53 protein-coding genes and 1 pseudogene (2 of these 54 running past the window's edge) are annotated in these 56,465 nt (G+C 67.4%); 29 read left to right on the forward strand and 25 right to left on the reverse strand.

Features of this window, described 5'->3' with window-relative positions; translation table 11 throughout:
• The 5 genes from ACIHA7_RS15065 to ligD form a co-directional block, all read right to left on the reverse strand.
• On the reverse strand, positions 1-470 hold the beginning of the coding sequence (locus ACIHA7_RS15065) for an alpha/beta hydrolase (RefSeq protein WP_397289616.1). 517 nt of this gene lie to the left of the window's left edge; 470 of the gene's 987 nt are visible here — the first part of the coding sequence; the start codon lies at positions 468-470; its stop codon lies beyond the left edge, outside the window.
• A 153-nt stretch (positions 471-623) separates the two neighbouring features.
• Complete coding sequence (locus tag ACIHA7_RS15070; protein WP_397289618.1) at positions 624-1,043, reverse strand: hypothetical protein; 420 nt, start codon at positions 1,041-1,043, stop codon at positions 624-626.
• 48 nt (positions 1,044-1,091) lie between these two features.
• Positions 1,092-1,448 carry a nuclear transport factor 2 family protein gene (locus ACIHA7_RS15075; RefSeq protein WP_397289620.1) on the reverse strand — a complete coding sequence of 119 codons (357 nt, stop codon included), beginning with the start codon at positions 1,446-1,448 and terminating at the stop codon, positions 1,092-1,094.
• 143 nt (positions 1,449-1,591) lie between these two features.
• Positions 1,592-2,542 (reverse strand): D-isomer specific 2-hydroxyacid dehydrogenase family protein, encoded by a 951-nt coding sequence (locus ACIHA7_RS15080; protein ID WP_397289622.1) that lies wholly within the window; start codon positions 2,540-2,542, stop codon positions 1,592-1,594.
• A gap of 201 nt (positions 2,543-2,743) precedes the next feature.
• Entirely contained in the window at positions 2,744-3,718 is a 975-nt protein-coding gene (gene ligD / locus ACIHA7_RS15085; RefSeq protein WP_397289624.1) for a non-homologous end-joining DNA ligase, read from the reverse strand.
• Between the two features lie 143 nt (positions 3,719-3,861).
• Between ligD and ACIHA7_RS15090 the strand changes: the two genes are divergently transcribed.
• Together ACIHA7_RS15090 and ACIHA7_RS15095 are read left to right on the forward strand one after the other, a co-directional pair.
• On the forward strand, positions 3,862-4,110 hold the full coding sequence (locus ACIHA7_RS15090) for a DUF6364 family protein (protein ID WP_397289626.1): 249 nt from the start codon (positions 3,862-3,864) through the stop codon (positions 4,108-4,110).
• A complete protein-coding gene (locus ACIHA7_RS15095) occupies positions 4,107-4,415 on the forward strand; it encodes a hypothetical protein (RefSeq protein ID WP_234390769.1) in 309 nt (102 codons plus the stop codon). Before ACIHA7_RS15090 ends, ACIHA7_RS15095 begins: the two co-directional genes overlap by 4 nt.
• Positions 4,416-4,692: 277 nt before the next feature.
• Here the strand turns inward: ACIHA7_RS15095 and ACIHA7_RS15100 are convergent, their stop codons facing one another.
• Positions 4,693-6,816: a RecQ family ATP-dependent DNA helicase gene (locus ACIHA7_RS15100; protein WP_397289629.1), complete on the reverse strand. Its 2,124-nt coding sequence runs from the start codon at positions 6,814-6,816 to the stop codon at positions 4,693-4,695.
• A gap of 301 nt (positions 6,817-7,117) precedes the next feature.
• Between ACIHA7_RS15100 and ACIHA7_RS15105 the strand changes: the two genes are divergently transcribed.
• Complete coding sequence (locus ACIHA7_RS15105; protein WP_397289631.1) at positions 7,118-8,236, forward strand: GGDEF domain-containing protein; 1,119 nt, start codon at positions 7,118-7,120, stop codon at positions 8,234-8,236.
• Positions 8,237-8,257: 21 nt separating this feature from the next.
• On the opposite strand, the gene ACIHA7_RS15110 is transcribed toward ACIHA7_RS15105, so the two are convergent.
• Entirely contained in the window at positions 8,258-9,199 is a 942-nt protein-coding gene (locus ACIHA7_RS15110) for an alpha/beta fold hydrolase (protein WP_397289633.1), read from the reverse strand.
• Between the two features lie 39 nt (positions 9,200-9,238).
• Here ACIHA7_RS15110 and ACIHA7_RS15115 point away from each other — a divergent pair, with 39 nt between their 5' ends.
• Positions 9,239-9,721 carry a hypothetical protein gene (locus tag ACIHA7_RS15115; RefSeq protein WP_397289635.1) on the forward strand — a complete coding sequence of 161 codons (483 nt, stop codon included), beginning with the start codon at positions 9,239-9,241 and terminating at the stop codon, positions 9,719-9,721.
• A gap of 40 nt (positions 9,722-9,761) precedes the next feature.
• Here ACIHA7_RS15115 and ACIHA7_RS15120 read toward each other — a convergent pair whose 3' ends face one another.
• The 4 genes from ACIHA7_RS15120 to ACIHA7_RS15135 form a co-directional block, all read right to left on the reverse strand.
• Positions 9,762-10,985 carry an RtcB family protein gene (locus tag ACIHA7_RS15120; protein WP_397289637.1) on the reverse strand — a complete coding sequence of 408 codons (1,224 nt, stop codon included), beginning with the start codon at positions 10,983-10,985 and terminating at the stop codon, positions 9,762-9,764.
• Positions 10,986-11,086: 101 nt separating this feature from the next.
• Complete coding sequence (locus tag ACIHA7_RS15125; RefSeq protein ID WP_397289639.1) at positions 11,087-12,157, reverse strand: amidohydrolase family protein; 1,071 nt, start codon at positions 12,155-12,157, stop codon at positions 11,087-11,089.
• Position 12,158: 1 nt separating this feature from the next.
• Positions 12,159-13,529, reverse strand: a complete 1,371-nt coding sequence (locus tag ACIHA7_RS15130) for a glutamine synthetase (protein ID WP_397289640.1) — start codon at positions 13,527-13,529, stop codon at positions 12,159-12,161.
• 54 nt (positions 13,530-13,583) lie between these two features.
• Positions 13,584-14,462, reverse strand: coding sequence for a ribokinase (locus ACIHA7_RS15135; RefSeq protein ID WP_397289642.1), 879 nt, complete (start codon positions 14,460-14,462; stop codon positions 13,584-13,586).
• A 142-nt stretch (positions 14,463-14,604) separates the two neighbouring features.
• On the opposite strand from ACIHA7_RS15135, the gene ACIHA7_RS15140 reads away from it, so the two are divergent.
• The 17 genes and pseudogenes from ACIHA7_RS15140 to ACIHA7_RS15220 all read left to right on the forward strand — a co-directional run.
• On the forward strand, positions 14,605-15,870 hold the full coding sequence (locus tag ACIHA7_RS15140) for a glutamate-5-semialdehyde dehydrogenase (protein ID WP_397289644.1): 1,266 nt from the start codon (positions 14,605-14,607) through the stop codon (positions 15,868-15,870).
• Positions 15,871-15,907: 37 nt separating this feature from the next.
• Positions 15,908-16,792: an AAA family ATPase gene (locus ACIHA7_RS15145; protein WP_397289646.1), complete on the forward strand. Its 885-nt coding sequence runs from the start codon at positions 15,908-15,910 to the stop codon at positions 16,790-16,792.
• A 4-nt stretch (positions 16,793-16,796) separates the two neighbouring features.
• Positions 16,797-18,224: a VWA domain-containing protein gene (locus ACIHA7_RS15150; protein WP_397289648.1), complete on the forward strand. Its 1,428-nt coding sequence runs from the start codon at positions 16,797-16,799 to the stop codon at positions 18,222-18,224.
• A gap of 8 nt (positions 18,225-18,232) precedes the next feature.
• Positions 18,233-18,574 (forward strand): MmcQ/YjbR family DNA-binding protein, encoded by a 342-nt coding sequence (locus ACIHA7_RS15155; protein ID WP_397289650.1) that lies wholly within the window; start codon positions 18,233-18,235, stop codon positions 18,572-18,574.
• 78 nt (positions 18,575-18,652) lie between these two features.
• Positions 18,653-20,503, forward strand: a complete 1,851-nt coding sequence (locus ACIHA7_RS15160) for an HSP90 family protein (protein ID WP_397289652.1) — start codon at positions 18,653-18,655, stop codon at positions 20,501-20,503.
• A 3-nt stretch (positions 20,504-20,506) separates the two neighbouring features.
• Positions 20,507-22,645, forward strand: coding sequence for a hypothetical protein (locus ACIHA7_RS15165; protein ID WP_397289654.1), 2,139 nt, complete (start codon positions 20,507-20,509; stop codon positions 22,643-22,645).
• 47 nt (positions 22,646-22,692) lie between these two features.
• Entirely contained in the window at positions 22,693-23,334 is a 642-nt protein-coding gene (gene nadD, locus ACIHA7_RS15170; protein WP_107654840.1) for a nicotinate-nucleotide adenylyltransferase, read from the forward strand.
• 26 nt (positions 23,335-23,360) lie between these two features.
• Entirely contained in the window at positions 23,361-23,777 is a 417-nt protein-coding gene (gene rsfS, locus ACIHA7_RS15175) for a ribosome silencing factor (RefSeq protein ID WP_397289657.1), read from the forward strand.
• A gap of 49 nt (positions 23,778-23,826) precedes the next feature.
• On the forward strand, positions 23,827-24,486 hold the full coding sequence (locus ACIHA7_RS15180; RefSeq protein WP_107654842.1) for a histidine phosphatase family protein: 660 nt from the start codon (positions 23,827-23,829) through the stop codon (positions 24,484-24,486).
• A 439-nt stretch (positions 24,487-24,925) separates the two neighbouring features.
• Entirely contained in the window at positions 24,926-25,621 is a 696-nt protein-coding gene (gene octT, locus ACIHA7_RS15185) for a diglucosylglycerate octanoyltransferase (protein ID WP_397290769.1), read from the forward strand.
• Positions 25,622-25,624: 3 nt separating this feature from the next.
• Entirely contained in the window at positions 25,625-26,467 is an 843-nt protein-coding gene (locus ACIHA7_RS15190; protein ID WP_397289660.1) for a DegV family protein, read from the forward strand.
• A gap of 381 nt (positions 26,468-26,848) precedes the next feature.
• Positions 26,849-27,757, forward strand: a complete 909-nt coding sequence (locus ACIHA7_RS15195; protein WP_397290771.1) for a helix-hairpin-helix domain-containing protein — start codon at positions 26,849-26,851, stop codon at positions 27,755-27,757.
• 143 nt (positions 27,758-27,900) lie between these two features.
• Entirely contained in the window at positions 27,901-30,279 is a 2,379-nt protein-coding gene (locus ACIHA7_RS15200) for a ComEC/Rec2 family competence protein (RefSeq protein WP_397289662.1), read from the forward strand.
• A gap of 64 nt (positions 30,280-30,343) precedes the next feature.
• Positions 30,344-30,607, forward strand: coding sequence for a hypothetical protein (locus tag ACIHA7_RS15205; protein ID WP_397289664.1), 264 nt, complete (start codon positions 30,344-30,346; stop codon positions 30,605-30,607).
• Positions 30,604-30,918: a type II toxin-antitoxin system PemK/MazF family toxin gene (locus ACIHA7_RS15210; RefSeq protein WP_397289666.1), complete on the forward strand. Its 315-nt coding sequence runs from the start codon at positions 30,604-30,606 to the stop codon at positions 30,916-30,918. The genes ACIHA7_RS15205 and ACIHA7_RS15210 overlap by 4 nt, the downstream gene beginning before the upstream one ends.
• Positions 30,919-31,061: 143 nt before the next feature.
• The gene (gene holA / locus ACIHA7_RS15215; protein ID WP_397289668.1) at positions 31,062-32,030 is read left to right on the forward strand and encodes a DNA polymerase III subunit delta; all 969 of its coding nucleotides are present in this window, start codon (positions 31,062-31,064) and stop codon (positions 32,028-32,030) included.
• Positions 32,031-32,343: 313 nt separating this feature from the next.
• A pseudogene (locus tag ACIHA7_RS15220) lies at positions 32,344-33,609 on the forward strand (LCP family protein); the annotation flags it as partial.
• 134 nt (positions 33,610-33,743) lie between these two features.
• On the opposite strand, the gene ACIHA7_RS15225 reads toward ACIHA7_RS15220, so the two are convergent.
• From ACIHA7_RS15225 to ACIHA7_RS15235, 3 genes are all read right to left on the reverse strand, one after another.
• Positions 33,744-34,376 carry a maleylpyruvate isomerase family mycothiol-dependent enzyme gene (locus ACIHA7_RS15225; protein WP_397289670.1) on the reverse strand — a complete coding sequence of 211 codons (633 nt, stop codon included), beginning with the start codon at positions 34,374-34,376 and terminating at the stop codon, positions 33,744-33,746.
• An 81-nt stretch (positions 34,377-34,457) separates the two neighbouring features.
• Positions 34,458-34,709, reverse strand: coding sequence for a DUF2798 domain-containing protein (locus tag ACIHA7_RS15230; RefSeq protein WP_107654851.1), 252 nt, complete (start codon positions 34,707-34,709; stop codon positions 34,458-34,460).
• Between the two features lie 165 nt (positions 34,710-34,874).
• Entirely contained in the window at positions 34,875-35,945 is a 1,071-nt protein-coding gene (locus tag ACIHA7_RS15235) for an aldo/keto reductase (RefSeq protein WP_397289672.1), read from the reverse strand.
• Between the two features lie 124 nt (positions 35,946-36,069).
• Here ACIHA7_RS15235 and ACIHA7_RS15240 point away from each other — a divergent pair, with 124 nt between their 5' ends.
• The gene (locus tag ACIHA7_RS15240) at positions 36,070-37,008 is read left to right on the forward strand and encodes a helix-turn-helix domain-containing protein (protein WP_397289674.1); all 939 of its coding nucleotides are present in this window, start codon (positions 36,070-36,072) and stop codon (positions 37,006-37,008) included.
• On the opposite strand, the gene ACIHA7_RS15245 is transcribed toward ACIHA7_RS15240, so the two are convergent.
• Both ACIHA7_RS15245 and rpsT read right to left on the reverse strand, forming a co-directional pair.
• The gene (locus ACIHA7_RS15245; RefSeq protein ID WP_397289676.1) at positions 36,992-37,243 is read right to left on the reverse strand and encodes a hypothetical protein; all 252 of its coding nucleotides are present in this window, start codon (positions 37,241-37,243) and stop codon (positions 36,992-36,994) included. The genes ACIHA7_RS15240 and ACIHA7_RS15245 overlap by 17 nt on opposite strands.
• A gap of 165 nt (positions 37,244-37,408) precedes the next feature.
• The gene (rpsT, locus tag ACIHA7_RS15250; RefSeq protein WP_397289678.1) at positions 37,409-37,669 is read right to left on the reverse strand and encodes a 30S ribosomal protein S20; all 261 of its coding nucleotides are present in this window, start codon (positions 37,667-37,669) and stop codon (positions 37,409-37,411) included.
• 396 nt (positions 37,670-38,065) lie between these two features.
• On the opposite strand from rpsT, the gene ACIHA7_RS15255 reads away from it, so the two are divergent.
• Entirely contained in the window at positions 38,066-38,854 is a 789-nt protein-coding gene (locus ACIHA7_RS15255; RefSeq protein ID WP_397289680.1) for an aquaporin, read from the forward strand.
• 101 nt (positions 38,855-38,955) lie between these two features.
• Here the strand turns inward: ACIHA7_RS15255 and ACIHA7_RS15260 are convergent, their stop codons facing one another.
• The gene (locus ACIHA7_RS15260; RefSeq protein WP_107654855.1) at positions 38,956-39,507 is read right to left on the reverse strand and encodes a type II toxin-antitoxin system PemK/MazF family toxin; all 552 of its coding nucleotides are present in this window, start codon (positions 39,505-39,507) and stop codon (positions 38,956-38,958) included.
• Positions 39,508-39,804: 297 nt separating this feature from the next.
• On the opposite strand from ACIHA7_RS15260, the gene lepA reads away from it, so the two are divergent.
• Positions 39,805-41,664: a translation elongation factor 4 gene (gene lepA / locus ACIHA7_RS15265; protein ID WP_397289683.1), complete on the forward strand. Its 1,860-nt coding sequence runs from the start codon at positions 39,805-39,807 to the stop codon at positions 41,662-41,664.
• A gap of 46 nt (positions 41,665-41,710) precedes the next feature.
• On the opposite strand, the gene ACIHA7_RS15270 is transcribed toward lepA, so the two are convergent.
• The 3 genes from ACIHA7_RS15270 to ACIHA7_RS15280 are packed head-to-tail and all read right to left on the reverse strand — an operon-like array spanning position 41,711 to position 44,170.
• A complete protein-coding gene (locus ACIHA7_RS15270; protein ID WP_397289685.1) occupies positions 41,711-43,069 on the reverse strand; it encodes a sensor histidine kinase in 1,359 nt (452 codons plus the stop codon).
• A complete protein-coding gene (locus tag ACIHA7_RS15275) occupies positions 43,066-43,758 on the reverse strand; it encodes a response regulator transcription factor (RefSeq protein ID WP_397289687.1) in 693 nt (230 codons plus the stop codon). The genes ACIHA7_RS15270 and ACIHA7_RS15275 overlap by 4 nt, the downstream gene beginning before the upstream one ends.
• A 19-nt stretch (positions 43,759-43,777) precedes the next feature.
• Positions 43,778-44,170 (reverse strand): hypothetical protein, encoded by a 393-nt coding sequence (locus ACIHA7_RS15280; protein ID WP_397289689.1) that lies wholly within the window; start codon positions 44,168-44,170, stop codon positions 43,778-43,780.
• Positions 44,171-44,553: 383 nt separating this feature from the next.
• Here ACIHA7_RS15280 and ACIHA7_RS15285 point away from each other — a divergent pair, with 383 nt between their 5' ends.
• Positions 44,554-46,671: a hypothetical protein gene (locus tag ACIHA7_RS15285; protein ID WP_397289691.1), complete on the forward strand. Its 2,118-nt coding sequence runs from the start codon at positions 44,554-44,556 to the stop codon at positions 46,669-46,671.
• 74 nt (positions 46,672-46,745) lie between these two features.
• A complete protein-coding gene (locus tag ACIHA7_RS15290; RefSeq protein WP_397289694.1) occupies positions 46,746-48,545 on the forward strand; it encodes a dynamin family protein in 1,800 nt (599 codons plus the stop codon).
• A 30-nt stretch (positions 48,546-48,575) separates the two neighbouring features.
• Here the strand turns inward: ACIHA7_RS15290 and ACIHA7_RS15295 are convergent, their stop codons facing one another.
• From ACIHA7_RS15295 to ACIHA7_RS15310, 4 genes are all read right to left on the reverse strand, one after another.
• The gene (locus tag ACIHA7_RS15295; protein WP_397289696.1) at positions 48,576-49,265 is read right to left on the reverse strand and encodes an ATP-binding cassette domain-containing protein; all 690 of its coding nucleotides are present in this window, start codon (positions 49,263-49,265) and stop codon (positions 48,576-48,578) included.
• Entirely contained in the window at positions 49,262-51,292 is a 2,031-nt protein-coding gene (locus ACIHA7_RS15300; RefSeq protein WP_397289698.1) for a DUF1430 domain-containing protein, read from the reverse strand. The genes ACIHA7_RS15295 and ACIHA7_RS15300 overlap by 4 nt, the downstream gene beginning before the upstream one ends.
• A 188-nt stretch (positions 51,293-51,480) precedes the next feature.
• Positions 51,481-51,813: a lactococcin 972 family bacteriocin gene (locus tag ACIHA7_RS15305; RefSeq protein ID WP_397289700.1), complete on the reverse strand. Its 333-nt coding sequence runs from the start codon at positions 51,811-51,813 to the stop codon at positions 51,481-51,483.
• Between the two features lie 522 nt (positions 51,814-52,335).
• Entirely contained in the window at positions 52,336-54,324 is a 1,989-nt protein-coding gene (locus ACIHA7_RS15310; protein ID WP_397289702.1) for a glycoside hydrolase family 15 protein, read from the reverse strand.
• Between the two features lie 124 nt (positions 54,325-54,448).
• Between ACIHA7_RS15310 and ACIHA7_RS15315 the strand changes: the two genes are divergently transcribed.
• Positions 54,449-54,712 carry a hypothetical protein gene (locus ACIHA7_RS15315; RefSeq protein WP_397289704.1) on the forward strand — a complete coding sequence of 88 codons (264 nt, stop codon included), beginning with the start codon at positions 54,449-54,451 and terminating at the stop codon, positions 54,710-54,712.
• A gap of 203 nt (positions 54,713-54,915) precedes the next feature.
• On the opposite strand, the gene ACIHA7_RS15320 is transcribed toward ACIHA7_RS15315, so the two are convergent.
• Positions 54,916-55,977 carry a M48 family metallopeptidase gene (locus tag ACIHA7_RS15320; protein WP_397289706.1) on the reverse strand — a complete coding sequence of 354 codons (1,062 nt, stop codon included), beginning with the start codon at positions 55,975-55,977 and terminating at the stop codon, positions 54,916-54,918.
• 71 nt (positions 55,978-56,048) lie between these two features.
• On the opposite strand from ACIHA7_RS15320, the gene ACIHA7_RS15325 reads away from it, so the two are divergent.
• Together ACIHA7_RS15325 and ACIHA7_RS15330 are read left to right on the forward strand one after the other, a co-directional pair.
• A complete protein-coding gene (locus tag ACIHA7_RS15325; RefSeq protein ID WP_370465230.1) occupies positions 56,049-56,138 on the forward strand; it encodes an Ms4533A family Cys-rich leader peptide in 90 nt (29 codons plus the stop codon).
• Between the two features lie 203 nt (positions 56,139-56,341).
• Positions 56,342-56,465: the 5' portion of a sulfate ABC transporter substrate-binding protein gene (locus tag ACIHA7_RS15330; RefSeq protein ID WP_397289708.1), read on the forward strand. The gene runs 923 nt beyond the window's last position; the window shows 124 of its 1,047 coding nt (coding positions 1-124); the start codon lies at positions 56,342-56,344; the stop codon falls past the right edge of the window.

A 56,465-nucleotide genomic window follows, 5' to 3' on the forward strand; every position in this document is an offset into this window, starting at 1 on the left:
GCGTAGCCGCGGTCGAGCAGCCAGCGGTAGCCCGCCTCGACATCGTCGGCCGCCGCCGGGAAGCGGTGTTCCGGGGCGAGCCGGTAGTCGGTCAGGAAGACCGGAAGCCCGGTCTTGCGCGACAGCTGCGCGGCCAGCCCCCGGTGCGTGCGGGCGGAGCAGATGACGTAGCCGCTGCCGTGAATGTAGTAGACGGCGCGTTTGCCGAAGGAGACGCCGGGCGCGCGGACCCATTCTCCGCGCACCGGCCCGGACCGAACCGGGGTGACGGCGGTGCCACGGGGCACCGGGCCGCCGACGGCCATGAAGGTGGCGACGAGCTTGCGGGCGAACCAGACTCCCGGGGCATTCATCGGCACCGCGTTGTTCAGCGGGCGCAACCCGAACTGGGTGGCCGCCGCGGCCAGGGTGGCCCGCGTGGAGGGTGCGGTGGGTACGCCGGGGATCGAGGTCCTCGTTGACCTTGTCATGCGTCCAGAATCATCGATGAATGCGCCAGTTGTCAATGGCACATTTGTTGCAGGCCGATCGCGATGCGGGCTGACCTGCGACGACGACCGCGGCATCAGCTGGTGGGCTGGTGCCGCGGTCGTCGCGGGTGGGGCTGTTCAGTTGTCGGATAGTCACTGCGCTTTGCGCAGGCCCAGGTACTGCAGGGCGGCGAAACCGCCGACGGTGGCGGCCTGCATGACCGTCCAGATCGAGCCGACCAGATTCAGGTCGAGGACGCCTGCGATGAGGGCGGCCAGGCTGACCACGGTCCAGGCGGCGTTGCCTGCGATCACGACGCCGGTCGCCGCGGGGCTGATCGTCTGCCGGGTGCCGATGATCGCCACCGCCACGCCGTACAGAGTCAGGAAGATCCCGATCGGAATGCCGAGCTCGGTGTTCAGGCCGAGCAGCGACTCCAGCGGCCCGGCGAGGGCGAGGTAGGCCAGGCCGTTGACGCCGGTGACCACGGCATCCAGGCGGAGCGAGAGGCGAAGCAACTGCGGGCCGGGGGCCATGACGGTGGACAGGTAGGACGGGGCGGTGGCGTTCATGACTTTGCTTTCCTTCGGTGAATCAGTATGTGGCGAAGCAGGTTTCGATCAGGCTGCGGCGGGGACCTTGTCGAGGAAGCCGTACACGTTGGCGATGCGGCCATCCGCGACCACGGCGACGTCGAAGCCGACAACCACCGCGGGGGCGTCGGCGGGGCCGAGCTCCCAGGTGAAGCGGACCTGGTCGTGGTGGGCGTCCACCGGGCCGGCCAGCCGGAAGGTCCAACCGGGGAATTGCGCTTGCGCCGCGGCGATTCCGGCGTCGATGGCGTCGTGCCCGGTCACCGCCATCAGCGGGTCGGTGTAGCCCGCGGTCTCGGTGAACACCCGGGCGACGGCGGCCTTGCGGGCGGCGGCGTCGGTGGTGTTCCAGGCTTCCAGGTACTGGGCGACGATGGTGTCCATGATGAGCTCCTTCGGGGCTGTGATCTGCGGTTTCGCTGTCGTTCTTGCTGACAGGAACTACGTTATGGCCGCAGGGGGGTGCCCCGAATCAGTCATCTATAAGTACTTTTCGCCGCCGTATACGTAGGGGCGGCGCGCTGGGATCAGTAGCCGCGGTCCGGATCGATCGGTGCCAGTAGATCTTTGCCCGCGACGAACCGCCGCACGTTCGCGCCGACATGGTCGGCGAAGGCGGCCAGCCGCAACTGCGGCGGGTTCGAATCATGCGGCGTCACAATGGCGTTCGGTAGCACCCAGAGCGGGTGGCCGTCCGGCAACGGCTCCGGCTCGGTGACGTCGAGACCGGCTCCGGCGATCGCGCCGGAGGCGAGCGCGGTGACCAAGGCATCGGTGTCGATGAGGCTGCCGCGGGCGATGTTGATGACCCACGAGGACGGCTTCAGCCTGGCGAGCACGTCCGCGTCGATGAGATGGTGCGTCGCGGGGGTCGCGGGCGCCGCGACGACCACGTGGTCGGTGCGCGGCCACACGCGGGAGAGCTGGTCGGTGGAGATCGTCTCGATCGTGTCGGGGATATCGGGGCCGGTGACCGGGCGGCCGGACCGGTTCACCGCGATCACCTGCGCACCCAGCGGGGTGAGCATGGGGATCAGCGCGCGGCCGATGCCGCCCGCGCCGACGATGGTGACCGTCTTTCCGCGCAGCGAACCGATGTGTGGGATGAAATCCTGCTGCCGCCAGCTGGCCGCGCGCAGATGCTCGGGCAGATAACGCACACCGGCCAGCAGCAGCATCAGTGCATGCTCGGCCACGCTCATCGCGAAAGCGCCTGCGGCGGAGGTGAATTGCACCTTCGGGTGGGCGGCGATGATGCCCGCGTCGAACCATTCTTCGACGCCGGCCGCGGGGAGTTGTACCCACTCGACCGTGCTCGGTAATTCATCCGGGAACTGCCCGGGCGTGCCCGCCCAGATCAACCCCTGCGCCTTGTCGAGGTCGGCTACCGTCGCGCCGCCGTCCACCACCGCTTTGGCCAGCAATGCGGGCGGCGGGTCGGCCGGTCCGATCGCTATCGCTACTGCCGGTCGGTTCATGGAGGGACCTCCTTCGGAGCAGTACAGCGGGTTCGCACGGCAGCTATGGCAGCGCCTCCGCGACGTTATCACCGTCGCCGAGCCCGCTCGCCGAGTCGCAGCGCAGGGACACTGCGAGGGTTCTCCGCCCCCTTCTGCCGACGAATTCGCTGTTATCCGGTGGCAGCGGGACCATGCGCGTGGATGGTCGGATCAGCTGTGCTAGTCCGCGTCGAGGTCGGTTTCCGCGTCCAGGTCGGCGTCCACCTTGTCGCGATCGGCCCACTCCAGCAGCTGGTCGATCTCGAAGACGGCGTCGTCGATGCCCGCGTGCAGATCGCCGAGTTCGGCGAAGCGGGCGGGAACGGTCTTCATAGTGAAGTCGCGCGGGTCGATGTCGGGGATCTCGTCCCAGCGGATCGGGGTGGAGACGGTGCCCGTCGGTACGCCGCGGACGGAGTAGGCGGCGGCGATCGTATGGTCGCGGGCGTTCTGGTTGTAGTCGACGAACAGCAGCGCGGGGTCGCGGTCCTTGCGCCACCAGGTGGTGGTCACGTCATCGGGTGCGCGGCGTTCCACCTCGCGCGCGAAGGCGAGTGCCGCGCGCCGCACCTCCTTGAAACCCCAGTTCGGCGCGATCCGGACATAGATGTGTAAACCATTGCCGCCGGAGGTCTTCGGCCAGCCGACCGCGCCCAGTTCGTCGAGCACCTCCTGCGCGACACCGGCCACCCGCTGCACCCGCGACCACGGACAGTCCGGCATCGGGTCCAGGTCGATGCGCCACTCGTCGGGGCACTCGGTGTCGGCGGCGCGCGAGTTCCACGGATGGAACTCGACCGTCGACATCTGCACGGCCCAGATGACGTCGGCCAGCTCGCGCACGCACAGCTCGTCGGCGTGTCGGCCGTAGCGGGGGAAGAAGACACGCACCGTGGGAATCCAGTCCGGCGCGCCCGCGGGCAGCCGCTTCTGGTGCACCTTGTCGCCGGCCAGTCCCTTCGGGAATCGGTGCAGCATGCACGGCCGGTCGCGCAGCGCGCGGACGATGCCGTCGCCGACGCTCAGGTAGTACTGCACCAGGTCGAGCTTGGTCGCGCCGGTCTCCGGGAAGTACACCCGGTCCGGGTTCGAAATGCGGATCGTGCGGTCGCCGACGTCCAGTTCGATGGCCGGCGACGCGGACTTGCTGGCCACGGGTCCGACGATAGCCGAACCGGCACCGGCCGCGCGGGCGGAAAACGAGCCGCACACCCTGCAGCATCGTGGTATGCATGAGGGTATGAGCGAGCGCAGATCATGCTGCGCACGCCGGCGGCGAGCGCTGACGAGGTGGCGGCATGAGTAAAGCGACGCGGGTAACCGTGACCCTGGATCCGCAGGTGGCCGAGTGGGCGAAGCAGGCGGCCGACCAGCAGAATCGCAGTCTCTCCTCGGTGATCAACGCCTCGCTGCGCACCGCGCTGGTGCACGACAGCCTGGCCAAGCTGGCCGTCGACGAGGCCGCCGAACAAGCCGCCGCCTACGACGATCTGACCATCACCGAGGCGGCCGAAACCGACGCCCGCCGCAACCGCGGCGCGGCATGAGGCGCGGCGAAGTCTGGCGTTACTCCCCGGCACTGCGCGACGGCACCCCGCTGCCCCGACGCATGTCGGTGGTGCTGGTCTCCGACTCGGCCGTGATCACCTCCCCGTACCGCTGGCTACACGTCGTCCCGCTGCGCGACGCCGACCCCGGCCACGTCCTGGCCACGCACACCGAACACGGCTGGGCCGACACCCTCGAACTGCACCGCGCCTACCGCCCGTGGCTCACCGAACAACTCGGCGAACTCACCGTCGCCGAATCCGAATCCCTCGACGCCCGCCTGCGCGCCACCCTCAGCCTCTGATCTGCGGCTTCGCTGCGCGTGAACAACGACGGTGACCGCCGATTCGGCGAGCACACTGGACCGTATGATGCGAAAACTACTCCGGGCCGTTCGAAGACTGTTGGGCGGCAAGGTAGCCGGCGGTGGTCCGCCCGGCGACGGTAGCGGCGGTGGCACGGCGGGCGTCCGCGAGCCCCGCCGACCGGTGCCGCCGGACAATCAGTTGGGCGGTACCCGACCGATAGAGCCCGACCCGAAGACGATCACCCTGCCCGACGCTCGGCAGTGATCCGGCCGACTAGGTGACCGAGGCGAGCGCGAAGGGGAGGACGGCGTCCGCACCAGCCCTACGCAGTGCGTGCGCGGCGAGGGTGAGTGTCCAGCCGGTGTCGGAGAGCGCGTCCACCAACAGGATCGGACCCTCGACGTCGGTGAGGTCGGGGACCTCCCAGGAGTCGAACAGGCCGGCGACGCGATGGGCGGAGTTGGCGGCGGACACCGGCGGGCGGCCCGGGCGGGTCGGCAGCGTGCCGAGGTCGTGCATGCGGCCCACCTCGGCGAGGCCCGCGGCGAGGGTGGCGGTCAGCACGGGGTAGCGCGGGGACTCGAGTGCCATCACCGCGGTCGGGCGAACGGCCCAATCCCAGTCGCGCAGTACCGCGATGCACGCCTCGAAGACCTGCTCGGGGATGGGATCGTCGGGTCCGTCGAGCAGGGCGCGCAGGCGCTGACCCCAGCCGAGATCGGTGAGCCTGCCGAGCACCCGCCCCGTCTCGGCCCCGCCGGTGATCTTGCCGGACAACGGAACACCGAGCTTCGCCATGCCGGTGGGCCACTGCTTGCGCGGGCTCAGATCCAGACCCGGCCGGTCGAGCCTGGCCCGGGTGGCGGCGACCGCGTCGGCGTCCACCGTGACGTCGGGCCGGGTGCCGGTGCAGTTGTCGCAACGCCCGCAGCCGGGCGAATCCGAGTGGCCCGCGGGCAATCCGGGGTCGTCCAGCTGACGACGCAGGAACTCCATCCGGCAGGCCGTTGTCGACTGGTAATCGATCATGGCCTGCTGCTCGACCTCGCGCGCCTCGGACAGTCGCTCGTAGCGTTCGGTGTCGTAGGTCCACGGCTGACCGGTGGATATCCAGCCGCCGCGCACCCGGCGCACCGCACCGTCCACGTCGAGCACCTTGAGCACCATCTCCAGCCGGGAGCGGTTCAGCTCGACCAGCGGTTCCAGCGCGGCCGTGGACAACGCCCGGTCGGTGTCGAGTGCGTCGAGCACCGAGCGCACGATGTGCTCGCGCGGAAACGCAACGGAGGCAAAGTAACTCCAGATCCGCGCGTCCTCGGGTCCGGGCAGCAGCACCACCTCGGCCCGCTCGGTGGCGCGGCCCGCGCGACCGACCTGCTGGTAGTAGGCGATGGGGGAGGACGGCGCGCCGACGTGCACGACGAAGCCGAGATCGGGCTTGTCGAAACCCATGCCGAGTGCCGAGGTGGCGATGAGCGCCTTCACCTCGTTGTTCAGCAGCGCCGCTTCCAGCGCCTCGCGTTCGGCGGGGTCGGTCTGGCCGGTGTAGGCGGCGACGGTGTGGCCGTGGGAGTTCAGCACGTCCGCCAGATCGTGCGCGGCGGCGACGGTGAGCGTGTAGACGATGCCGGAGCCGGTGAGGGTGCGCAGGTGCCCGCTGAGCCAGGCGGTGCGTTCCACCGCGTCGGCGAAGCGCACCACCGACAGGTGCAGCGACTCGCGGTCCAGCGTGCCGCGCAGCACCAGGGTGTCGGTGCCGATCTGGGTGGCGACGTCGGTGACCACCCGATCGTTCGCGGTCGCGGTGGTGGCCAGCACCGGTACGTCCGAACCGAGATCGGCGATGAGTGTACGAATCCGCCGATAGTCGGGCCGGAAGTCGTGGCCCCAGTCGGAGACGCAGTGCGCCTCGTCGATCACCACGAGGCCGGCGTCGGCGGCGAGTTTCGGCAGCACCTGGTCGCGGAAGTCCGGATTGTTCAGTCGCTCCGGGCTGACCAGCAGCACGTCCACCGCGCCGGAGGCGACCTGGGCGTGGATCTCGTCCCATTCGGTGACGTTGCCCGAATTGATGGTCGCGGCAACCACACCCGCCCGTTGCGCGGCGGCGACCTGGTTGCGCATCAGCGCGAGCAAGGGCGACACGATGACGGTCGGTCCGCGGCCCGCCCCGCGCAGCAGCTTGGCGGCGATGAAGTACACCGCCGACTTACCCCAGCCGGTGCGCTGCACCACCAGCGCGCGGCGGCGCTGCACCACCAGCGCCTCGATCGCCGTCCACTGGTCCTCCCGTAGCCGAGCGGCAGGTCCGGCCAGTTCGCGCAGCAAATGTTCCGCGCGCTCGCGAAGGTCGGGTGCGGTGAGGTCGATCGCCGGGACATCGGTCGCCGTGGTCATGGGCTCCATCGTGCCCGACGGTACCGACACGAACCGCGCTCGTCGCGCCCGCCCGCCCCGACCGCGCATGTCGCGGTCGATACCGATCGGACTCTCGGTATCCGCCGTGATGTGCCTTACACTGCCTGGATCGCTGCTATGTCGGCCGAAATCCCCGGCCACGGCGGCGTTCACCACAAGTGAGTGCGGTTCGAACGATACGAGGCTTGCTGTCGACGCCGAGGACGAGTCGAATGAGCGAGACAACCGTGGCATGGCGCGTACGGCCCTTGGCGGAGCCGAGCGCGAGCGAGGCGCGGCCATGAGCAGCTATCTGCGGCTACTGCGCGACTGGTGGCGCGACGGCGTCGATTACCGCTGGGTGGTGAACGCGCTCGCCGACCGAGGGGCGCTCGGCGTGGTGAAATTCGCGATCGGACTGTGCGGGTTGGCGACGCCGCTCATCAGTGTGCTGACGGTGACCTCGTCGGCGGGTCCGCAGAGCATGTTCGGCCGGACGGTGCTGTGGTGCATCGTGGCGCTGGCGGCGGTATGGGTGGTGCGCTGGTGGTGGTTGCCGTGGCCGAACCGCGTGGAGTCGCTGATGCTGTGCGCGATCGGCGATGTGTGCATCACGGTGGTCTGCGTGCTGAGCCCCGGCTACGTCGTCCGGTCGGTCGGCATGATGCTGCTGTTGATCGTCGGCATCTATGTCAGCGCGTTCCACAGTCCGCAGGTGCTGGCCGCGCACACGGCGTGGTCGCTGGCTTCCGCTGTGGTGCTGTCGATTCCGCTGTTCGGGGTCGGCGACGCGGCTTCGGCGGTGATCATGATCCTCGGCATGGTCGCGGCCACGGTGGTGCCGCCGGGATTGCAGTTCTGCTATTGGATGCTGCGCACCGACATGCTCTCCGACCCCCTGACGACCTTGCTGAGCAGGCGCGGGTTCGAGTATCACTCCGCGATGGTGGTCGGTGGCGCAGGCCCGGTTCCGGTCTGCGTGATGATGGTCGACCTGGACCGGTTCAAAGCCGTCAACGACACCTTCGGGCACGCCGCGGGCGACGAGGTGCTGGTGTGTACCGCCGACCGGTTGCAGCGCGCGGCCCCGGCGCGCAGCATCGTTTCCCGGCTCGGCGGTGAGGAATTCGCGGTCGTCGCGCGCCTGCCGGCTTCGATCGCAGTCGACGCCGCCGAGCGGTTGCGCGCCGCGGTCGCCGAACCCGTCGGGTCGATCTCGGTCACCGCGAGCATCGGCATCGCCGTCGCCGACGCGGGTGCCGACGGCTACGGCCGCAGCCGTCAGCTGGTGCAGGATCTGATCCGCTGCGCCGACAGCGCGATGTACCAGGCGAAACAGCGTGGCGGCAATACCGTCGTGGTCGAGCACATCACTGCGTTGCAGGGCCTCGACAACCACGACTCGACACATCAAGTGTGAGCCGAAGCGCTGCCACGATTTTCACGCCTGCGAGCCGGGCCGGGAGGTGTCCGCGGCGAGGGTGATCAGGCGGGCGCGCACCAGATCGGGCCGCTCCTCGGTGATGAAATGCCCACAGTTCGTTACCCGTTCCAGGGTGTAATCATCGGCCTGCGCGGTCTCCGCGGCGGCCAGCGAATGGTGGACGGCACCGTCGTCGACACCGAACAATGCTCGAATCGGCACGGTGGCGCAGCGGGTCTCGTTAGCGCGGCCCGCGCGAGGCAGTTCACGGAGCAGGAACGTGCGGTAGGTATCGGTCGCGGTGCGGGCCACAATCGGATCGCGGAACCGATCGGCATAGGCGCGCACCACTTCCGGGCCGAACTCCGCGTGGTTCTCCACGCCTTTGGCGAACATCAGGTCGAGGAAACGGGTGCGCTGATGGAGAAATTGGCCGAACGCGGCGACCGGCGGTTGATAGAGCATGAACCGCCACAGATGCGGCAGCACGGTGCGCGGTGTCTGCCAAGGATGTGCCATGTTCAACACCAGGTACCCGTCGAAGCGCTCGGGTTCTCGCAACACCATGAGGTAACCGATGTAACCGCCCCAATCGTGGCCGACGAGCAAGAGCCGGTCGAGCCCGAGTTCGTCCAGCAGCGCAAGGAGATCGGTAGCCACCTCGTCCTTGACCCACCGATGCGGTGCCGGACCGGACCAGCCGTAACCGGGAAGATCAACGGCGATGATTCGCAACCCTTCCGGCGGATCGGCCAGCAGGTGACGATAGGCGTAGTGGTGCTGCGGCCAGCCGTGCAGCGCGAGCACCGGCCGACCGTCCGCTGGCCCGGCCTCGGTCACGTGAAAGCGGATGCCATGCGCGGTGACGAAGGAGCGGCGGACGCCGGGAATCGCGGGCGGGTCAACCTTTCCGGTCGCTGCCGGAGTTGCTGAGCCGGAATTCCGCTGCCGCTGGCGCATACTCGATGGTAACCAGCTGATCCGCGCAGGAGGCCAACCATGTCGAGCCAATATCAGCCGCCGGCGGGCTGGTCGCCGCCGGGCGCCCAGTTCCAGAGTCGCAGCGGCTTCGGCCGCACGGTGATCGGCACGCTGATCGCGCTCGCGATCACGCCGATCGGGGTCGGGCTATCCGCGCACGGCGCGCTGGATACCCGGCAGTGGGTGATCCTCGGCAGCTCGGCGGACCGCTGGGGTTCGAACTTCCAGATCATCGGCGGCGCGGTGCTGCTGTTCCTGGTCGCGGCGCTGGCCGCGTTCTCCCCGGTGGGCACGGCCATCGCGGGCCTGGTGTGCGGCCTGATCCCCGGGATCCTGCACATCCTCTTCCCGGAAGACACCTACCGGCAGATCGAGAACCTGCCCGAGCTGTCCGACGATTTCCATCTCGCACTACACAATTGGGTGCTGAACGGCTTCGCGCTACTCACCGGCATGTTCCTGGTCGGCGCGGCTTTCGCGGCCGTCTTACGACGCAAGTGAATCGGTGCCGCGCCCACCAGCCGGTGGGCGCGGTCCGCGTTCAGCCCTTGACGCAGAGCACCTGCCGCAGCGTCGCGACGACGTCGACCAGGTCGCGCTGTGCGGCGATGACCTCGTCGATGTCCTTGTAGGCAGCCGGGATCTCGTCGACAACGCCCGCGTCCTTGCGCGACTCGACGCCCTCGGTCTGGGCGACCAGATCGGCGACGGTGAACTGCTTCTTCGCCGCGTTGCGGCTCATCCGCCGCCCCGCGCCGTGCGAGGCCGACTGGAACGAGGCCGGATTTCCCTTGCCCCGCACCACGTATGAGCGAGTACCCATCGAGCCAGGGATCAGCGCGAGCTCGCCCGCGCCCGCCCGGACCGCACCCTTGCGGGTGACCAGCATCGGAATGCCATCGACGAGCTCCTCGGCCACGTAGTTGTGGTGGCAGGAGATCGGCTGCTCGAAACGCACCGGACGGCCGGCGAATTCGTCGCGCACCGCGCGGCACACTAGGGCGAGCATCACCGCGCGGTTGCGTGCGGCATACTCCTGCGCCCAGGTGAGGTCGCGCCGGTAGGCCGCCATCTCCTTTGTCCCGGAGAGGAATACGGCCAGATCGCGGTCGGGCAGGTCGACGTTGTGCGGCAGCGTCCGCGCCACCGCCATGTGCCGCTCGGCGAGTTCCTTGCCGATATTGCGGCTACCCGAATGCAGCAGGATCCACACCGCGTCGTCCTGGTCGAGGCACACCTCGATGAAGTGGTTGCCACCACCCAGGGTGCCCATCTGCTTGTGCGCCTTGGCTTCTCGCGTCTGCACGCCGTCATCGAGGGTGGCGAACGCGCCCCAGAAGTTGTCCCAGCCCGCCCGCAGCGTCGCGGTGCTCGCGCCGAGCGCGGACACCTCGCCGCCGAGCTTGGCCACGTTGACCGCGCTGTCGTGCGCGGTGAAGCCGACCGGGACCGCGGCCTCGATCCGGGACCGCAGCGAGCGCAGATCGTCCGGGAGGTCCGCGGCGGTGAGGTCGGTCTTGACGCTCTCCATGCCGCAGCCGATGTCCACGCCGACCGCGGCCGGGGCCACCGCGTCCTTCATCGCGATCACCGAGCCGACCGTCGCCCCCTTGCCGAGGTGCACGTCCGGCATCACGCGGACGCCGTGGACCCATTTCAGCGCGGCGATATTCCGCAGCTGCTGCAGCGCGGCCTGCTCGACCGCGTGCTCTTCGGCCCACATGAGCGTCTGCGCGCGGGTGCCGCGCAGCTCGACGGGAAACATTGTTCGATCCTTTCGTTGGTTCCGTGATCAACGGTAAAGATCGACGCGGCAGGACGCACTCGAATAAATACGCGCCGAGGGGAGAGTAATTCCACTCGGTGTCAACGAGCGGGGGTGCTCGGATAAGCCTCCTCGGCGTTGATATGGGCGATGCCCGCGGCAAGACGTTCGGCGTCGGCGGTGGTGATCAGGTCCTCGGCGATCCATTCGTCGAGCAGCCTGCCCAGGCCGCGGCGCCACCAGAACGCGCCGAGAAAGTGCAGTTCGGGCAGGCCGTAACCGTCCGAGGAGTAGCACAGCGAGCGAAAAGGGGCGAGTTCGAGCGCTTCGGCCAGCACGGCCTGGGCGCGGTGCCCCACATAGGGGATGGTGAGTCCGATATCCATCCGAACATGCCCGAAGGCGTGCGCCAGGTAGGCGGCATTGCGATGAAATGGCCAGCAGTGCAACATCATCACGGTGAGGCCGGTGTTCGCGGTTTTGCGAAGAAAGTCGGTGAGCAGCAACGGGTCCGCACGAGGTAACCGCAGGTCGGTGTCGCCGAAACCGGTGTGGAATTGCAGGGGCAGGCCGAATTCGGCGCCGATGCGGGCGCCGAGCCCGACCAGCCAGCCGAGCAGGTCCGGATCGGTGAGGCGATGCTCGGGGAACACGGTTTTCGGTGGTCGATCGCGCAGCGGGAAATCCAGCCCACATCGGTAGGCGACGATGGATTTGAGTCCGACGGCGCGGCGGGCACGCGCACGCAGCCGGGCCTCGATCTCGTCGAACACCGCCCGGCCCGCGCCCACCTCGGCGATGACCTGCTCGGCGACCTGCTCCAGTCGTACGACCTCGCGCACCTCGCCCTCGGTGAGCTGGCTGAATTCCGCGGTGCCGCCGCCGAATCCGGTGTCGATGAACCAGCTGGTGGTGCCGGTGGCGGCGAGCAGCCGGACGGCGACCTCGCGCCAGCCGAGTTCGGCTCGGTGGGCCAGGTAGGCGTCGGCGCCGACGTGTGGCGGTAGGTCAAGTGCCGGTGCGCACCATCGGCGCACCGCCAATCCGATGGCGGAATCGAAGCTGCCGGTGGCGCCTTCGCCGAGCAGCCGCTCGAAACCAGCGCGGTCCACATCGTGCGCAACCACGCCGTGGCAGTGGTGGTCGGTCAGGGTGAGGCCGTCGGTCAGCACGTCAGAACCGCCAACGGGTCAGCGCGACAAGCTCTTCCGGGCTGCTGTCGCGGTAACGCTCGGCCTCGGCGCGGCGCACGGTGAGCAGTGCGTCGTGCAGTTCGGGGCCCATCGCCTCGGCCAGTACCGTGGAGTCCGCCAGCCGGTCCGCGGCCTCGGCGGGGCGGGTCGGCAGCCTGCGGACACCGGAGATCATCAGCTGTTCGGCGTCGAAGGTGATCGGGTCACCGGTGATTTCGGCGGGCAGCCGTAGTTCCTCGGCGATGCCTGCCAGCCCGGCGGCGATGACCGAACCGACGATCAGATACGGATTCCCGGTCGCGTCGAAGCATTTGACCTCGGCGTTGGCCGCCCACTCCTCGGTGTCGCGCACGCCGGTGATGAAACGCAGTGCCGCCTCGCGGGTTTCCCGGCCCCAGCACTGCCAGGTGCCCGCCCATCGCGACGGCACCAGTCGCAGAAAGCTCGCCGGATTGCCCGCGCCCACCGCGACCAGCGCGGGCAGTTCGCGCAGTACGCCGGCGAGGAACGCCTCGCCGGCCCGGCGCATCCCGTAGGGCCCGTCGCCGGTGGCGAACAGTGGCCCTTCCTCATCCTGTGCGGAAAAGTGCAGGTGCGCACCGGATCCCGTGCCGTCCGGATCGAGGCAGGGCGCCAGCAGCGCGCGCCAGCCGTGTTGCAGGCTCACCTGCCGGATGGTGTGCCGCACCAGCACCGCGTCGTCGGCCGCGCCGACCGGATCGGACGGTTGCACGGACAGCTCCAGCTGGCCCGGTGCGTATTCCGGATGAAACTGGTCGACGAGGATCCCTTGCCGCTCCAAGACCGCGACCAGTTCTCGTGCGTAGTCGGCCACTTGTCCGAGCCGCAGCATGCTGTAGGCGGGGCCGTGCACGGCGGGGACGAAGGTCGCTGGGTCATCCGCGCCGACAGACCATTCGGTCTCGAACGTCATGGACAGCTGGATCCCGGCCCGGCGTGCGGCCTCGTCCTGACGAGCCGCGAACCCGCGCTGGCAGGCGGCGAAAGGCGTCCCGTCCTGGGTGTACTTGTTGGCGGGAGCCCACGCCCAGCCCGGCTGGCAGGCGAGCTCGGTCAACGCCGACAGGTCCGGGATCAGCCGCAGATCGCCGTCGGGCCCGCCCAGATATTTGCCGACCGCCATCAGATCATCGAAGGCGAACGTCTCGAAGCACGGTGACACTCCGACCCCGTACCGCGCCGCCTGCCCCAACCGCCGCGTCGGCACCGTCTTCACCCGGGTGATCCCCGCATTGTCGACAAAGGTCAACGCGACGATGTCGGCGTCCAGCCCGCCGATCACCGCCGCGTCGTCGCCGTCGAACGGTATGCGCTCCGGCATGGTGGACATGAACATCAACGATAGTCGGCAGACTGCCCGTCGGCGTTGCCTTTTCCGGTGGTGCTACCGCGTGCTGAGGGCGGCTGAGATCTCTTCTTCGGTGGGGATCGAGGTGCTCGCGCCGAGCTTGGTGGTGGCCAGCGCGCCTGCGGCCCCTGCCCAGGTCAGCGCCCATTCGGGGCCGTGGTGCCAGGCGGCGGCCAGAGCCCCCGTGAACGTGTCGCCCGCGCCGGTGGTGTCGACGACCTCGACGCGGGGACTCGGCTGGGACAGTTGATTGCCGTCCGGGTCGCGATAGACCGCACCGTCGGCGCCGCGGGTCACGACCACATGGGCGACCGGATCGAGGTCGGCGCCCAGCTGTTCGGCTTCGCCCGAATTCACCACCGCCACATCGACATTTGCCCACAGTTCGGCCGGAAGATGTTGCACCGGAGACGGGTTGAGCAGCACCGTGGTGCCGTTCGCGCGGGCGTGCCGCGCCGCCGCGGCCACCGTATCGAGCGGAATCTCCAACTGGCACAGCAGAATATCGGCCGCGGCGATCACCGCGAGATCGGCCTCGGTCAGCTCGGTCACTCGGGTGTTCGCCCCGCCGACCACGATGATGCTGTTCTCGCCGCCGCCGTCCACCACGATCGCGGCCACACCGCTCGGCCCGTCCACGGTCCGCAGCCGCTCGACCCCCACGCCCGAATCCGTCAGCGCACGACGCAGTTCGGCGGCGAACACGTCGTCACCGACCGCCCCGAGGAACTGCACGGCACCGCCGGCCCGCTGCGCGGCGATCGCCTGATTCGAGCCCTTCCCGCCGGGCACCATCGCGAAGCCGGTCCCGAGCACCGTCTCGCCGGGCACCGGCCGTCGATCGGTGGTCGCCACCAGGTCCATATTGATACTGCCGAGCACCGCGATGGAGGGGACGTCCGTCTTTTCGGCCATGCCGTCAGAGGATAGGCCCTGTGTCCAGGTCCGATCCGGCGCCTCCGGAGGCTGGATGCATCCGGCCGGACCTCGACACAGGGCCTAGTAGCGGCCCTACAGCGGTGGTTCCGGCCCGGTGGCGGGAAAGTACGCTGTACCCATGACGGTAGGAACGACGACCGAGCCGGATGTCCGCGAGGTGGTGCACGAGGCCGCACGCAAGGCTCGTGTCGCGTCGCGTGTGCTGGCCCAGCTGACCACCGCACAGAAGAACGACGCATTGCACGCGGCGGCCGACGCGCTGCTCGCCGCCGCCGACCAGGTGCTCGACGCGAACGCCGAGGACGTGCAAGCGGCGCAGTCGGCGAATGTCGAGGAATCGCTGATCGACCGGCTGCGGCTCACCAAGGCCAGGATCGACGGCATCGCCTCCGGCCTGCGCCAAGTGGCCGGGCTGCCCGACCCGATCGGCTCGATCGTGCGCGGCTCGGTGCTGCCGAACGGGCTCGAGGTCCGTCAGGTCCGGGTGCCGCTCGGCGTGATCGGCATGGTCTACGAGGCCAGGCCGAATGTCACCGTCGACGCGTTCGGGCTCACGCTGAAATCCGGCAATGCCGCACTGCTGCGCGGTTCGTCCTCGGCCGCGCACTCCAATGCCGCGCTGGTCGCGGTGCTGCGGGAATCTCTTGTCGCACACGGGCTTCCGGCCGACGCGGTGCAGCTGCTGCCCAGCGCGGATCGGTCCAGCGTCACGCACCTGATCCAGGCCCGCGGCCTGGTCGACGTGGTCATCCCGCGCGGTGGCGCCGGTCTGATCAGTGCCGTGGTCCGGGATGCCACCGTGCCGACCATCGAGACCGGCACCGGCAACTGCCACGTCTACGTGCACGCCGCCGCCGACCTGGAGATGGCCGAGCAGATCCTGCTCAACGCGAAGACCCGCCGCCCCAGCGTCTGCAATGCCGCCGAGACGGTACTCATCGACGACGCGATCGCGACCACCGCGGTGCCCAAGCTGATCGAGGCGCTGGAACGGCACGGCGTCACCGTGCACGGCGATCTGCCCGGTCTGGTGCCCGCGAACAGCACGGACTGGGGCGAGGAGTACCTCACCCTCGATATCGCGCTCAAGGTGGTCGACGGCCTGGACGCGGCCATCGAGCACATCAACACCTGGGGTACCGGGCACACCGAGGCCATCGTCACCGGCGAGCTGGCCGCGGCCCGCGAATTCACCAGCCGAGTCGACGCCGCCGCCGTGATGGTGAATGCTTCGACCGCGTTCACCGATGGCGAGCAGTTCGGCTTCGGTGCCGAGATCGGCATCTCCACCCAGAAGCTGCACGCCCGCGGCCCCATGGCGCTACCGGAGCTGACCTCCACGAAGTGGATCGTGTGGGGCGACGGCCAGATCCGGCCTGTTTAGGTAACAGGGGGCGACCACCCCCGAGGAAGGACTGCACGTGGCCCGCATTTCCGAGACGACCCAGGAGCCGATCTTCAGCTCGGTCGACGATGTGATCGACCAGCTGGCGACCACGGGCTACCTCGCCGACAAGGCCACGGCCACCTCGGTGTTCCTGGCCGACCGGCTCGGCAAGCCGCTGCTCATCGAGGGTCCGGCCGGTGTCGGCAAGACCGAGCTGGCGCGGGCGGTCGCGCAGACCTCCGGCGCCGAGCTGGTGCGTCTGCAGTGCTACGAAGGGGTCGACGAGGCCCGCGCGCTCTACGAGTGGAACCACGCCAAGCAGATCCTGCGGATCCAGGCGTCCAGCGAAAACGACTGGGAAGAAACGAAAGCCGACGTCTTCACCGAGGAGTTCCTGCTGTCGCGGCCGCTGCTCACCGCGATCCGGCGCAGCGACCCGACGGTGCTGCTGATCGACGAGACCGACAAGGCCGACGTCGAGATCGAGGGTCTGCTGCTCGAGGTGCTCAGCGATTTCGCGGTGACCGTGCCGGAGCTCGGCACCATCGTCGCGAGCCGCAAGCCGTTCGTGGTGCTGACCTCCAACGCGACCCGTGAGCTGTCCGAGGCGCTCAAGCGTCGCTGCCTGTACCTGCACCTGGACTTCCCGGACGAGGATCTGGAGCGCCGCATCCTGGCCAGCCGGGTGCCGGAACTATCCGCCGCCGTCGCCGCTCAGCTGGTGCGGATCGTGCACGTGTTGCGCGGCATGCAGCTCAAGAAGCTGCCCTCGGTCGCCGAGTCGATCGACTGGGGCCGCACGCTGCTCGCGCTCGGCATGCACGATCTGGACGACTCGGCGGTGCGGGCGACGCTCGGAGTCGTGCTGAAGCATCAGAGCGATCACCAGCGCGCGCTGGCCGAGCTGAAGCTGGCCTGAGGCCATGCCCGCGCGCTCGCAGCCCGCGCCCGATGTGGAACTGACCGCACCGCACGGGCTGCCCGGTCACCTCGTCGGGTTCGTCGAAGCGCTGCGCGAACGCGGCATTCCGGTGGGCCCCTCGGAAACCGTGGACGCGGGCCGGGTGGTGACCGTGCTTGACCTGTTCGACCGCGACGTGCTGCGCGAGGGGCTCGCGTGCTCGTTGCTGCGCCGGACCACCCACCGCGCCACCTTCGATCGACTGTTCGACCTGTGGTTTCCGATCGCGATCGGGGAGCGCAGCGGCGCCCGCGACGAAGTCGAGATTCCCCGGACCCCGGCCGGCGAAGTCGACATCGCCGCGCTGCGGGAACTGCTCGCCGAGCTGTTGACCCAGGAATCGGCGGATGCACAGCTCGAGGCGTTGGCCGCCCAGTTGGTCGAGCAGCTCGGCCAGTACACGTCGGCGAGTGGGGCGTCGTTCTCGGCGTATCAGGCCTTGAAAGATGTTCAGCCGCAAACATTGCTGGCCAAGATCCTGGCCGGCCTCGCGGTCGGGCCGGATACCAGCGCGTTCGACACCGAGATCGCCCGGCGGGCCGCGCGTGGCCGGATCGACGCGTTCCGGGCCTCGGTGGAGGCGGAGACGCGGCGGCGGGTGGCCGAGCGGATCGGGCGGGAACGGGTCGCCAGCTACGGTGTCCCGCGCCAGTCCGAGGACGTCGACTTCCTGCGCGCCTCGGAATCCGAGCTGGCCGAGATGCGGCGCAGCACCCAGCGCCTCGCCCGCATCCTCGCCTCGCGACTCGCGGTGCGGCGCAGGCACTCCCGCCGCGGCGAGATCGATATGCGCAAGACGCTGCGTAAGTCGATGTCGACCGGCGGCGTGCCGATCGATCTGGTGAACCGCAAGCCGCGGCCCGGTCGTCCGGAGCTGGTGCTGCTGTGCGACGTGTCCGGCTCGGTCGCCGGTTTCAGCAACTTCACCCTGCTGCTGGTCAGCGCGCTGCGCGAACAGTTCTCGCGGGTCAGGATTTTCGCGTTCGTCGACCAGACCGACGAGGTCACCCGGTTCTTCGATCCGCGCACGCAGCTGGACAAGGCGATGAACCGGATCTTCACCGAGGCGAAGGTCGTCGGGATGGACGGGCATTCCGACTACGGCAACGCGCTGGCCGGCTTCGCCCGAGACTTTCCCGATGCCGTCACCGCCCGCAGCTCGCTGCTGATCCTCGGCGACGCGCGCACCAATTACCGTGACCCGGAACTGGAAACCCTGCGGGGACTGGTGCGCACCGCCAAGCACGCGCACTGGCTCAATCCGGAGATGCGCACCAACTGGGGTTCGGGCGATTCCGCCGCGGACAAATATCAACAGGTGATCGAGATGCACGAATGCCGCTCGGCCAGCCAGCTGACGGCCGTGGTGTCGATGTTGCTACCGGTGTAGGAGCTCACATGGATGGCGCGCGACTGCTCGAATACTGCCTGGCGAAGCCCGGCGCATGGCAGGACGAGCCGTGGGAAGGCGACGTGGTCGCCAAGGTCGGGGACAAGATCTTCGCGTTTCTCGGGGACACCTCGGTAGGGCTCGAGTGTGGACGCAGCCGGGAGGAGGCCGACGAGTTGGTCCGGGTGTATCCGAATGATGTGGCGGCCTCGGCGTATATCGGGCGCTACGGCTGGAATGTGATCACGCTCGGCGGTGCGCTGCCGGGTGATGAGCTGCGCGAGCTGGTCGATCAGTCCTATGACGCAATCGTGCGCAAGCTGCCGAAGTCCAAGCGGCCGAGCGGCTGAAGGCTTCCACTCCCTTCAGGCGAGACCATCAGCGTTCGTTAAGCGAACCATTGGGCGCTGCGGCGAGGATTGCCCACCATGGTGGAGAGAGCGCCCAATGGTGTGGCGGCGGTGGAGGACAGCTATACGTTCCAGGTGGATCTGCGGGGGATCGTCGATTTACTCTCTCACCACCTGTACTCCAGTCCACGGGTGTATCTGCGTGAACTACTGCAGAACGCGGTGGATGCCGTCACCGCCCGCGCCCGGCGAGACCGGTTGGCGCCCACCGCGATTCGGATCTGCATCGACGAGACCGGTCTGCGGATCGCCGACCCAGGCATCGGACTGACCGAGGCGGACGTGCACCGCTTCCTGGCGACCATCGGCCGATCGTCGAAGCGAGACGACATCGAGGGCGCGCGACGCGAATTCCTCGGGCAGTTCGGCATCGGACTGCTGGCCTGCTTCACCGTGGCCGAGACGATCCGGGTGGTCACCCGCTCGGCCGACGACGCCGCGGCCGCGCCGGTCGAGTGGCTGGCCGCCGCGGACGGCACCTACTCGGTGCGTCTGCTGGAACCGGCGGAATACCCCGAGCCCGGCACCACGGTGCACCTGACGCCACGGGTCGGCGCGGAGTCGTGGTTCGGCGCGCGCCGGGTGATCGAACTCGCCCGTGAGTACGGGTCATTGCTGCCGTATGCGGTGACGGTCGAGTCCGACGGCCTCATCGTGCCGGTCACCGATGGACCGGCGGTGTGGCATCGCGAATACCCGTCCGCCGTCGAGCGCCGTGCGGCTCTGCTCGAGTTCGGTGAGCGCGTGCTCGGCTTCGCGCCGCTCGACGTCATCGACCTGGACGCGGAACTGGCCGGCGTGAGCGGTGTCGCGTATGTGCTTGCGCAGCCGGGTAATCCGGCCGAGAGCAGCGCGCATCGGGTGTACCTCAAGGGCATGCTGCTCGGCGACGCGGTGCGCGGCGTGCTGCCGGACTGGGCATTCTTCGTGCGCTGTGTGATCGACACCGACTCGTTGCGGCCGACGGCGTCTCGGGAGGGGCTCTACGAGGACGAACGGCTGGCCATCGTCCGTGAGGTGCTCGGCGATCGAGTGCGCGACTGGCTCACCGAGATCGCGGCCGAACAGCCGCAGCGGCTGGCGGCGTTCCTCGCGGTGCACTCCCTCGGGGTGAAGGCGATGGCGAGGCATTCGCCGGAGCTGTTCCGGATCATGCTGCCGCACTTGAGCTTCGAGACCACCGACGGTCCGCTGCCGCTGACCGAGTTCGCGCGCAAGCACCCGGTCGTCCGGGTGACCGCGTCGGTGGAGGAGTTCCGCCAGGTGGCCTCGACCGCTGCCGCGCAGGGGATCGGGATCGTCAACGGCGGCTACGCCTACGACCGTGAGCTGGTGGCGCTGCTGCCGCGGCTGCTGCCCGGCGTCGAAGTGATCGACCTGGATACCGCCGCCATCGCGGCCGCGCTCGACCCGATCGACCCCGCCGATGAGCTGGCGTTGACGCCGGTGCTCTCCATTGCTCGCGCGGTGCTGGATCCACTGTCGTGTGACGTGATAGTCCGTGCCTTTCATCCTGTTTCGGTGCCCGCGCTGTACCTGGACGACCGCGGCGCGCGCAACGAGCGCACCAGGGTCGAGACGGCGCTCGGCGCGGACGAGCTGTGGACCGAGATTCTCGGCGCGCTGGACGCCGCGGCGCCGCGCGCCCAACTCGTGCTGAACCATCACAGCCCGGTCGTGCGCAGGCTGGCCCGGATCGGCGATCCGGCCTTCCTGAAGACGGCGGTGGAGTCGCTGTACGGGCAGGCACTGCTGATGACCCACCGCCCGCTGCGCGCGGCCGACACGGCGCTGCTCAACCGCGCCTTCGGCGAGTTCCTCAGCTGGGCGACGCAACGTGCCGCGGGCACCGGCGAAGAGACGGAGTGACAAGTGGATACCGCCGAGATCAATGAGGCGCTCGCGCAGGTCTACTCGTTGCCGCACGGCCGACTACGCGTCGAGCGGCTGGAAATGCTTGCGGCGGCGGCGAAGTCGGGCACCGACCGGCAGCTCGAAGGTCGGGTGCTGCTCGAGCTCGCCTCGTCCTACACCTATGCGGGCGAGCGCGATCTGGCGCCGGTCGCCTACGGCAGGTTGCTGCGGATCTACGACGAGTTCCCCGCCGAGCTCGGCGTGCTGACGCACTCGGTGCACTGGTACCTCAAGTGGATGACCTGGGGGCTGATCGACAATCCCGCGGTGCCGCCGACGACGGTCTACCGATGGTTCGACGAGCTCGAAAACCGCTACCGCCAGCGCGGTTACAGCCTGCGGCCGGTGCTCGCGCTGCGCGCCGAACTGGCCAGGAAGCTGGGCGACGCCGAGCACGGTGCGCAGCTGCACGAGCAGGCGTTGGCGGCACCGCGCGACGGGATGTCGGACTGCGATGCCTGCGAGAGCAACGAATGGGGCGCGGGCCGGGCGGCTTTGGGTGACGATGCCGGTGCGCTCGCGCACTGGCAGCCGGTCATCGAGGGTGATCGGGTCTGCGCGGAAGAGCCGCACCGAGTACTCGCGCAGGCTCTGCTCCCACTGCTGCGCACCGGACGGGTCGCCGAGGCGCGTGGCGCGCACCTGACCGGGTACCCGCTGGTCCGGCACAACGACAGCCTGCGGCCGTCGGTCGCGTTACACATCGAGTTCTGTGCGCTGACCGGCAACGAAGGACGCGGGCTCGAGATCCTGGCCGAGCACGTCGGCTGGCTCACCGATCCCGGCGCGGACGCCGGTGCCCGGCTCGCGTTCATCACCGGCGTGTGTGTGCTGCTGCGCCGGCTCGACACCCTCGGCCTCGGCTATGTGCCGATCGCGGACGGGACGGTGAATTCGCTACTGGCGGAGCTGGATACGGAGATCGCGGGGTTGTGTGCTCGGTACGATATCCGGAACGGGAATGCTGCGGTGAGCACCGAGGTCACCGCTCGGCTGGCGAGACAGCCGCTGCTGGAACGACTTCCGCTGGGATTGCGGAATCGCTTGCCGGGGACGTCGGTGGCGGGTTGCGGTGGTGAAGACCCGGGGGCAGGTGGCGCTGTTTCGTCGGCGCGTGGCGCTGGGAGCGGTGTAGCGCTGACGGTCAGCACCGCTACTGGGAGCGGTATTGCTCCGGCCACGGGTTCCGCTGTAGCCACCGGTGGGAGCCGAACTGTGGTGCCGAGTTCCGGCGAGTGGGCTGAGGACGTCACCTCCGAAGCGGACCGGCGAAGCGAAGCGCAGCGGTTGGGCGAGCTCGGCGCCGCCCGGCTGGCCGACGCCCCGGAACAGGCGGAAGCTCGACTGCGCGAAGCGTTGACGATCGGGTCCGGTGTGCTGCCCGCGGAACACCTGGCGCGAGTCAGCTCGCAATTGGTCATCGCGATCGCCGGACAGCCGGATCGCGAACTCGACCTGGCGGACGCGGCGGTCCGCGCGGCCGCTCGGTGGGAAGGGTTGTCCGAGCCGGACCTGCTGCACCACACCGTGATCGCGGCGCGCGCCTTCCATCGCGCTCGGCGGCACGGCGAGGCCGTCGCGCTCTTCGAGGAGGCCTTGGCGGCGAACGGGGTGCCTTATCCACCCGCTGAACTGGCCGCGGTCCGCGCCCAGTTCGGCGAGTCGCTGAACGCACTGCACCGCTACGACGCCGCCGCCCGGCAGTTCGCCCTCGGCGCCCAGCTGGTGGAGCACGACCCCGAACGTCGCGCCCTGCACGCCCGGCTCGCCATGTCGGCGGCCTCCGCACTGGACTACTCCGATCACGACGCGGCAGCGGTGGCCGCTTATCAGCGGGCGGCCGAGCTGTTCGGCGAACTCGGGGACGTGGTGTCGCGGGCTCGGTGCGTGCGCTCGGCGGCGTGGTTGCAGCTGTGGGGATCCGCGGCGGGGCCGGGCCGACCGTGGTTCGCGGCGATGCAGGCGCTGATCGCCGAGTTGGCCGAACTGGACGGCCGCTCGCCGAGCACCGAGATCACCGAGGAACTCGCCAGGGCACGCCGGGAGCTGGGAGAAATGATGGACGCCGAAGACCGGGACTGGGTGGCGGGGGAGTAGCTTGCCGCTCCCGGCCGCGCGGAGCCGACCGGTTAAGCTCGGCACTCATGCAAGAGACAGGTCGGCGCGGCCGCAAACTGGGCGTGATGGGCGGCACCTTCGACCCCATCCACCACGGTCACCTGGTCGCGGCCAGCGAGGTCGCGAATCGGTTCGAGCTCGACGAAGTGATCTTCGTTCCCACCGGTCAGCCCTGGCAGAAGGCGGATAAACAGGTCAGTCCGGCGGAGGACCGCTACCTGATGACCGTGATCGCGACCGCCTCGAACCCCCGTTTCTCGGTCAGTCGCGCGGACATCGACCGCGGCAAGGTCACCTACACCGTCGACACGCTGCGGGAGATGCGCAGCAAGCACCCCGACGCCGAGCTGTACTTCATCACCGGAGCGGATGCGCTGGCCAACATCCTGACATGGCAGGATTGGGCCGAACTGTTCGAACTGGCGAGGTTTGTCGGGGTGAGCCGTCCGGGGTACGAGCTGAATACCGATCATCTCGAGGAACATCTGCGTGATCTTCCGGCCGATGCGGTGACCATGGTCGAGATCCCGGCGTTGGCGATCTCGTCGAGCGAATGCCGTCGCCGCGCCGCCGAGAATCGGCCGGTGTGGTACCTCGTCCCCGATGGCGTGGTGCAGTACATATCCAAGCGGCACCTTTATGTGCCCGCAGGAGCGGAAGGTAGCTGAGTGAGCGAGCGTAGCGGGGGGCAAGCATGAGTGCGTCTGTGGAGTCGGTGCAGATCGCGCAGATCGCGGCCTTGGCGGCGGACGAGAAATTGGCACTCGACGTGGTGGTGCTCGATGTGTCCGAGCAGTTGGTGATCACCGACTGCTTCGTCATCGCGTCCGCGCCGAACGAGCGCCAGGTGAACGCCATCGTCGACAATATCGAGGACAAACTGCGCGACGCCGGGCACAAGCCGGTCCGGCGCGAGGGGACCCGCGAGGGCCGCTGGGCGCTGCTCGACTATGTCGACGTCGTGGTGCACGTCCAGCACAACGAGGAGCGCAATTTCTATGCGCTGGAACGGTTGTGGAAGGACTGCCCGGTGGTGCCGGTGGACGGACTCGGCACACCCGAGGCGCGGGCGGCGGCGGTGAACGGTGCCGCGGAGAGCGATGCCGAGTGAACGAGCGAGTTGTCGGTAAGTCAGCGTCGAGCGTCAGAAAGGCGCGACCGTGAGTAAGTACGCCGGCGTGCGCACCCTGATCCTGCTGCGCCACGGGCAGACCGAATGGAATGCCGCCGACCGGATGCAGGGTCAGATCGACACCGATCTCACCGAGCTCGGTCGTCGTCAGGCGAAAGAAGCCGCGCGCGAACTGGTTTCGCGCAATGCGATAGCCATCATCTCCTCGGACCTGCGCCGCGCCTTCGAGACCGCCTCCGCACTGGCCGATCACACCTCGCTCGACGTGGTGCCGGACCCGCGACTGCGCGAAACCGATCTCGGCGACTGGGAGGGGCTCACCCACCTCGAGGTCGACGCCGACTATCCCGGCGCGCGCAAGGCCTGGCGGCTCGACGCCACCTTCCGGCCGCCGAACGGGGAGAGCAAACTCGAGGTCGGCGCGCGGTCACTGCCGGTGGTGCGGGAACTGCTCGTCGAACGGCAGGACTGGCCCGGCCGGACTATCATCCTGGTGGCGCACGGCGGGCTGATCGCCGGCCTCACGGCCGCGCTGCTCGATCTGCCGCCAGCGAACTGGCCCGTCCTCGGTGGACTGGCCAACACCAGCTGGGTGCAGCTCAGCAGTCACGGTCCGAGCATCGACCAGCCCGGCTGGCGCCTTGACGTGTGGAACGCATCGGCGAAGGTGGCCCCGGATGTCCTCTGAAGACCCGATTCGGCAGGTGCCGGACGAACTGTTCCGTAAGGCGTCGGCCAAACCGGAACGTTCGATCCCGGACGCGCTGTTCGGCCCGCCCCCGGCACCCCCGGCGGCGGAGCCCGAAGCCGCTGAGTCGGGCACGGACGAGGGCGAGGCGCCCGCCGAACCCGAGGGTTCCGCGCCGGCCAGCTCGGTCGATCCGCCGCCGCCCGAGCGGGTAGCCGAGGGTGCTTCCGCTCCGAGCGCGGCAGCGTCCGCTACGGCGGTCGCCTCGACTGCTTCGGTCGACTCGGGCGCGGCGACTACGGAATCCATCGCAGTCGAAACCGAGTCGAGTGTGGCGACTACGGAGTCCGCCGCCGCCGACCCCGCGTCGGAGGGCGAGTCGGTCGACGCCGCCGCCGACGCTGTCGCCTCGGCGGAGGTCGCCGCCGCCGCGCGGCCCGTGCTGTTGGTGATCGCGGACTCGTTGTCCTACTTCGGGCCCAAGGGCGGGCTGCCCGCGGATCATCCGCGGATCTGGCCGAACCTCGTTGGGGCCGAGCTGGATTGGGATGTCGAGGTGGTCGGGCGGATCGGCTGGACCTGCCGGGATGCCTACTGGGCGTTGATCGGTGACCCTCGGGTGTGGGCGGCCGTGCCGCGCGCGGGCGCCGTGGTGTTCGCGGTCGGCGGCATGGACACGCTGCCCTCACCGCTGCCGACCGCGCTGCGTGAACTGATCCGCTATGTGCGCCCGCCCGCGCTGCGCCGCCGCGTCCGGGCCACCTACACCTGGTTGCAGCCCAAGCTGTCGAAACTCGGTCGGCCCGTGGCACTTCCGCCGAAGGTGAGCGTCGACTACCTGGAGCAGTCGCGGGAAGCGTTGGCGCACCTGCGGCCCGACCTGCCGTTCGTCGCGGTGCTGCCGTCGGTGCACAACTGCGAGGCTTACGGGCGCGTGCATTCCGGGCGGGAGCCCGCCGTCAAGGCGCTGCGGGCCTGGTCGGCGCGGACCTCGGTGCCGCTGGTCGACCTCGGTGAAGCGGTGCGCGACAACATCTTCTCCGGTGATGCGAACCCGGACGGCATCCACTGGGGCTGGGCCGGACATACGGCCGTGGCCAACGCGATGGTGAAGACCTTGCAGGAGGTTCGGTAGTCCGTGGCCGTCGTGGTCGTGACCGATTCGTCGGCCAGCCTCCCCGCCGAACTCGCCGCCGAGCTCGATATCGCCGTCGTACCACTGCATGTGCTGATCGGTGACCGCGCGATCCGCGAGGGCGTCGACCCCATCGACATCGACTACGCCTCCGACACGGTGACCACGTCGGCGGCCTCGCCCGGTGAGCTGCGCGCCGTATACGAACAGGCCTGGGAGCTCAGCGGCGGCGATGGTGTTGTCGCGGTGCACATTTCGCGCCAGCTCTCCGGAACGTGGGAAGCGGGCAGGCAGGCCGTTCGCGACATGGACGCCGCCGACCGGGTCCGGCTCGTCGACTCGCTCGGCGCGGGTCTGGCCACCGGACTTCCGGTGCTGGCCGCCGCGCGCCGGGCGCAAGGTGGGGCGTCGCTGGATGTCGTGTACGACACCGCGGTCGCGGCTGCCAGTCGCGCGCGCACGTTCATCCTGGTGAACCGCACCGAACAGTTGCGCCGGGGTGGTCGATTGAGTTCTGCCGCCGCGTTTTTCGGCAGCGAGCTGGTCACCAAGCCGCTCTTGCAGATCGTCGAGGGGCGGCTGGAACTTCGGGAGAAGGTCCGCACTCGGTCCAAGGCCTTCGCGAAACTTGTTGCGGCAGCGGTCGATGCGGCGGGTGAAGACGGCGCGGCCGTGGCCGTACAGCACCTGGGCGCCGAAGACGCGGCACAGACCGTCGCCAACCAACTCCGGGACCTGGTCCCCGGCATCCGCGAACTGATCGTCGCCGAATTCGGACCCGCCCTAGGCATCCACCTAGGCGTCGGGGCAGTAGGCGTCCTGGTCCTCCCCGGCGGCTGCGCCTAGCGATCGTTGCGCCGAACGGGAGATAGGGGCGCGACACACCGGTTACACCCGCCGTCATGTTCCGTTCGGTAACGGGCGGATGGGCTTCGCGCAGCGCCACGCCCGACCGATCCGTGAGCCGTCGGCGAGTTGTGCACACCCCGGTAGTTGTCAACAGCGCGGGCGAATTGCCTGGTCGGCCACGATCTTTCGGCGCCACCCGGAACTACCGTCGCCCCCATGCCACGACAGGACGAACGCGAACGGATCCGGCGCCGGATGAGCGAACTGACCTGCCGCGTCGGCGCCAGCCGGACGGGAATCGCGGGCGCGGCCGAAGCCGCGCATCCCCTCGGCGGTCGCCGCGCGCAGTTGGCGGGTGCGCTGCCCGCGGCGCCGCGGATGTCGGGTGGGCCCGGCGAATCGGCGCATGACCGATCGGACGTCGGTATCGCACGTCCCGGACGGTGGGATCTGGCAGAGCTGCCGTCGGATGACGATGCGGGCGATGGTGAGGTGCGTTCGCCGGGGTGGCTGGACGAGCCCGTCACCGCCGGATGGCGGGATCGGATTGTGCCGGAGCGGTTTCGGGGCATGCGGCTTGATCCGGGACGCCGCGGGATGTGCACACTGCTACTGGTCGGCGTGGTGGCGATGGCGATAGCCGTCGTAGTGATATTTCGCGAGCGGCCCGTGGCCCGGCCGGTGCCACCGGTGCCCGCGGTGCGGACGACCACGGATCCCGCCGTCGCGCGCTTGTCGGGTGCGGTGCCGCGGAGTGAGGCCGCCTCGGCGGCTGCTGCACCGGCGCCTGCCGAACCCGGGTCGGCGGACGCCGAATTGGTGGTCAGCGTCGTCGGTTTGGTGCAGCGCACCGGTCTGGTGCGGTTGCCCGCCGGTTCCCGCGTCGCCGACGCCCTCGCGGCGGCCGGTGGCACACAAGACGGCGCCGACCTCGCCGGACTCAACCTGGCCCAGCGACTGCTCGACGGTGACCAGGTACTCGTCGGCCCATCCGGCCCGAACCCCGGCCCGCCACAACTCGGCAGCGCGACCATCAACTCGGGTGCCCGCCCTTCGGCCGCACCATCCGGAGCCGCGCATCCGCCCACACCATCGGGCCGGGTAGACCTCAACACCGCGACAGAATCCGAACTCGACGCACTCCCCGGCATCGGGCCGGTCACCGCCAAAGCCATTGTCGCGTGGCGCACCACCCACGGACGCTTCACCGACGTCGCTCAGCTCGGCCAAGTCGACGGCATCGGTCCCGCACGGCTGTCCCGGCTGCGCGAGCTGGTGAAGGTATGAGCTCGGTGGACCGGAGCGAGCGGCGAATGTCCAGGGGACGCGAGCAGGTTACGGAACGGGATAACGCCGATGGCGAGGTGCAGGTGCTCGATGCTCGGCTGTTGCCCGCGGCGTTGTGTTGTTGGGGGGCAACGATTGTGGCGGTGACGGCCGGGTGGCTTGCCGGACTGTGGCTTGCGGTGGCGTTGGTCGCGCTGGCGATCGGGTTGTGGGTGCTGCTGCTGTCGGCGATGGCGCATCCGAGGGAGCGGCACCGGGCCGTCGCGGTGACGGCGTTGGCCGCGGTGCTGCTGGCGGGCGGGTTCGCGGTGGCCGCGGCGTGGCGGGAACATCGGGTGGCGACGCATCCACTGCGGGCCGTGGCGGGGATTTCGCTGCGGGTGGTCGTGACGCCCAGCGATGATCCGAAGCCGGTGCGCAGCAGTTCATTCGGGGGAAGCCGGTGGGTTGTGCGGGCAGGTCTGGACGAGTACCGCTTCGGCGCGACGACAGTGCGGACCGGTGGCACGGTGGTGGTGCTCGCGTCTGGCGAAGCATGGGCGGAGTTGCTGCCCGGACAGGCGGTCGAGTTCCAGGCGCGAGTCGATCGACCCCGGGGTCGTGATCTCACAGTGGCGACGCTGCTGGCCCAGGGGCCACCGCGGGTTGTCGGCGCCTTGCCGTGGTGGCAACGCGTAGCCCATTCGATCCGTACGGATTTCGCGATCGCGACAGGCCGGGCACTGCCCGAGGAACCAGCGGGGTTGCTACCCGCGCTGGTCGACGGAGACACCTCCGCCCTGTCCGACGAGCTTCGTGAAGAGTTCGATGTCGCAGGTTTGGGTCATTTGTGTGTGGTCAGCGGCGCTAATTTCACGATCCTGCTCGGAGCGGTGCTGCTGATGGTGCGGGCGCTGACCCTCGGTCCGCGGACCGGAGCACTGGTCGCGGGCGCGGCGTTGGTGCTGTTCGTGATCATCGCGCGGCCCGATCCGAGTGTGCTGCGCGCCGGGGCGATGGGCGCGATCACGCTGCTGGCCTTGGTAACCGGGCGTCGTAAGCAGGCGCTGCCCGCGCTCTGTGCGGCGGTCATCGGGCTGCTCGCCGTGTGGCCGGGTCTCGCGGTCTCCGTCGGCTTCGCCCTGTCGGTGTGCGCGACCGCCGGGTTGATCCTGCTGGCACCGAGTTGGGCCGACTGGCTGCGGGCGCGGGGTTGGCGGCGCGTGCCCGCCGAGATCGTGGCGGTGGCGGTGGGCGCGTTCGTCGTCACCACGCCGCTCATGGTCGCGCTGGACGGGCAGCTCAGCCTGGTGGCGATCATTGCGAATGTGCTGGTTGCGCCCGTCATCGCGCCGATAACGATCATCGGAGCATTCGGCGCGGTGCTGTCCTGCGTCTGGTCGCCGCTCGCCGAACTCGTCCTGCGTTGTACCGCACCGCCGATGTGGTGGCTGCTGTTCGTCGCCGAACGCGCGGCCGATGTGCCCGGCGCGTCTATCGGGGTGCCCGGTGGAGTGTTCGGCGGAATCGTCGCCTGCATAGTCGTCGCCGCGGTCATCATCGCGTTGCGCTTCGCCGCCCTCCGCAGGGTGCTCCTGACCGTGGCGTTCGGCGTGGCGGTGGTGCTGATCCCGGTGCGAATCTGGCATCCCGGCTGGCCACCCAGCGGCTGGGTGCTGGCTGCCTGCGATGTCGGCCAGGGCGACGGGCTCGCGCTGTCGATCGGTGACGGTGCCGCGGTGGTCATCGACGTCGGGCCGGAGCCGCGGCCGATCCGGAACTGTTTGGACCGACTGCACATATCGCGGATCGAGTTGCTCGTGCTGACGCATCCGCACGCCGACCACATCGGCGGTATCAGCGGCGCGCTGGATGGACGTGCCGTGGCCGCCGTGGCGGTGGGGGTGCATGAGCTCGGTGCGCTGAAACCGGATACCCGCAGCGCGTCGATCGCCGGAGATGTCCGGTCGGCGTCGGCTGATCGCGAGCCATCGCCGAGCGAAGCGGCGCAGCGGCGAGGACACGGAGAAGGGCTTGCGCACGTGATAGCCATGGCCGAGGATGCGGAGATCCCGATCATGGAGTTGTCGGCCGGACAGCTATTTCGTTTCGGCACAGTCGAATTAGAGGTCCTCGCCCCCATGATGGATGGACTACGACCGACCCCAGGTGCCGAGGCCGAAGAAGCCAACGACCGCTCGGTCGTCCTGGCGGCAGCCACGGCAGCAGGACGAATCCTGCTCACCGGAGACATCGAAGCCCCCGCGCAACGTGCACTACTGCACACCGGCATCTCGCTACACGCCGACATTCTGAAACTCCCACATCACGGATCCCGAACCACCACAAAGGAATTCCTCGCCGCAGTACAACCGCGACTAACCGTGATCAGCGTGGGCTCCGACAACACCTTCGGACATCCGAACCCCGAAATCCTCACAGAGCTATCCGCCATCGGCACAACCGTGGCGCGTACCGACCAGCGAGGAGACGTGCTCGTGCTGGGTGGAGGGCAGGAACTGCGGATAGCGACATCGCGGTGAGCGCCCTACAAGCTGTAAAGCAGATCGTAATGCAACCTGTGCAGAAGCAAGTAACCTGGAAGGCGTGACGAAGCCCGTGAACATGCGGTTACGTGAAGATCTGGTAGAGGCGGCCAAACTGGCCGCCGAGACCGACGGCATCACCCTCACCGCGTTCGCCGCGAAGGCGATCGAGGAGAAGCTGCTCCGGCGAGAGTTCGAGGAGCACGCTCGCATGGTGAACGCCGCCGAGGCCGCGGACCCCGGGCGTCTCGTACGGAAATCGCGCGCGGTCCGCGACGGTCTCGCCACCTGGAAGGCGGAGCGACGCGCCGGCGGTCCGGTATGAGACAGGGCGACGTCTACCTCTCCGACCCTTCGCCGCTGACCGGTGAACGTGAGTTGTACCTGATCATTTCGAGTGACGAGTACAACGAGGCAGCGGGTCCGACCGTCGTGGTGGCTGAGATCGAGACCGGGACTCGCTACCGGGCAACGCCTTTCGGTACGGCCGTGGAAACCCCGTTCGGGGTGGCGCTCGCCGACCGGCTGCAGTGGCTACCGCGCACTCACGTGGGTGAACGCTTCGATCAACTCGATCCGGAGTTGACCAGGCGTGCCGTCGACGCGAGTTGCCGGGTTCTGCGCGGTGCGCGGTGAACACGCGGAACCTGAGGGGTGGGGGTGTCGGTGGGGGACCGTAGGATCGCTGCCGTGACCGAGCGCAGCGAGCGTCAGCGAGAGGACCATCGACCCGGCGTGCACAGGCGTGTGGCGGAGGCGAGCGTCGGCGAGGTGATGTCATGACCGAGCGCCCTGCGCTGCACCTCGTGCTGGGAGACGAGGAGCTGCTGGTCGAGCGGGCGGTCGCGGAGGTGACCGCGCAGGTGCGGGCGCTCGCGCCGGATGCCGATGCGGTGCCGGTCGATCGGATGCGGGCGGGCGACGCCAGCACGGCGGAGTTGGCCGAGCTGTTGAGTCCGTCGCTGTTCGCCGAGGATCGGGTGATCATCCTGGAGTCGGCGGCCGAGGCGGGTAAAGACGCGGTCGCGGTGATCACCGCCGCCGCCGGCGATCCGCCCGAGGGCGTGGTGCTGGTGGTGCTGCATTCGGGTGGCGGACGGGCCAAGGCCTTGGTGCCCGCGCTGCAGAAAGCCGGTGCTGTGGTGCACGACTGCGCCAAGGTGACCAAGGCGGCCGAACGCGTGGAGTTCGTGCGCGGCGAATTCCGCAACGCCGGAGTACGCGTCGCGGGCGACGTGGTGCAGGCGATGCTGGAGTCTGTCGGATCCGAACTGCGCGAGCTGGCCGCCGCCTGCTCGCAGCTGGTCGCCGACACGGGCGGCAAGATCGACGTCGCCGCCGTGCACCGCTATTACTCGGGCAAAGCCGAGGTCTCCGGTTTCGACGTGGCCGATCTCGCGGTGGCAGGCGACCGCTCCGGCGCGATGGAGGCGCTGCGCTGGGCCAACGACCGCGGTGTCGCCCACGTCCTGCTCGCCGACGCCCTCGCCGACTCGGTGCACACGATCGCCCGCGTCGGTTCCGCAGGCCGTGGCGACCCGTTCAAACTCGCGCAGCAACTGGGCATGCCACCTTGGAAGGTCAAGAAAGCTCAAGCGCAGGCCCGCAACTGGACCCCCGCCACCATCGGCTCCGCCCTCCAGGTGGTCGCGGCCCTGAACGCCGACGTCAAGGGTGGCGCCGCCGACTCGAACTACGCGCTCGAACACGCATTGACCCAAATCCTCGACCTGCACGCGGCCGGATAGCGCGAGCCGCTCGATCCCTGAACTTTGGTCGGGCGCGAGGTCGAGCCAGCCGACCGATCGAGGGATGCTGGTTGTGTGCTGTGGCACATGTGGGGGAGAACTCAGTGGACGGGAGTCGGCGTGCCGCAAAGCAGGAACAGTTGCTGGATACGCGACGTAGCTGCACCAGATCGCGACGTCAGATGAGGTTTGTCTGATCTCGGATCGGCACCCGCCAGCGAGCTTCCGAGTGGCCTGCGGCGTTCTGGCCAGCGGTTACGCGCAGAGTTGAGCCAATTGTCGGCTAATCGTTCGTGTCAAACTGGAATCAGTTATGGACGAGCGAACACCACCGGTCTTTCCGGTCGATAATTCCCGGCGGGGCCGTGTACGACGCGGTCGCCGCCAGGGCGGTGCGCATCGGCAGCCGGAGCGGCGGATCGGGCGAACCGTGCTGAAGGTGCTGGCCGGAGGTGTTTCGATGGCGGTGCTCGCGGGGACCGCGGTCGGCTGGGCGACCGAGGGGCGTTTCGATCGAGGATTTACCAGGTCTGCGGCGTTGGGTGTGGATGCGCCGCGGTCGCTGGCCGGCGATACGAACGTACTGCTGATCGGGCTGGACACTCGGAAGGATCAGGCCGGGAACGACCTGCCGAAGGAGATCCTGGACCAACTGCACGCGGGCGACGGCGAAGAGGGTGGGTACAACGCGAACACGCTGATCCTGGTACACATCCCCGCGGACATGAAAAAGATTGTCGCCGTGTCGATTCCGCGTGACGACTACGTCAAGGTCACCGGCATCCCCGGCTACACCGATGTGAAGATCAAGGAAGCGTACGGCCTGAGGAAAGCGGCGGTGCAGGATCAACTGATCAGCCAGGGCGTGACCGACAGCAAGGCGCTGGAGCGGGCGGGACGCGAGGCCGGGCGGGCATCGATCGTGCAGGCGGTGCGCGACCTGACCGGTGTGCCGATCGATCGATTCGGCGAGGTCACGCTGGCAGGTTTCTACGACTTGGCCAAGGCGCTGGGCGGGGTCGACGTCTGTCTCAACAAGCCGGTGAACGACAGCTACTACTCCGGCGCCGATTTCCCGGCGGGCAGGCAGCGGCTCGACCCGGCGCAGTCGCTGGCGTTCGTCCGGCAGCGGCACGGTCTGGAGAACGGCGACCTCGATCGGACCCACCGCCAGCAGGCCTTTCTCACCTCGGTGGCCCGCGATCTGCGGAAGGCGGGCACGTTCACCGATGTCGGCAAGCTGTCCGCGCTGATGGATGTTGCCCACCGCAATATCGTGCTGTCCGACGGCTGGAACGTCACCGATTTCCTGCGCACCCTCGGTTCGTCCGAGAACCCGGTCGTCGAGTTCCGTACCTTGCCGGTGCTGCGCTACGACACCATCGACGGCCAGGACGTCAACATCATCGACCCGGCAGCGATTCGCCGCGAGGTTCGCGCCGCGTTCGGCGACCCGGATCCCGCTGTGGCGCTGTTCAAATCGACCCGCCCGCCGACGCTGCAGACCACCGACCCGCCCGCCGGAACAGCAACGCCCACACCGGATGTCGGTGCGCCGGTCGCTTCCACCATCGCCGGCGACACCATCCCCTGCGTCAACTGAGCTGCACCGCCTGCCCGACGCCATCCGCTTCGGACATCTCTACAGATTGATCTCCTGCATACCCAAATATCCTGTGCGACAAGAACGATGCGCCATGCGGCAGCGGTGCCTCACATAGCGGCAGTGACCCGCTCGACCCCCGACCCGGTCAACGCCGCAAGCCCCGCCTTCCGTCCCGTTGCGACAAGCAGCAGATCGCTGACCGGTCCCCGGATCTCCTCGGGTCCGTCACCGCCCGCCCACTCCGCGTCGGTGGCGACCAGTCGAATCCCACGCAACCGCTTGCGCGAACCGTAGAAAATATTGTTTCGCACATGGTCGAGTGCCGCGCACGCCTGCTCGATCGGCACGTCCCGCACCCGGCCGAGCGGTCGTGCGACGTCCTGTCCGTGAATCATCATGTCCACCAACGGATCTATCGGGCTCGCCCCAGGTGCCCGGTGCGTCGATCCGGCCGATTCACGCACTTGCGCGATCAACTCGGCGGGCGTGAACCGGGCAGCGCGATCGCGAGCCAACTTGTCGGTCATCGCATCCCAATCGCCACGGGCCTTGATGACACCGACCAGCGTTTCCCGCAGGCCGACCTTGCTGGACAGCGAGACGTGGGCAAGTACCTGGTGCACGTTCCAGCCGGCACACAGTGACTCCACGCGCCATTCGTGCTCATCGAGGCCGTCGAAGAAGTCGGCCAGCGAGAGCCTTTCGGCGGTTACCCACGCCTGGATCTGATCTCGGTCCACTGTGTTCCTCCGGGTTCGGTGTCGTCACCGGTATCGACGACCCGAACCACGGAATTTCATCGCACTGCCCGAAAGTAGGTGTTATGCCTGCTGCGGGGGTTGGACCAGGGCGGCCGTGACCTTGCGGACGAGCGGCAGCACGAGCAGCAGCGTCGGAAAGGCGATGGGCCAGGACACCGCCCAGGACCGCAACCAGACGCCCACCGCCAGCCCGTCGCTCATCAGCGTGCTGATCAGGGACACGATGCAGGTCATCAGAATGGACAGCAGCATCGGCAGGATCACCGCGGAATACCGGGCGGGCAGCTTGCCGAAGGTGTTGCGAGAGTTCATCGGTCGCTCCGTAAGTGTTCGTCAGGCAACGGCGCCGCCGGGACGGCGGGGCCGGTGCGTTGGTTGACGTGAACGCTTACGGCGACAGGATGTCGCGGCGCCGAGCATAGGACAGCCGTCCGCGGCGGCGCAAGCCGTGCTCGCGCCGCCGCGGGTACCGATTGGTCAGGCGCGGGCTTCGATCTTCAGGTCGCCGGAGACGACGCCGCGGGTCATCGGCCGCGCCAGCATGTCGTGCGGGAAGCCGAGTTCGATGGCGCTGGCCTGCTCGAGCCGGGCCAGCTGTGCGGTGTCGAACTCGACCTCGAGCGCGCCGAGGTTGTCCGTCAGCTGGGCGGCGGTGCGGGCACCGATGATGGGCGAGGTCACGCCGGGATTGCGCAGCGTCCAGGCCAACGCGACCTGCGCGGGCGTCTTGCCCAACTCGGTGGCGACGTCGGTGACCACGTCGGCGATGGACAGTGACCGCTCGGTGAGCGCGCCCTGCGCGGCCGCGACGTTCTTGCGAGTGCCCTCGACGTCGCTCGCTTCTTGGTGAGTCAGGTCGTCACGGGTGTACTTGCCGGTGAGCACGCCGCTGCCGAGCGGCGACCACGGGATCACACCGAGGCCGAGTTCGCGAGCCATCGGGATGAGGTCGCGTTCGACGGTGCGCTCGATCAGGCTGTACTCGATCTGCAGCGCGATCAGCGGTGACCAGCCACGCAGGTCGGCGATGGTCTGCATGCGGGCCACCTGCCAGGCGGGCGCATCGGAGATGCCGACGTAGAGCACCTTGCCCGAACGCACGAGATCGTCCATGCCGCGCAGGATTTCGTCGACGGGGGTCATGAAGTCCCAGGCGTGCAGGTACAGCAGATCGATGTAGTCGGTGTTCAGCTTGCGCAGGCTCGCCTCGACCGAGGCGAACATCGACTTGCGGTGGTTCCCACCGGAATTGGGGTCACCCTGGCGCCGCAACATGGTGTATTTCGTTGCCAGCACCAGGCTTTCGCGATTGTCTGCGGTGAATTCGCCGAGAAGTTGCTCGGAGGTGCCGTTGGTGTACTGGCTTGCCGTGTCGACGAAGTTTCCGCCACGCTCCACATAGGTGTCGAAGATCTTGCGGGCCTCGTCCTTATCGGCGCCCCAGCCCCAGTCGGCGCCGAAGGTCATCGTGCCGAGGGACAGCGGAGACACCCGAAGACCGGAGCGGCCGAGCAGCCGGTAGGTGTCGAGGGTACGGACTCCGGACATGTCCAGCTCCTTGTCGTTGCTGCTTCATTGGTGAGCAAACCCAGTCTTCAGCGGCGCGGCAGGCGGGGTAAGGGAAGGTTTTTCCTGGGAAAGCCAGTCCTAGGCAGCCGTAATATCGACGGTGATGACCGGAATGGTGAATGCGACAGACGGCGCGAACTCGGGGCACGGCGGCCGCGGATCGGCGAGCGCCACCGATCCCACCCAGGAATTGGCGGCCTTCCTGCGCGACCGACGAGAGCGCCTGACACCAGCTGACCTCGGGTTACCGCCGCGCAGGCAGGCGCGGCGCACGCCGGGGCTGCGGCGCGAGGAAGTGGCGGAGCTGGCCGGAGTCAGCACCGACTACGTCGTCCGGCTGGAGCAGGGACGTGGCTTGCGCCCGTCCGCCGAGGTACTGGAGGCTTTGTCGCGGGCGCTGCGGCTGAACGCCGACGAACGGGCCTACCTGTTCGATCTGGCCAGGCAGCGGCAGCCGAACGCCGGGAAACCGGCCACCGTGCCCGCGCCCGCGCTGGCCATGCTGGTGCGGGATCTGTCGCCGCTACCGGCGATGCTGATCAACCATCGCTACGACATCCTGGCCTGGAATCCGGAGATGTCGCGGCTGATCATCGACTTCGACACGGTGCCGCCGCGCCAGCGCAACTCCATGTGGCTGTGCCTGATGGAGCCGAGCATGCGCGAGTTCTACGTGGAGCGGGAGCGGATCATCCGTGAGGGGGTCGCGGACCTGCGTGCGGCCTGGGCGGCCCATCCGGACGATCAGGTGCTCGGCGACCTGATCGCGGAGTTCACCGCACGCAGCGCGGAGTTCGAGGAGGGTTGGGCCAGGCACGACGTGCGGGTGCAGGGCCGCGGCGCGAAACCGCTGCGGCACCCGATCGTCGGGCGGCTGGTGGTCAATTACGAGGTGTTGATGCCGGTGCAGGATCCGGACCAGCGCATCATCATCTATCGGGCGGCCGACGCGGATTCGCAGACGGCGCTGGACCGGCTCATGGCCGATCCGGCGCCGTTGGCCGATCGGACGGCCGCGGCGGAGCTCACTCCACCGAGCTGAGCACTAGCTCCTCGTCCTCTTCCTCCGACTCCTCGTATCGGCCCTCCCAGTCGTCGTACACGGGTACTTCGTCGTCTCGCGTGACAACCCACTCCAACGAGTACGAGCCCTCATCGTCGATGGGAACCATCACGTTCTCGATCTTCACCCCGATGCCAAGGACCTCGGCGGCCCGGATCACGTCGGGCAGATCCTCGCCACGGACCACAGTCTGATTGGCGTAAACGGTAACCATGCGCCGAATGGTAGCTGGAACCTCCGACAGGCTGTGGGCCGATCCGGAATCCTCGCTGCCGAACAGGGCGCTGACCGGGCTATGTGTACGACAAAAGCCGCCGTGGTCGTCGAGGCCACGGCGGCTGCGTCACAAGCATGCGGTACCGGATCGGTACCGGGGGAATCAGATCTTGTTCAGAGCCAGCGCGAGGGCCGACTTCTTGTTGGCGGCCTGGTTGGCGTGGATGACGCCCTTCGAGGCAGCCTTGTCGAGCTTGCGGCTCGCGAACTGGAGCTGCGCGGCGGCCTTCTCTTTGTCGCCGGCCGCGGCAGCTTCCCGGAAGCTGCGGATCGCGGTGCGCAGCGAGGACTTCACCGACTGGTTACGCTTGCGCGCTTCCTCGTTGGTACGGATCCGCTTCAACTGGGACTTGATGTTGGCCACGCCTGTTTCCTCGTGTTCCTGTCGCTGAGTGGTCTGTGCTGGAAAAGTTCCTGCGCGTGCGTCGCACCCTCGATAAACGGGTAACGCAACGCCGAAGGTCGAGAATACCAGCCGCCGCTCGGGGCACGAAATCAGCACCGTCGTAGGGCGCTGCGCCGACGCGTTCGATGACATGTTCGACCAGGCGGGCCGGTGGGGCAGCCTACCGGGGACTGTGCGTCGCGTTGGCTGGTCGATGAGGTCATGCTGCGGCGCGGACCGAATTCGCGAGGTCTTGTGGCGACCGCTCGTCCGGCCCGAAGACACGCTGCCGAGATCGTTGTCGCAGGTACACCGGGCGCGTAGCGTTCGAAAAGCGAGTGACTTGTATTGCCTGAATACTCGAGAGGCGGGCAGATGTCTCCAACGGCTCAGGAAGTTGTCGAAGAGGTCGCCGAATACGGGCCGATTCCGGACAGCAAGAAATGGGGTGCCGAGGCGCTCGGCACATTCGTCCTGGTCATGGGTGGTGTCGGGACGGCGGTGCTCGCGGGGGATCGGGTCGGGGCGCTGGGTGTGGCGTTGGCCTTCGGACTCTCGTTGTTGTTTCTCGTGTATGCGATCGGGCCGATTTCCGGCTGCCACGTGAATCCCGCCGTGACGGTCGGACATCTGCTGCTCGGCAGAATCAGTGTGGTTTCCGCGGTGGGTTATTGGATCGCGCAATTGATCGGCGGATTTCTGGCCGGGCTCGTGTTGTTCGCGCTGGCGAAGAATCTGCCGTCGTACGACCGAGAGGTCAAGGGACTCGGTGCCAACGGCTGGGGGCCGCACAGTCCTTCCGCGCAGAAGGGGCCGCTCGGTGAGGTCGTCCTGCAGAACGGGTACGGGCTGGCCGCGATGATCATCATCGAGGTGATGCTGACCGCGCTGCTGGTGTTCGTGGTGCTCGCCTCGACCGATCAGCTCTCCGATGTGCCGCTGGCCGGCCTGTCGATCGGTGTCACGCTGGCGGTCATCCACCTGATCTCGATCCCGGTCGACAACACCTCGGTCAACCCGGCACGTAGCCTCGCCGTCGCCCCCTACCAGGACGGCGCGATGGGGCAGGTCTGGGCGTTCGTGGTGTTCCCGTTGATCGGCGGTGCGCTCGGCGCGCTGGTGTACGGCCTGCTGTTCGGTCGCTCGCGCAACGTGCTGTCCTGAGTTGGTCCGACGAGCCCATCGGTGCCGATGGGCTCGCCGCTACTTCGCGGTTCGGCGAACGGCGTTGCAGGTCACGGTGATTGCTTGCCGCCTGCCGTGCTTCAGTGCCAGGCGTATTCGGCACACAACCGGTGGGCGACGAGGTCGAACGACTTGCGGGGCAAGATGGCTCCCTCGCGCCGGATGCCCGCCTCGGGCACGTCGAGCACCCGATCCAACCGGACCCAGCTCGGCCTGCCCTCGGGATCCCAACTGCCGCTGCCGATCCCGACCCAGTTCGGGTCGCGCGCCCGGTCCGCCTTCGACGACAGCATCAAACCGAGCAGGGTCCTGCGGTCGCGCCCGACGACCAGCACCGGCCGGTCCTTGCCATTGCTCGGATCCTCCTCGAACGGCACCCAGGTCCAAACGATCTCACCCGGATCGGCCCGCCCGTCCAACTGCGGCGAGTACACGATCTGCCGGGCCCGCTCGGCCGTCGGCACCGGAGTCGACGCGGTCGGGCGCACCTTCACCGCAGGCGTGCGCCGCTGACTCAACGACCCCACCAGCCGCTCCACCAGCCGCGGCCCCTGCTGCCTGACGAGCTTGGGACCCTGCTCCTTCGCGATAAGTCCGAGCTGCTTGCCGAGGGAGTTCCAACTTCGGGCCATATTCGCAATATAACGGCGCACCGCCGTCTTCTCACGCGCGCCGCGACGCCCGTCGATGCGCCGATCTGGGCGCACGATGCCGGACCGAACGACCAGTTTTGGCCAGGACCTTTCCGACCAGGGGCGAACCGGCTACCGCGGAGATTCGGGTCCATAGCAGAACGACACCATATGTGTGAGCGCCCACTGTTTCGGCAGCGATCACCCTCGGTCGCACCCGGATCCGGCGCTTCGCCACACCGATGGCGGGGGCTTCGTACTGCTCATGGGACGATAGAGGACAGTTTGCCGATACCCATGAGGAGTGGAGTGCCCGCCAGCTTCGCCGACACGACGTTCACCGATCCGTCTCGGATCCGGAACTTTTGCATCATCGCGCACATCGATCACGGGAAGTCGACGCTGGCCGATCGGATGCTGCAACTGACCGGTGTGGTCGAGGAGCGGCAGATGCGCGCCCAATACCTGGACCGGATGGATATCGAGCGTGAGCGCGGCATCACCATCAAGGCGCAGAACGTGCGGCTGCCGTGGCAGGTGGATGGCACCGATTACGTGCTGCACCTGATCGATACGCCGGGCCACGTCGACTTCACCTACGAGGTGTCGCGCGCGCTGGAGGCCTGCGAGGGCGCGGTGCTGCTGGTCGACGCGGCGCAGGGTATCGAGGCGCAGACGCTGGCGAACCTGTACCTGGCGCTGGACAAGGATCTGACGATCATCCCGGTGCTCAACAAGATCGACCTGCCCGCCGCCGACCCCGACCGCTACGCGGCCGAGATCGCGCACATCATCGGCTGCGACCCCGATGACGTGCTGCGGGTCTCGGGCAAGACCGGTGTCGGGGTGACCGAACTGCTCGACGAGGTCATCAAGACGGTGCCCGCCCCGGTCGGTGACCCGGACGCGCCCGCTCGCGCGATGATCTTCGACTCGGTCTACGACACCTACCGCGGCGTCGTCACCTATGTCCGCGTGGTGGACGGCAAGCTCACCCCGCGCGAGAAGATCAAGATGATGTCCACCGGCGCCACGCACGAGATGCTGGAGATCGGCATCGTGTCGCCGGAGCCCAAGCCGACCCAGGGCCTGGGCGTCGGCGAGGTGGGTTACCTGATCACCGGCGTTAAGGACGTGCGCCAGTCGAAGGTCGGTGACACGGTGACCGCCATGCGCAACGGTGCGTCCGAGCCCCTCACCGGGTATCGCGAGCCGCGCCCGATGGTGTACTCCGGTCTCTACCCGGTCGACGGCTCCGACTACCCGGACCTGCGCGACGCACTGGAAAAGCTGCAGCTCAACGACGCCGCCCTGACCTACGAGCCGGAAACCTCGGTGGCGCTCGGCTTCGGCTTCCGCTGCGGTTTCCTCGGTCTGCTGCACATGGAGATCACCCGTGAGCGGCTGCAACGCGAGTTCGACCTGGACCTGATCTCCACCGCGCCCAACGTGGTCTACACCGTAGAGATGGAGGACGGCACCAAGCATGTCGTCACCAATCCGTCGTACTGGCCGGAGGGCAAGGTCCGGCATGTGTTCGAACCGGTGGTGAAGTGCACCGTCATCTCACCGAGTGAGTTCATCGGCTCGATCATGGAGCTGTGCCAGGCGCGCCGCGGCGAGCTCGGCGGCATGGACTACCTGTCCGAGACCCGTGTCGAACTGCGCTACACCATGCCGATGGCGGAGATCATCTTCGACTTCTTCGACTCGCTGAAGTCGCGCACCCGCGGCTACGCCAGCCTCGACTACGAAGAGTCAGGCGTGCAGGACGCGGCGCTGGTCAAGGTCGATATCCTGCTGCAGGGTGAAGCGGTGGACGCGTTCAGCGCGATCGTGCACAAGGACGCCGCGCAGGCCTACGGCAACAAGATGACCACCAAGCTGCGCGAACTCATCCCGCGCCAACAGTTCGAGGTGCCCATCCAGGCCGCCATCGGCTCGCGCATCATCGCCCGCGAAAACATCCGCGCCATCCGCAAAGACGTGCTCGCCAAGTGCTACGGCGGCGACATCAGCCGCAAGCGCAAGCTGCTGGAGAAGCAGAAGGAAGGCAAGAAGCGGATGAAGACGATCGGCCGCGTCGACGTCCCGCAGGAAGCCTTCGTCGCCGCGCTGTCTTCCGACGCCGCGTCGGACAAGCCCAAGGGTAAGTAGGGCCACGCTCGACACCGAGAAGCTCGAGGATTTCGTCGACTGACGCTCAGTCGGCCCGTGTTGCGATCTGTACGCGCAGTCGGGTGCCGCCCAACGGGCTTCGGTCGAGTTCGGCTGTGCCGGAGTGCAGTTCGGCTTGTTGCCGAACCAGTGCGAGCCCGAGCCCGGAGCCGGGGGAGCCGGGGCCTTTGACGAAACGGTCGAAGGCGTTGGGGCACAAGGTGTCCGGGACGCCGGTTCCGTCGTCGTCGATGAGGATCGCCACCGTGTCGTCGGCGGCGGGGTGGACGGTGATGGTGACGGTGTCGGCGTGACCGTGTTGGACGGCGTTGGCTACCGCGTTGGTGACGATGAGCATGAGGCCGCCGGGGAGGCCGGTCACCGTGACGGGTTCGCATTCGACGAGTTCGATGCGGACGCCGGGGTGGCGGCGTTGCGCGTCTTGGGCCGCGCGGTCGAGGGTTTCGCAGAGGTCGAAGGGCTCGAAGATGTCGGGCTCGGTGAGTTCGCCGACGGCGAGCCGTTCGAGATCGGTGAGGGTGTTCTCGATCTGCTGTTCGGCGAAGAGCACCTCGTTGAGGATGGTGCCGCGCTGCTCGGCGGGGATCTCCTTGGTGGCCAGCACTTGTAGATCGGTACGCAGGGCGGTGAGCGGCGTGCGCAGTTCGTGGGCGCAGACGGCGGCGAAATCGCGAGCGCTGGTGAGGGCGTGGTTGGTGGCGCGGTGGGCCGCTTCGAGCCGGGCGAGCATGCGGGTGATGGCGTCGGAGAGCTCCTCGGTCTCCTTGGCGCCGCGGCCGGACAGCGGCGGGAGCTCCTCGAGGGTGTCGATGCTGTGGGTGGCGGTGGCCAGCGTGCGCAGCGGTCGCGCGGCATAACCGGCCAGCAGCCAGCCGAGCAGGGCGGCGACGACGGCGCCCGCGACCCCGATGCCGAGGCCGATGAGCTGGCTGCGATGGATGGCCGAGGCGACCACGTCGCGGTTCGGATCGAGCGACACCAGGACCCCGGGCAGGCCGTCGACCCTGGTCACCGCTGCGTCGCTGGGTACGCCGGGCACCGAGTATTCGGGGACATCGGCGGCGGAGGGTGAGCGCGCCTCCACCGAGGGTTGGGTTTCGGTATACGGCGCCACGACGGGCGGTGCGGGCGACAAGGTTTCCGCATAGGGCGGCGTGCCGGGTGCCTGTGCTCCCGGGTACGGCGGCGGAAGTGGCTCTGCCGGAGCGCCTCGCAAGGGTGGCGCGACCCGCACCGCCATCGAGGAGACGGTTTCGTCCAACTGCCGCTCGCCGGTCGCGTTGAGCAACGCGGCGAACGTGATGGTGAGAGTGAGCGCGACGAGCGCGGCGACGACCCCGGACACCAGCGCCACCCGGGTACGCAGCGACGGTGAACGTTTCACGGCTGCTCCCGTAATACGAAGCCGACTCCGCGCACGGTGTGTACCACCCGTGGCGCGCCCGGTGCCTCGAGCTTGCGCCGCAGATACGAGACGAAGACATCGACCACATTGGTGTCGGTGGCGAAGTCGTAACCCCATACGGCGGAGAGGATCTGCTCGCGACCGAGCACGATGCCCGGGTGTTCGGCAAGCAAGGCGAGTACCTCGAACTCTCGTTTTGTCAGGTCGACGGGGGTGCCCGCGGCCAGCACCCGGTGCCCGGCCAGGTCGATCTGCACCTGACCGATCCGCACCTGGGTGCCGGGGCGCTCGGCGGGGGTGACCCGGCGGCGCAGCAGTGCGCGCAGCCGGGCGACCAGCTCGCCGAGGTCGAAGGGTTTGGTGAGGTAGTCGTCGGCGCCGCGTTCGAGGCAGGCGATGCGGTCGGTCACCGCGCTACGCGCGCTGAGCACGCAGATCGGAATGTCGTTGCCCATCGCGCGCAACGCGGTGACCACGCCTTCACCGTCGAGCGTCGGCATGTTCACGTCCAACACCATGGCGTCGGGGGCCGCGGTACGCACCATCGACAGCGCTTCGGCGCCGTCGCGCGCGGTCACCACCTCGAAATCGGAGAGTTCCAACCCGCGGCGTAGCGAGGCGAGCACGCGAACCTCGTCGTCCACGACCAAGATCCGGTGTCCGGTCATGGATCAACATTAGTCCCGGTCAGCGCACGCTCGCGACGACGCACTGTGGCTCACCCGGAGCGCCGGGAAAGACTTCGGCCGGGGTGCCCGGCACGGCGTCGGCCGGGATCGCGGGCACGGGCTCGATCGGGACGGCGGGGACAGCGCCGGGCGGGAGTTCGCGTTCGATGGTGACCCACGGGCCGTCCGCGCCTTCGCCACGGGTGATCACCACCGGCTCGCTCGGATCGATCACGGTGCAGAGGACGGGTTCACCAGGGGCGGGCTGGATGACGCCGGGACCCGAGAGCGGGGGCGGCGCCGGGGGTCCCGGCTGCGCCGACGCGCTGCCCGCCATGCCCGCGACCACTGCCGCGGTGAGGGCGGTCCCGCTGAGCACGGCCGCGATGCGGCGTCCGGTGAATGCGGTCATGAGAATGACTCCTTCGGATCGATGCTGTCGGCCCGGCTCGGCCCGACGAAATCGACGGTAGGGAAAGGATCTTCACCACTCGTTGAGCATTCGTTAGAGAACTCTTAGGTTCGGCGTCGTCGCGTGCGTGGTCCACTGGGGCGCGGCAGAATTCGACCTGGTCACGGGCCACATCGGCGACCCCGAACGGTTTGTTACCCCACCAGAAATAGGGCTTCCGTTCTGGTTTTCGGGATGGCAGGGTTGTGTTGCTCGCCACCTGTGGAGTCTCTACAGTCCTGGAGAATGTGACAGTCGGGTTTTCCCGAAATAGTGTTAGGTGATCTTCACTCGGCCTGGCCGGCATGTGAGGATGGCTGCTGGAAACCCGAGATGGAGCTTCTATGACGCGTGACCTGCCCTTCGATGACGACGCCACCGAGGCAGCCGAGCGCGCGGGTGACACCGCATACCGAGTGGCTACCGGCGTCGCGCGGGTAGCACGGGCGGGCGCTTATGTCACCGGCGGCGCGCTGGTGGCCGCGAACGGCGGCGGCGTTCCTGCGCACCCAGGCTCCTCACACGCGGACAGCAAGAACGCGGGCTGGGCGCACAACAGCGATCCCGACGCCGACCTGCCTTCACCGACGATCACCTTTCCGGACCCGGTCGTCGAACCGGCCCCGCTGAACTCGCCTTACGCGGCCAACTCGCCCGTCGCGCACGGCAATTCCGGTTTCGGCCTGCCCGGCACCCACCCCGGCGGCGCGCACCTGCCGACGTTCGGTGACGAATACAACGGCACCGACGCGGGATTCGCGCTGCCCGGCACCGAGGCGGCCAACCAGGGCATGGGACTGCCGAGCCTGCCCGGCGGCGCATCGAACCAGCACGGCGTGCAACTCCCGGGTACGCCCGCCGCGTCGGACCAGCACGGCGTCGGCCTGCCTGGCACCGCTCCCGGTACCGGCATGGGCCTGCCTGGTACGCCCGGCGGAATCGGTTTGCCCGGCACGGACGCGGGCCCGGCCCACCGTCCCGGCGCCGAGGTCGAGGCGCCCGGTGGCAATGGCTTCGGACTGCCCGGCCACGGACTCGGTCAGGCCGGGCACGGTTTCGGTCTGCCGGGTGCGAATGGTTTCGTCGCGCCGGGTTCCGGCGTCTTCGACTTGCCCGGATCGCAGGCGGCCCCGGCAGCGGGCGGCCCCTTCGACGGCGTCGGCGACGCGGGCGGCGACCCCCTCGGGATCTTCGTCGGCACGCAGTGGTCGGTGGACTTCGCCATCGGCCCGCAGGGCATCTACTTCAACTCCGAGATGAAGGTGGACCTGGGCGCCGGTCACGTGGGCGATCAACTCGACCAGTTCACCGACTGGCTCGGCAGCGGCCTGCACGTGCCCGACGGCAACGACCGCGCGGTCACCGACTCGGCCATGCCCGGCCATGGCAACCCCGGTGTCGTCGGCGGTCTCACCACGCCGGGCTCGTCGTCGACCCAGTCCACGCACTCCACACACTCGGCGGCCCCGACACCCACGACGCAGCCGGTGATTCAGGCAATGCCCGCGCCCGCACCGATGACGCAGGCCGCGGTCGCGCCGGTGGCCACCGCCGCCGCGGCGCCCGCCGTGGTCGCGCCCGTGGCGAGTGCCGCGCCGCAGCCGGTGGCGGCTACCCCCTTGCAGACCACCATCCAGCCGGACGCCGCGACAACGCCGATCGCGAACGTGTTCGGGGCGCCGGAGGGTCCGTCGGTGCTCACCGTGCCCGCCGCCGCCACGCCCGCGCTGTTCGAGCAGGCTCGGTCGACGCCCGTGGTGAAGCCGACCCCGATCCCCGATTCCAAGCCCACGGACGTATCGGTCACCACGCCGAACATGCCGACCACCATCACCAAGACCGTCCCCGTCCCGACGGTGCCGTCCGACATCACCACGCCGAGCATCCCGAAGACGCCGGACCTCACCACGAAGGTGCCCGGTGCGGGCCACCCGTCGACTCCGCACGGCGGCATCTCCACCGGCCCGGACGTGCCGACCACCAAGACACCGCCGGCCACGGGCACGCAGCCGACGCAGTCGCCGACCATCCCGGACGACGACGTGACCACCCCCAGCACGGGTGCGGGCTCCGGTGGGGTCACCACTCAGCCGACCGTGCCCACCCGCGAGGTGCCGACGGTGACCCAGCCGGACCCGACCGTGCCGACCCGCGACGTGCCGACGGCAGTCCCGACGCACAACGCACCCGTGCCGACCCACGACCTGCCGCCGACCTTCACCGCGCCGACGCAGGCACCGGTACCGACCTACAAGCCGCCGATCGTCGATCCCAAGCCGCACGCCATCGCGGACAACACGCACATGGTCGGCGCGAGCACCGCATCGATCCAGGACTACCCGACCTACACCGACCACTCGACCCTCGCGAGCGGCGGCCTGTCCGGTGGTCTGCTGCCGGAATCATCGATGGCCGATACCCATCACATGGGTCCGGGCGGCTTGGACACCGTGTTGATATAGAGCAGGACCTTGGTGATCAAGGGGTGAAGGGGGCGTCCATGTCGATCGAGAGCACAACTATGTAAGGAGGCAGGTTGTCTGCCGCAGCCGGGCTGAAGGCCGCGACGGTGAAACATCCGGACGCGATGGCGCCGCTGATCCGGATCCTGGACGAACTGCGGGAGATAACCAGATTCGCGGGCCGCGATGATCTGGGTAGCCGGTTGAGCATGGTCCGGGCCAGAGTGAGCGACCCCCGGGTCCGCCTCGTGGTCGTCGGCGAGCCGAAGAACGGCATGAGCACGCTGGTCAACAGCCTGGTCGGCGCGTCGGTCAGCGCGACCAACAGCGACCTGAGCGTGCCAGTCATCGTCGAGTACGGGCCGGAACCGACTGCGACACTGGTGCGTTCGGTCGACGGCCGCACCGAACGGCAGTCGGTGGACCCGCTCGATCCCGGCCCCGCCATCTCCGGCTTCGGCGTGATCCGGGCCGAGTTCACCCAGCCGAGTCCGTTGCTGGCCGACGGGGTCGTGGTGATGGACGCACCCGGCGCGCGCGGCGCCGACAACACCACCTGGTCGATGATCGCCGCCGCCGACGCCGTGCTCTACGTCGGTGACGCCGCCACCGAACTCACCGTGGATCAGATCGCCTACCTGCAACGCATTCAGCAGATCTGCCCGACCGTCATCTGCGTGCTCAACAAGATCGACCAGTTCTCCCACTGGTCACACACCCAGCAGCGCAATCGGGAACTGCTCGACGCGGCCGGGCTCGGCTTCGCGGTGGCGCCCGTCTCCGCGGAGCTGCACCGGCAGGCCGGACTGTCCGGCAACTACCAGCGCGACATCGAATCCGGTGTGCCGCAACTGATCGACCATCTGCGCGACTACGTGGTCGCCCGCGCGGACAGCGTCGCGTTGGACGCCGCGGTGCAGGACATTCGGTTGGTCAGTGATCATCTCGCGCTGACCTTGCGCAATGAGGTCGAGTCGCTGCGGGATCCACGGATGCGCGCCGAGATCACCGACAAGCTGGTCCGAGCCAGGGACGAGGCGGATCAGCAGCGCCAGCGCACAGCCAACTGGCAGGTCACTCTGGTCGACGGCAGCACCGAGCTGATGGCCGATATCGAACACGACCTGCGCCACCGCCTGCGTAGCCTGGTGCGTGACGCCGAAGCCGAAATCATGCAGACCGATCCGGCGCGGCGCTGGAAGGAGTTCGGCACCGACCTCGATGCCAGGATCTGCGAGGCGGTAGAAGAGAACTTCGTGATGGCGCATTACCGTTCGGTCGAACTGTCCGAGCAGGTGGCCTCGAAGTTCCTCGCCGACAACCGGGCCGCACCGCTGCCCAACATGCGGTTGGAGAACCCTGGCGAGGTGCTCGAAGCGGTGCAACCGCTGGAACCGCTGGAGAGCGCGAAAGCGCGTGTGGGCCAACAGATTCTGTCGGCACTGCGCGGCTCCTACGGCGGCATCCTGATGGTGGGTCTCGTCACCAGCATCCTCAAGATGTCGCTGGTGAACTGGTACTCGATCGGCGCCGGCGTGCTGCTCGGCATCAACGCCCTCTGGGACGAGCGCAAAAACCTCAAACAGCGCCGCCGCGCCGAAGCGAAGGTCGCGGTGGCTCGCTTGATGGATGACGTCATCTTCCAGGTGAGCAAGGAATCACGAAATCGGTTGCGCGCCATGCAGCGCGTACTGCGCGACCACTTCACCGATATCGCCGCCGACGTCGCCAAGCAAGCTGACGAGGCACTGCGCCTGGCCGAGGCCGCCTACCAGAAATACGGCGACCACAGCGGCGACCGCATCGCCGACGCCAACGGGCAACTCGGCAAACTGCGCGGCCTGCGCGAACAGGCCGACAGTCTGACCGCTTGATCGAGGTTATCTATTCCGCCGAGATTGGTGTCAAAGCGCGACCTGCGCGTCACACTGCGCCGCCACAGATGGATCGTGGGTGACGAGCACGACTGTGGTACCGCTGTCTCGCAGCCTTCCGATATGCCGCATGATCGCGTCCCGATTTTCGCTGTCCAGTGCACCCGTTGGCTCATCGGCTAAGACGAGGCTTGGACGTCTGATCAATAACCGGGCCATGGCTACGCGTTGCTGTTCTCCGCCGCTCAGCTCGTAAACGCGTGCGTGCAGCTTATCCCGCAATCCAACCTGTTCGAGTGCTTCCAGTTTCCAGTCTCGTTTCTTACCGGTGCCGCGTTTGGTGTAGGTGCAGGCAATGGAGAGGTTCTCATCGACGGTCTGATCGTCCATCAGAGCGTAGTTCTGGAATAGATATCCGACCTCATGGCGGAAATATGTCACGCGGTCTCGCCGACGAATCTTCTTCAAGTTTGTGTCGTTGACGACGATCTCGCCTCCGTCGTAATCATCAAGGAGGCCTATACAATTCAGTAGCGTCGTCTTCCCGCTGCCGCTGGCACCGGTTATGGCAAGCATTCTACCTCGGTCGACCGAGAAGGACAGGTCGTCGAACAGTAGTCGTTCGCCAACAGTCTTTCGCAGTCTTCTGACCTCGATGGCCTTGGCTTCGGGCACGGTAGCTGCGTTCCTTCCCGAGATGCGCTTGTCTGTAATGATCATTCCCGCTTCATCCAAGTGTTGTGCGATCGAGTTTCGTAGACCGCTATAAAACCGACCGTGATAAGAATGTCCGCTGTGACCGCCCCGATCGCAAGGATGCCCATTCTTCCATGTAAGAGCGACGGGTTCCCCAGTGCGAGACCGACCAGCACTGTGGCACAGCCTAACGTCAACCCGAGGCTAAGACCGCTGTGTCGACGCCAGAACGAGTAGCCATGCAATTCTTTGACGTAGATTTGTTTTCTATTTCGTGTGCAGTACAGTGCGGCAAGAAAGCTTGCGATCACGGTGCCTGCAATAATTGTGGCGACCAGGCCGTACAGCTGGCTGTAGCTAGCTCTCTCGACATCGGCAATGTCTTGCATCGAAAGATCTCGGATTGAATAATGGTATTGAAGGTAAGTATCAATGCCGGCTGTGGCGAGGCTGTCGCGGAGCAGCATGCTATCTAGAAACAGGGCCTCGGCAGAACTCGACTTAGCGGAATAGAAATCGTCGGACAACAATCTGGCCCGGGCGTCGGACACTAAGATCACAGGGTCGCGGACGAAGCTTTTCGTTAGCGAATCGGTAACCCTATAAGAAAATATGTCCTGACCATCTCGGATATTCTTTACGCTGATCTTCACTGCATCGGAGTCGACCGGAGTACCTTGAATGCGCTGCTGGAATGCGATAAATTCGACATATCGTTCGATTATGACGGATTGTTGGTGCTTTTTGCTGTCTGGTATCAATAGAACCATCTCCAGGTCGGAAATGTGCACGTTGCCGATGCAAGATCCGAAGGAGTCGACGATGCAATTCTTGTGGATAAAGTTGTTATCAACTATGAGATCGGGAAACTCGTCTCCCGCCTGTACGTCCCTTGCAGGGCGGAGATCGTTACTGGCTACCAGTAGAGCCTTATCCTGTTTCTCGAAGGTGTCGAAGAGCTCTCTGATTTTTGCATCCAGATCCCGCTTTTCCTGGCCATCGATTCTTCCTGCTGCAACTGAGTGGCTCAGGGCGAGATAATCGGGCATGGCCTTGAATTTTTCGGAAACTTGATCCATGGCTCCGAGAAGTATTATCGCTCGGACGCAACCTATTATCAGAGTGAGAATCGTAGCTAATACCGCAAACTTCGCAAGATATGCGAAGTGCAGCAGCCTGCCATCGGATTTGGCACCCTTCAGGTTCTGGTCGGTCTGCTGCGTCAACGCGAACCAGACTGCGATAGATTCTACTGCGAACAAAAGTATCAGTACCAACCCGAAAGTCACCAGCAGAGTCATGAGAAGCGCTGGGAAGCGGGCAAGCCCGTTGTACTGCCAAAGATATATGGTGGTAGCAACCAGGATGGCAAAGGCGAGCAGGGTGCTGGTCTTGGCTAGCACGCCTAGTCTCTCGGCTATTATTCGCCAACGTGGATAGCCGTGCAGTGACTTTATTGCATACGCTTTTGCGGAGTTTAGTGCCGAGTAGGCGACGACTAGCGCACAGCACAATACAACGACAGTCAGTATTGTTAAGAGATTCGACTGTGACAAAGTGTCCCACAGGGCGGACCCGAAATTTTGGTCCCACCTCGAAACTTGAAATCGAAAACTCTGTAGAGCGGCTATAGAGCTCTCGATACTCGAAGCGGACCCATCGATGATATATCGTCCCCGCACATCCTCTGTGGTTATGTGACTCGACGGACGAAAGACCGTGCGGAGTTCCGGATCGAAGGTGACATACTTCCCGCCAGGCGCGAGAGCTTCGCTACGGCCGGGGTTTCCTATGAATTCGAAAAATACGCGATCTTTGCTGTTGGTTCCATCGAAACTGAGTTTGTAGATATTTGTATTCTGCTCTACTGCGACAGTTGAGAAGGCGTTGTACAACGATTCCTTGGATAGGGATCGATCAAAGTTGTCTACAACTATCTCTGTGGTGCCGCGCAACGGGTGAGCTTCGTCTTTGAGTTCAAAGTAAACAACAGAAATTATTGCAGTCAGCAGGAAGCTGACCGCGATAACAACTCGCGAAACGAGTTGCACGATACCTCATCTCTTCGAGTGATGGCTCGCCTGTGCCTGAACGGTATCGATAGTTCGGAACAGGCGAGCCATCGGCGAAGCTTAACGCGCGAACGTAAGCGATCTAGAACGGTTCCGCCAAGATAGTCACTGAGTCAATCGCGGTGAGCCGATGCCGCTAATGGCTTTGAGCCGCCGCGCACTCGGTGTCAAATATTTGCTTTTCCGCTGCCGCCACCCTCGACGTCGTAGAAGGCCTCATTGCCGGTCAGGCATCTGTTCTGTCGAGCCTCAGCGCGCACGCCGGCCGGTCGCCAACCGGATGAACTTGTTCCGTTGCAATTGCGTACGGCGGAGGAGTGCGTACGATCGTTGTGATCGTAAAGTGAATAGTTGTCGGTGCCGCCCGAAACGGTTGAGGTTCCGTACTGCCAAAGCCCGCCTTCGGGGTGCTCGACACCGGCGTTTCCGATACCCATACCAAGGCCGAGTCCGACTATGCCGATAAAGCCGGCGACGGCAGCCTTTTTTGCAGAGATCATTTGAGATTCCCTCCCCTTTGAAGATAGACGCTCTTAGTTGGCGTCAGATCTGAATGCTAACAAACGGTCTGATCTAGGTCAACGGTTTGAATGCGTTGCCGTACATAGTGTTACGAGGTAGGCCAAGGTGAATCCACTCGAAAGCGTTATGCTGTCGAGCATTTGAGGTATGGCCTACCAGTCCATATTTCGTCCGCCTCGTTGGCAAGATTCCTACATCGGTATCGATCGCAAGAATGTTGCGCAGGTCTTCGTTGTCTGGCCGAGCTGTGCACCTCAATCCTGAGTCATGTTCCGTCACTTAGGTTTGACGCGCCGCCCCAGCGTTCGGTTCCATAGATTTTCAACTTCTTTGGGAGTCTTTCGCCGCTCCTCATCCTGGATGGCCAGGGGCCGGTGCCGCACGCAGGAATGTCGGGACACGCAGAGATGAACGGGATCACTCCCGCCGCAGGCAAGCAGCACGTGGGCGGGGCTCTGCTGCACAGATCGACAACCTGGTAGCTGCTACTCGTCGTCGGTTCACCCAGGGTTGTTCGCGGGGGAGTGGGCGGGTTGGAAACCGCTTGCGTTGCGGTTTTCCTCGGCTCTGATCACGTGGGTGACCGCGTTGATCAGGGCCAGGTGGGTGAAGGCCTGGGGGAAGTTGCCGAGGTGGCGGCCGGTGCGCGGGTCGATTTCCTCGGCGTAGAGGCGCAGTGGGCTGGCGAAGCCGAGGAGCCGTTCGCACAGGTGCCTGGCACGCTGGACCTCGCCGATCTCCACCAGCGCGGAGACCAGCCAGAACGAGCAGATGGTGAAAGTTCCTTCGGCGCCGGATAGTCCGTCGTCGGTGGTCTCGGTGCGGTAGCGCAGCACCAGGCCGTTCTCGGTGAGCCGGTCCGCGATGGACAGCACGGTGGCGCGGATGCGATGGTCCTCCGGCGGCAGGAAGCGGGTGAGCACCGCAAGCAGCAGCGAGGCGTCCAGGGTGTCGCCGCCGTAGGTTTGGGTGAAGACGCCGTTGGCGTTCACGCCGTGCTCGAGAATGTCGGCCTTGATCTCGTCGGCGATGGTGTACCACTCGGTGGCGTGCTCGTATTGGCCGTGCAGCTCGGCGAGTTTCGCGCCGCGGTCCAGCGCGACCCAGCACATCACCTTGGACGAGGTGAAGTGCTGTGGCTCGCCACGCACCTCCCAGATGCCGCGGTCGGGTTCGCGCCAGTGTGCGATGGCAGCGTGGACCTGCCGTTCGAGCAACGGCCACAACGTTTCCGGCACTTGCTGGCGTGACTTCACGTGCAGGTACACGGCGTCGAGCATGGTGCCCCAGATGTCGTGCTGGTCCTGGTTGTACGCGGCGTTGCCGATGCGCACCGGCCGCGAGCGGTCGTAGCCGCTGAGGTGGTCGAGGGTCTCCTCGGTGATCTGGCGTTCCCCGCCGATGCCGTAAAGCACTTGCAGCGGAACGGCATCCCCGTTGTCGCCGGTGGTGGCGTCGCGCAGGAAGGCGAAGAAATCGTCGGCCTCCCGGTCGAGCCCGAGTGTGTAGAGGCCCCACAGCGCGAAGCTGGAATCGCGCACCCAGGTGTAGCGGTAGTCCCAGTTGCGTTCCCCGCCAGGGGTTTCCGGAAGCGAGGTGGTGGCGGCAGCCAGCAGCGCGCCGGTCGGCGCGTAGGTGAGTCCCTTGAGAGTCAGTGCGCTACGCTGTAAGTAGTTGCGCCACGGGTGATCCGGGAAGTTGCCGAGGGTGATCCACTGCCGCCAGCTCTCGGTGGTCTGCCACATCTTCTGCGCCGCGTCCGCATAGGTCTTGGGCGCGGGCAGTTCCGACCAGGTCAGTGCGACGAACCTCTCGTCGCCCTCCGCCATTCTGGTGCGGGCGCGGGCCTCCCTGCCCTCCAGTCCGAGCCGCAGATCGGTGGTCAGCACCAGGCTCGGGCCCGCGCTCGGATCGTCGGTGCGGACGGCGGTCGCCTCTTCGTAGACCTTGCCGGTGTACTCCCAGCGACCCGCCGCGCGGTGGTAGTCGAACGACGGTTCACAGCTCATTTCCAGCTCGACGGTGCCGTTGACGCACTTCACCGTGCGCAGCAGCATGTGCTCGGCATCCCAGTCCATCGGCGTGCGGCGGTGCGTCTTGGAGCGCTGGTCGTTGTTGTGCCACGGCCCGAGCACCAGCGCGTCCCGCACGATCAACCAGCCGGTCTCGGTCTGCCAGGTGGTCTCCAGGATCATGCCGCCGGGCAGGTAGCGACGCGCGGCGGGCACGTTGACGCCGTACGGGCCGATCCGGAAGTGCCCCGCGCTACGGTCCAGCATCGCGCCGAAGACGCTCGGTGAATCCGGGCGCGGCACGCACATCCACTCGACCGACCCGTTGCTGGCAATCAGGCAGCTGCTCTCGCAGTCGGAGAGGAACGCGTAGTCGTCGATCGGCGGGTAGGCGCCATGCCGCTTCGACTCGGACAGGTAGCTCAGCACCGGCAGGTCGTACGGTTCGTCGACGGTGAGATCATCAGAGGACGGCATACCTCATCTTCGGGCCGGCCGACCCGCACGTCCACTGTCTTCGCCGCCGTGCCGGGTCAGCGGCCCTCCGTGACCGAATATTGACCTTGCCGGGCTCTCAGGTGGACCCACTAGGCTGGACGGCGTGCAACAGATCGCAGGGTGGTGGGACAGCTTCGAGCTGTGGGTAGCGGGACTCCCGTTCATCCCGCAGTTCCTCGTCGTGCTCGTCGGCATGGTCCCGGTCAGCTTCGCCATCGCCTACGTGCTGGACCGCACGCTGCGTGCCCTGCTGCGCGTGTTGGACCGTAAGCACGGCATCGAGCAGGCGTTGCCCGCCGTACCCGACACCGTGCCCGCCGACCTCGCCGTCGACGCCCGCCCGACCGTGCAGAGCGGTGCCCACTGATGCCACGTTCGCGCGTTCAGCTCGCTTTGATCGCCCTGCTCGTCCTCGTCGTGGTGGCCTGGCTCGTCACGCGCTGACGCCCCATCCGCTCCGGACCGAGGCAACAGCCGCACACGTTCCGACTTCCCGCACCACGACTTGCCGCCCCGACACGCGTGCGTTTGCCGAAAGGTGTGCGGCTGAGCATGCCGCTCTGATGGGCGCTAGTTCTCCCGCTCTCCGGTCCGCCAGTCGTTGAACCGCTTGCCGATCTTCGAGACCGTCTCGCCGACCTCCTGGCCGACCGTGCCGACCGCGGCGCCGACATCGCGGCCGAGGTTGCGCACGGTGCGGATCAGCGGGTCCTCGGACTGGTCGAAATTGGTGCGATAGGTGCGGGCGGCGCCCTTGATCTCCTCGGTGAGACTGGTGTTCTTGTCCTGATCGCGCCGGGGGTAGTCGCCGGCGAGCATGCGGTCGTATTCACCGCTCTGGATCCACCGGCGCAGCTCGGCGGCGCGCAGCACGGAGAATGGATGGCTCTGCAATTCCAGGTTGAGCAGTTTCAGTACACCGTCGCGCAGATCGCCGGACCGTTCGTAATCGTCGGCCTGCGCGAGGAACGCACCGTGGTTCATCTCCTTGATCCAGGTGCCGCCCGCCGTCTTCATGTGCACCCGCACCGAGGCGTCGACATCCTGTCCGCACAGCAGCCCGGCCCGGTCGCCGGACAGCTCGGACTTGCGGCTCCATTCCATCAGCGCGGCCACGATCGCGCGTAAAGCCCAGCCGCCCACCGGCATCCAGCCGATGCTCGCGGAAATGCGCAGCAGATGCATGAGCATGGTGCGGTACACCGCGTGCCCGGACAGGGCATGACCCAGTTCGTGGCCGACGATGAAACGCAACTCCTCGGTATCCATCAGATCGATGAGACCGGTGGTCAGCACGATGAACGGCTGGTCCATGCCGATGGTGAAGGCATTCACCTGCGGGTTCTGCAGCACGAACATCTCCGGCGTGGTGCGGGCGTCGAGCACGGCGACGCAGTCCTCGCGCAATTGATGCAGCGAACGGAACTGTCGTTCGTCGACCCGAACCGCCGTCGCCAGGTAAAGCAGCCGGTGCTGGCGTTCTTGCAGCAAACCGGACAAGGTGCGCAGCACGGTGTCGAAACCGGAGAGCGTGCGCAACGCGACCAAGGCGGTCCGGTCGGCCGGGTGCTCCCACGCGCGGGTGCTGATGCCGGGAAACCTCGTGCGTACGCGATCCGGGCTGGTAGTCATGGGATGAAACCCCCCTCTTCCTGGAGCTCTGTGATTCGAATCGAGGCCGTGGCCTCTGCTACAGTCTGCCCGTGTCTTCGAATGTCGTCCCGCAGGTCCGCCATGAACTGGCGTTGATCGCGGTCGGCAACCTCGCGGTCGCCGACATTCTCTGTCGCTGATCGGCGACCGGGCACGTTTGCGCGTCCCTCCCTCGTAGACTGGCGTGCACCTTTTCGCAGACGTCCCCGAACCCCGGCGGCCTATCCGGCCGGCAGTCGCGCCACAGCCGCATCGATGCGGTGTGCAGGTCTACCGATCCATCGCAGTCTTCGCCGCCGCTCGAGATCTCCGAGCAGGCGGTCCGTAGGAAAGGTCCACCCCGATGTCTCGCAAATCTTGGCTCACCCCGCGCCGACGTACCGCCGTCGCCGCGCTCACCGCGCTCGCGGCGGTCGCCCTCACCGCGTGCGGCGGCGGAGCCAGTGACACGGTCGGCGGTGGCGGCG

Source organism: Nocardia sp. NPDC052316, assembly GCF_044547795.1.
In the GTDB taxonomy this organism is placed as follows: domain Bacteria; phylum Actinomycetota; class Actinomycetes; order Mycobacteriales; family Mycobacteriaceae; genus Nocardia.

What these genes read in the sequence shown, in the direction of transcription:
- ACIHA7_RS15280 (WP_397289689.1), bottom strand. Translation starts at nt 44,170, where the DNA reads ATGACCGCATTCACCGGACGCCGCATCGCGGCCGTGCTCAGCGGGACC.
- ACIHA7_RS15100 (WP_397289629.1), bottom strand. Translation starts at nt 6,816, where the DNA reads ATGACCACGGCGACCGATGTCCCGGCGATCGACCTCACCGCACCCGAC.
- ACIHA7_RS15260 (WP_107654855.1), bottom strand. Translation starts at nt 39,507, where the DNA reads ATGGCCCGAAGTTGGAACTCCCTCGGCAAGCAGCTCGGACTTATCGCG.
- holA (WP_397289668.1), top strand. Translation starts at nt 31,062, where the DNA reads ATGACCGAGCGCCCTGCGCTGCACCTCGTGCTGGGAGACGAGGAGCTG.
- ACIHA7_RS15075 (WP_397289620.1), bottom strand. Translation starts at nt 1,448, where the DNA reads ATGGACACCATCGTCGCCCAGTACCTGGAAGCCTGGAACACCACCGAC.
- ACIHA7_RS15210 (WP_397289666.1), top strand. Translation starts at nt 30,604, where the DNA reads ATGAGACAGGGCGACGTCTACCTCTCCGACCCTTCGCCGCTGACCGGT.
- ACIHA7_RS15120 (WP_397289637.1), bottom strand. Translation starts at nt 10,985, where the DNA reads ATGTTTCCCGTCGAGCTGCGCGGCACCCGCGCGCAGACGCTCATGTGG.
- ACIHA7_RS15240 (WP_397289674.1), top strand. Translation starts at nt 36,070, where the DNA reads ATGACCGGAATGGTGAATGCGACAGACGGCGCGAACTCGGGGCACGGC.
- ACIHA7_RS15320 (WP_397289706.1), bottom strand. Translation starts at nt 55,977, where the DNA reads ATGACTACCAGCCCGGATCGCGTACGCACGAGGTTTCCCGGCATCAGC.
- nadD (WP_107654840.1), top strand. Translation starts at nt 22,693, where the DNA reads ATGCAAGAGACAGGTCGGCGCGGCCGCAAACTGGGCGTGATGGGCGGC.
- ACIHA7_RS15150 (WP_397289648.1), top strand. Translation starts at nt 16,797, where the DNA reads ATGCCCGCGCGCTCGCAGCCCGCGCCCGATGTGGAACTGACCGCACCG.
- ACIHA7_RS15130 (WP_397289640.1), bottom strand. Translation starts at nt 13,529, where the DNA reads ATGTCCACCATGCCGGAGCGCATACCGTTCGACGGCGACGACGCGGCG.
- ACIHA7_RS15230 (WP_107654851.1), bottom strand. Translation starts at nt 34,709, where the DNA reads ATGAACTCTCGCAACACCTTCGGCAAGCTGCCCGCCCGGTATTCCGCG.
- ACIHA7_RS15245 (WP_397289676.1), bottom strand. Translation starts at nt 37,243, where the DNA reads ATGGTTACCGTTTACGCCAATCAGACTGTGGTCCGTGGCGAGGATCTG.
- ACIHA7_RS15295 (WP_397289696.1), bottom strand. Translation starts at nt 49,265, where the DNA reads ATGATCATTACAGACAAGCGCATCTCGGGAAGGAACGCAGCTACCGTG.
- ACIHA7_RS15115 (WP_397289635.1), top strand. Translation starts at nt 9,239, where the DNA reads ATGTCGAGCCAATATCAGCCGCCGGCGGGCTGGTCGCCGCCGGGCGCC.
- ACIHA7_RS15275 (WP_397289687.1), bottom strand. Translation starts at nt 43,758, where the DNA reads ATGACCGGACACCGGATCTTGGTCGTGGACGACGAGGTTCGCGTGCTC.
- ACIHA7_RS15235 (WP_397289672.1), bottom strand. Translation starts at nt 35,945, where the DNA reads ATGTCCGGAGTCCGTACCCTCGACACCTACCGGCTGCTCGGCCGCTCC.
- ACIHA7_RS15095 (WP_234390769.1), top strand. Translation starts at nt 4,107, where the DNA reads ATGAGGCGCGGCGAAGTCTGGCGTTACTCCCCGGCACTGCGCGACGGC.
- ACIHA7_RS15195 (WP_397290771.1), top strand. Translation starts at nt 26,849, where the DNA reads ATGTCGGGTGGGCCCGGCGAATCGGCGCATGACCGATCGGACGTCGGT.
- ACIHA7_RS15105 (WP_397289631.1), top strand. Translation starts at nt 7,118, where the DNA reads ATGAGCAGCTATCTGCGGCTACTGCGCGACTGGTGGCGCGACGGCGTC.
- ACIHA7_RS15090 (WP_397289626.1), top strand. Translation starts at nt 3,862, where the DNA reads ATGAGTAAAGCGACGCGGGTAACCGTGACCCTGGATCCGCAGGTGGCC.
- lepA (WP_397289683.1), top strand. Translation starts at nt 39,805, where the DNA reads ATGAGGAGTGGAGTGCCCGCCAGCTTCGCCGACACGACGTTCACCGAT.
- ACIHA7_RS15140 (WP_397289644.1), top strand. Translation starts at nt 14,605, where the DNA reads ATGACGGTAGGAACGACGACCGAGCCGGATGTCCGCGAGGTGGTGCAC.
- ACIHA7_RS15070 (WP_397289618.1), bottom strand. Translation starts at nt 1,043, where the DNA reads ATGAACGCCACCGCCCCGTCCTACCTGTCCACCGTCATGGCCCCCGGC.
- rsfS (WP_397289657.1), top strand. Translation starts at nt 23,361, where the DNA reads ATGAGTGCGTCTGTGGAGTCGGTGCAGATCGCGCAGATCGCGGCCTTG.
- ACIHA7_RS15155 (WP_397289650.1), top strand. Translation starts at nt 18,233, where the DNA reads ATGGATGGCGCGCGACTGCTCGAATACTGCCTGGCGAAGCCCGGCGCA.
- ACIHA7_RS15135 (WP_397289642.1), bottom strand. Translation starts at nt 14,462, where the DNA reads ATGGCCGAAAAGACGGACGTCCCCTCCATCGCGGTGCTCGGCAGTATC.
- ACIHA7_RS15255 (WP_397289680.1), top strand. Translation starts at nt 38,066, where the DNA reads ATGTCTCCAACGGCTCAGGAAGTTGTCGAAGAGGTCGCCGAATACGGG.
- ACIHA7_RS15160 (WP_397289652.1), top strand. Translation starts at nt 18,653, where the DNA reads ATGGTGGAGAGAGCGCCCAATGGTGTGGCGGCGGTGGAGGACAGCTAT.
- ACIHA7_RS15285 (WP_397289691.1), top strand. Translation starts at nt 44,554, where the DNA reads ATGACGCGTGACCTGCCCTTCGATGACGACGCCACCGAGGCAGCCGAG.
- ACIHA7_RS15310 (WP_397289702.1), bottom strand. Translation starts at nt 54,324, where the DNA reads ATGCCGTCCTCTGATGATCTCACCGTCGACGAACCGTACGACCTGCCG.
- ACIHA7_RS15305 (WP_397289700.1), bottom strand. Translation starts at nt 51,813, where the DNA reads ATGATCTCTGCAAAAAAGGCTGCCGTCGCCGGCTTTATCGGCATAGTC.
- ACIHA7_RS15080 (WP_397289622.1), bottom strand. Translation starts at nt 2,542, where the DNA reads ATGAACCGACCGGCAGTAGCGATAGCGATCGGACCGGCCGACCCGCCG.
- ACIHA7_RS15110 (WP_397289633.1), bottom strand. Translation starts at nt 9,199, where the DNA reads ATGCGCCAGCGGCAGCGGAATTCCGGCTCAGCAACTCCGGCAGCGACC.